Consider the following 57,671-nt stretch of genomic DNA (forward strand, 5'->3'; position numbering starts at 1 on the left):
TATTGACGCAATTCTGCCGCAGACTCAATGCGGCCAGTGCGGCTATCCCGGCTGCAAGCCTTATGCAATGGCAATTGCCAAAGGCGAAGCCGACATCAACCAGTGTCCGCCCGGCGGGGATGCAGGCGCACACGCCCTGGCTGACCTGATGGGTGTGGAATACAAGCCGCTCAATGCGGAACATGGCTTGCCTAAACCGAAGTCCGTCGCGTTCATTGACGAAAACACCTGCATAGGCTGCACGCTCTGCATCCAGGCCTGCCCGGTAGACGCCATTCTGGGCGCTGCAAAGCACATGCACACCATTATTGCTTCAGAGTGCACCGGATGTGAATTATGCCTTGCTCCCTGCCCGGTAGACTGCATCACGATGAAACCGATTGGCGAAACCCCTGACAACTGGAAATGGAAATACCCCGTGATCCCGATTAAAGCAATGCCGGCTAAAGAAGGGCATGTTTAATCATGAACTCAATTATCCAATTCGCAAGCAGATTGATTCGCGGCCAGACAGCAGACACCGATGCCGTGCATAAATTTCATGGCGGCGTACACCCGGACGGCCAGAAACAGCAGTCCACAAGCGCGCCGATTAAAAAACTCGCCATTCCGGAAAGGCTTGTCCTGCCATTGCGCCAGCATGTAGGCTACATTCCGAAAATCAAAGTGCAGGTAGGTGAGCGCGTCCTGAAAGGGCAAATGCTGGCAGAAGCCGAGGGTACATTATCAGCCGCCATTCATGCGCCGACTTCCGGCACGGTGGCCGCCATCGGTGAAGAGATTATTCCGCATCCGTCAGGCCTGCCCGACATGTGCATCACGCTGACGCCGGATGGCCTGGATGAATGGACAACACTGCATCCGGTGGACTGGCGCAATACCGATAAAAAAACACTGGTAGCGAACCTGCGGTCATCAGGCATCGTTGGCCTGGGTGGCGCAACATTCCCCACCCACATCAAAGTGCGCGCCGATGGCAGATCCGGCATACATACCCTGGTAATCAATGCCGCAGAGTGCGAGCCATACATCACCTGCGACGACATGCTGATGCGCGAACGTGCAGATGAAATCGTCAAGGGCATGGAAATCGTGAAATTCCTGCTCGGCGCCGAGAACTGCATCGTCGGCATAGAAGACAACAAGCCGGAAGCAACCGCAGCCATGGCTGAAGCCTGCAAGGCCCTGCCCGGCACATCGGTCAAAGTGGTACCTACCCTGTACCCTAGCGGTGATGCGCGCCGCCTGATCCATCTGGTGCTGGGGATGGAGATCCCGCATGACAAACGTTCCACCGATGTTGGCGTACAGGTATTCAACGTGGCCACGGTACTGGCGATTTACCGCTATTTTGCATATGGCGAACCTGCGGTTGACCGCATTGTTACGATCACAGGCAGCGTAAACTCGCCGCGGAATTTTGAAGTGCTGTTCGGCACACCGCTGCAGACCCTGATCGATGCCGCGGATGGCACCAAGCCCGGCACCACGCATTTCATTATGGGCGGACCGATGATGGGCTTTGACCTGCCCACGATAGACGTGCCGATCACCAAAGCGGCAAACTGTATCATTGCAGCCACGCCCGACCTGTTTGCCCCGCCACCGCCGGCAATGCCATGCATACGCTGCGCACGCTGTGCAGATGCCTGCCCGGTAAACCTGCAGCCACAGGAACTTTACTGGTTCTCAAAATCGGACAATTTTGAAAAAGCACGCGACTACAACCTGTTCGATTGTATCGAATGCGGCTGCTGCACCTACGTATGCCCAAGCAATATCCCCCTGGTGCAATATTACCGCTATGCCAAAAGCGAGATCATTGCCGCTGACAAAGCGAAAGAGGCCGCCGACCTTGCACGCGAGCGCAACGAATTCAGGCTGGCACGCATTGAACGCGAAAAACTGGAACGCGCCCAGAAACATGCCGAACGCGCAGCCGCCGGCAAAGCTGATAGTGCAAAAACTGCTGATGCCGTAAAAACAGATGCCGTAAAAACAGAAAGCGCAACAGCAGAAAGCGCGAAAACAGAACAAGCCAAAACTGCTCCGGCTAAGCCGGCCACAGAAACACCGGCCGCTACTGCAAGTGCCGATGACGCCAAAAAAGCCGCGATTGCTGCAGCAATCGAGCGCGCAAAAGCATTAAAAGCAGCAGCCCAGTCAGCTGAACCGCAGAAAAAACCTGCAACTGCGGATACGGCTGGCAGCAGCCAGCCTGCGCAAGCTGAACCAGCTCATGCAGCGGAGCAAACCGAGGCAGACCAAGCCAAAGCAGACCAGGCAAAAAAAGACAAACAGGCACTAATTGCCGCCGCAATCGAACGCGCAAAAGCCCAGAAACTGGCCGCAGCCCAGGCTGGCATTGCCCCCAGGAATGTTGAGGACGCCAGCCCCGCCGTAAAAGCCGAAATCAGCGAAATTGATGCGATACGAGAAAAAGCCAGGCAGGCAGCCAAGGCGCAGGATTCGGACCCGGAAGCTTAAACACAACAGGCCAAAATAAAACTTTGATCCCAGGATAAACACTTGAACCGTTCACCTTACATCACCAACGCACCTACCGTCAGCATCATCATGCTGAAAGTACTGCTGGCCCTTATCCCGGGTATTTTTGCCTACGTATGGATCTATGGCGGCGGGATACTGGTCACCATATCCCTGGCGACCATCACAGCGCTTGTTTCAGAAGCCGCTTTACTGAAACTGCGCCAGCGCCCGATCCGTCCTTACCTGTCAGACCTGAGCGCAGTGGTCACTGCCTGGCTGCTGGCACTGGCATTGCCGCCATTGGCGCCCTGGTGGCTGGTTGTGGTAGGTACGTTTTTCGCAATCGTGATTGCCAAGCAGTTGTACGGCGGGCTCGGCTACAACCCATTCAACCCGGCCATGGTCGGCTATGCAGTATTGCTGATTTCTTTTCCGATCATCATGACCAAATGGCCGGCGCCTTTAGTGCTGGCGCAGACAAAACTGGGTTTCATGGATCAGCTGCAGTTCATTTTCGGCAATGCCCTGCCTGCAAATGTAAAAATGGACGCCGTGACTTCGGCGACACCATTGGACTACTTAAAGACGCAGCTCATGCTCAAACATGAGGTTCACGGCATCACGCAGGCACCAATCTTCGGCACCTGGGGAGCCAAAGGCGGCGAGCTCGTCACCGCAGCGTATCTGCTTGGCGGCCTTTACCTGCTGCAGCAGCGTATCATCAGCTGGCATCTGCCTACGGCTTTCCTGGGGGCGCTGGCTGCAATGTCGCTGATCTTTTATACGCTTAACCCGGCGCATTTTGCAGACCCGCTGTTTCATTTGATGAGCGGCGCCTCGATGCTGTGCGCTTTCTTTATCATCACAGACCCGATCAGCGGCCCGACCACACCGCGCGGCAAGCTGTATTTCGCCGCCGGCGTTGGCATACTGACGTACCTGATTCGCGTTTATGGCGGCTACCCGGATGGCGTCGCTTTTGCCGTACTGCTCATGAACATGTGCGTATCTCTGATTGATGCACATACACAGCCGCGTGTTTTTGGCCATACTAAGAACTAAACCACATATGTCAGATACCGTTTTCAAACATACTTCTGTCACTGCCGTTACCATGGTGGCTTTTGCCCTGATCGGCACAGCACTGCTCGCCTACGTATTCAATATTACACGCGAGCCTATCGAAAAAAGCGAAGCCGAAGCACGGCTGGCGCTATTCAGGCAGATCCTGCCGGATGAACATTACTACGGCAACGCTAACAGCAAGGATGATGACAGCCTGTTAAAGAATGTGGTCGAGATCGCGCCTAATGACTTGCTGGGCAACAAAACCCCGAGCAAAGCCTATATCGCAAAACAGGATCATAAATTCGCAGCGGTCATACTGGAGGCGATCGCCCATGACGGATACAGCGGCGACATTAAACTGCTGATCGCGATCCGTGCCGACGGTACCGTGAGCGGCGTGCGCGTGCTTGCCCATAAAGAAACCCCGGGCTTGGGTGATTACATTGACATCGCGCATGGCAACTGGATAAAACTATTCGATCATGAATCTGTCGAAAAAACACCTGCCGAACAATGGAAAGTCAAAAAAGACGGCGGCAAGTTCGATTACATGGTGGGTGCAACCATTACGCCGCGCGCGGTTGTAAAAGCGGTTGCAAAAGCATTGCAGTTCTATGAACAGAACCGGCATGTGCTGCAACAGGAACAGCAGCCATCATCAGAACCCTCATCCGGGCATAAGGATTAAGCATGAGTAACTATAAAGAAATCACCGTTAACGCGCTGTGGAAACAGAATCCCGGCGTCGTGCAGCTACTGGGTCTGTGCCCTACCCTGGCAGTCACTACCACCGCCGTCAATGGCATCAGTTTGGGGCTGGCAACCGCTTTGGTCATGGCTGCATCAAACGGTGCTGTTTCACCGGTGCGCAAGCTGGTGCCCAGCGAAATCCGCGTGCCGGTGTTTATCCTGGTCATCGCGGCGCTGGTCAGCATCATCGACATGTCGATCAACGCTTTTGCCCAACCCCTGCACAAAGTACTGGGCATCTTCATTCCGCTGATTGTCGTGAATTGTATCGTATTGGCTCGCGTTGAATCTTTTGCGGCCAAAAACACCTTTGTGCCATCAGTGCTGGACGGCTTCATGATGGGCATAGGCGGCACGCTGGTGCTCGGCCTGCTCGGCGGCGTGCGCGAGATTTTCGGCAAAGGCACGCTATTCTCCGGGCTGGACCTGGTATTTGGGCCGGCAGCCAAGCAATTCGTGCTGACCGTCGTTCCTGATTACCATGGATTCCTGTTGGCAGTATTGCCGCCGGGGGCGTTTCTGGGGTTGGGTATGCTGGTTGCGTTACGCAATTGGGCAGAAGTCAGGAATTCAAAGAAAACGGACACGCCGCAAGACAATCTTGAGCCTGCGCTCAATCACTGATACCGCCCTTGATTTATGAATGCCCAGCAACGCCTTGAAATCTTCAGACGCCTAAGCGTTGCAATTCCCAACCCGACTACCGAACTCAAGCACAGCAGCACCTTCGAGCTGCTGATTGCGGTCATCCTGTCGGCACAGGCCACGGATAAAGGCGTCAATATCGCTACAGACAAACTGTTCAGCGTTGCCAATACGCCGGAAGCAATACTTGCACTTGGCCTGCATGGACTGGAAAGCTATATCAAGTCGATTGGCCTTTATCACTCAAAGGCCAAAAACATTCTGCTGACCTGCCAGAAACTCATCACCGAACATCAGTCACAGGTTCCCGGTCGCCGTGCCGCGCTGGAGGCGCTGCCGGGCGTTGGCCGTAAAACCGCCAATGTCATCCTGAACACCGCTTTTGGCGAGCCCACGATAGCCGTAGACACCCATTTGTTCAGGCTGGGGAACCGCATTAACCTCGCCCCCGGCAAAACCGTACTTGAAGTCGAAAACAAATATCTCAAAACCATTCCTAAAGAATTCATGCAGGATGCACATCACCTGCTGATCCTGCATGGCCGTTATACCTGTACAGCGCGCAAGCCAAAATGCGGCCAATGCTGCATTGCCGACCTATGCGAATACAAGGCAAAAGAATTCAACCCGGCGCCTGACAGCGCCCCACGGGGTCAGGCATGAAAGTCGCGACCAGCATCGTGCTGGGCAAAGAGGCTTCCGCTGACCTGGCGGCACAAGCAGTTACCAATGCCATGCAGAAGGCTGACATCAGCATTGCAAACAGCGTGCTGCTCCTGCTCACATCCGAATTTGCCGGCAATCCGCAGCAGGCCATCAAAGCCGCTGCCAAAGCGGCTAACTGCATGCAGGTCATGGGCTGCTCCGCAACCGGTATCTTCACCGAAGAAGACTGGGTGCTGGATGCCCCGGCCGCGGCGGCGATGGTTTTTGGTGACAGTGTCTCACTGGAATTACCGAACAGGAACACCAGCAACCAGCCGCTGCTCACGCTTACCGCACCCAACGCCATCAACAGTATCTGGCTCAGCAACAGCAGGCAGCGTTATGGCGGCGTATCGGGAGACGCCATAGGTCAGGGCCCGTTTTCCGTATGGCAGAATGCCAAAGGTGAGGTATCAGGCTATGTCGAAGCATTTTTTTCCGGCGTCAAAGTGGCTACCGGAACTTCCCACGGCGTGCAGTTGCTGACGCAGCCGCAGCAGATCCAGCAAATAGAACAATTCGACCTGCTGCAACTCAACCAGCAGCCAGCGCTGAACGGGCTGCAAAAAGCCTGGAAATCACACAGCAGAAGTGATGAAGCCGTGCCGCTGCATCTCATCATCGCTTTATATGCCGATAGCGCAGAAGCCATCACGGCAGGCAATTTCAACCAGACCACCGTCATCAGCTGCGATGAGGCTGACGGCAGCATCACCCTGGCACAGCCACTGCAGGCAGGCCAGTTCCTGAGCTGGTCTTTACGCGCCACCGAGGTTGCGGAAGCCGACATTGCAATACTGGCAGACAGCCTGACCGGCGCACTTGGCAGCAAGCCCGGTTTCGGGCTGATGTTTTCCTGCCTGGGTAGAGGGCCGTATTTTTACGATGGCGTAGACCGCGACCTCAAAGTCATTACCAAAGCTTTTCCCGGCATGCCGGTATTAGGCTTTTACGGCAATGGTGAAATTGCCTATATCAATGGCAATAACCGCCTTTTACCTTACTCGGCAGTACTTTCCTTATTTTCAACCGCATAAATTAACGGTATTCAAGACTTAATATGAGCTTATACAATCCAAGCCGAGACCAGGCGCGCCAATTCCTATTTGATGCATGGGCCAAATTCAAACAGAACTCGGCACTGACGGACCTGGAGAAAATTGCAGTTGAAGTCATACAGATGCACCCTGAATACCATGCGATACTGGACGCGCCCGAACGCTATATGAGCCAGCAGTACTTTCCCGAGATGGGCGAAACCAATCCGTTCCTGCATATCAGCCTGCATCTGTCGGTGATTGAGCAGATCAGCATCAATCAGCCTATCGGCATCAGTCAAGTCTATGCTACATTAGTCGAAAAATATGGTGACAGGCACAGTGCACAGCATGACCTGCTGGAATGCCTGGCAGAAACCATCTGGCATTCACAGCGAAATAACATCCCATTGGATTCAGCCCATTATCTTGGGCTGCTGAATGAAAGAGTTGGAAAGGCATAGTGGCGGAAAACAATCTCAACGACTGGCTCAATGCGCATGGCGATTACCTGTATCGCTTTGCGCTGGCAAGATTAAGGGATCAGCATCTTGCCGAAGATGCCGTGCAGGAAACGATGCTCGCTGCCATCAGAAACAATAGTTTTGAAGGCGATTCTTCAGCAAGAACCTGGCTTACCGGCATACTGAAGCACAAGATCATTGATTTACAGCGTAAACAGATACGCGAACAGCCGGTCTCGGATCTCGTTGACCTTGATGCTGCCGAACACAGCATGGATGATTTTTTCGACAACTCCGGCCACTGGCTCGACAAACCGCAGACGCTGGACATGCCGGACAACGCGCTTGAACAAAAACAGTTCCTGGCTGTGCTTGACGAGTGCCTGAGCAAACTACCCAAGAAATTAAAAGCCATTTTCATGCTGCGTGACGTACATGAACTGGAGAATGAAAATATTTGTAAGGAACTCGACATTACCGCGACCAATGCCTGGGTAATGCTGTATAGAGCACGGATGGGATTAAGGAAATGTTTAGAGTTAAACTGGTCATAGGTGACGGGAAATAGCATGTTTACCTGTAAACAAGCCAGCAGGCTCATTTCACAATCTTTAGACCGTCCGCTGTCGTTGCCGGAAAAGATACTGCTCAGGCTGCATCTTTTAATATGCGATCCATGCACACAGTTCAAGCGCCAGCTGATGATGTTGCGTACGGCCCTGCACCGGATCAGGTATGGCATAGAACAGGACAGCACTATCAAATTACCGCTGGAAGTAAAAAACAGGATTCTGCATACGATTGAACCTGATCAGGAATAAATTGCCGAACCTGCCGACTCAAACCCTGCTTGTCTTTAATTATATTTAAGGAATTTAAAATGAACAAAACTCAGAAATCGATCTCCCTTGCTATCGGCGGCGCTTTTGCGCTTTCTATCGCTGCGGCAACCGTCAATGCAGCAGAAAACCCATTCGTGATGAAATCCCTCTCGAATGGCTACCAGGTGGCTGACAGCAGCACAAAAATCAAGGATGGCAAATGTGGCACCGGTAAATGCGGCGCCAACATGAAAAAATCCGAAAAAGTGGCTGAAGGCAAATGCAGCGCCGAAAAAGCGAAGGAAGGCAAATGCGGCGGAGAGAAAGCCGCCGAAGGCAAATGCAGTGCAGAAAAGGCCCACGAAGGTAAATGTGGCGGCGACAAGGCAGCTGAAGGCAAATGCAGCGCAGAAAAAGCCCACGAGGGTAAATGCGGCGGCGACAAAAAATAAGCGGCACCTTCAGCGTTAACCACCCATGGCAACCATCAGCCAGATACAAGGCACGGGTCTGGGGCTCAAGCGTGAGCTGATACCCCAGATCCAGTCACTGTACGGACAGGAACAGTTAGCCAATATCCACTTTGTGGAAATTGCGCCGGAAAACTGGATCAGTGCCGGCAGCAAAGCCGCCAGGCAGCTGGACTGGTTCGTAGAGCGCTACCCTGTGGTATGCCATGGCCTATGCCTTTCATTAGGCGGGCTGAGCCCGCTTAATGTGGATTTCCTGCAACAGGTCAGGGCATTCCTGCACCAATACAAGATACCGGTGTATACCGAGCATTTAAGCTACTGCACCGATGGCTTCAAAGGCAGGCAGGGCTATCTTTACGACCTGCTGCCGATTCCGTTCACCGAAGAAGCCGTGCATTATGTGGCGCAGCGCATACGCCAGACCCAGGATATCCTGGGACAGCGCATAGGGGTTGAAAATGCCTCGTTTTACGTGGCCGCACCGATTTCCGAAATGAGCGAGATCGACTTCATCAATGCAGTCATCACCGAGGCCGACTGCCTGCTTCACCTCGACATCAACAACATCTACGTCAACAGCGTCAATTTCGGCTTTGACCCGCATGCGTTCCTGCGCCATATTCCGGGCGAGCGCATTATTTACAGCCATATGGCCGGGCATTACCGCCAAACGCCGAACCTGCTGGTCGACACCCACGGGGAAAACGTCATCGACCCGGTCTGGGACTTGCTGGAAGACGCTTATCGGCTATTTGGCGCCTTCCCTACATTACTGGAACGCGACAACAACATACCGCCGCTCGGCGTATTAATGCATGAAATCGACAAGATTGCCGACTACCAGAGCAAGGCCAGCCAGCGTTCTACTGCATTTCAGCACGCAGCAGAACTGATGACAGGCTAAAACGCACTATCATGGCAGAGCTAGCAGGCTTTCAGCGTTATCAACTGGCATTCACGGCCCGGCTGCGCGACCCGCAGAACCAGCCCCCGCTTGCAGGCGTTCCGGATGAGCGCATGGCGGTGTATGAAGAAATCGTATTCAATAATTTATTCGAATCGGTTTCCGCCTGTTTTCCGGTTGCGCGCAAAGTGCTTGGCAAACGCCGCTGGTTAAAGCTGAACCAGGCCTTCATGCGTGATTATTCCGCCAACGACCCATTGTTCCGCAGCATTCCTGCACAATTTATCGAGTTTCTGCAATTGCCCGCACCCGGGTTGCAGCAGCTTCCGCCTTACTTCATCAGCCTGTGCCATTACGAATGGGTGGAGTTATCGGTAGCTTCGGCCGCGGCTGCCGTTATACAAGAAGCGCAGCCGGCTGTCGACCTGGGACATGGCAGGCCGGTTTTCTCACCATCGATGCAACTGCTCAATTATGAATACGCAGTACACAGGATTTCACCGCGCCACAAACCCCGGCAACCGGAAAGCACCCAGCTGCTGGTGTTCCGCAACGCAGACGATCATGTAAAGTTCATAGAACTGAATGCTGTTACCTACCGCCTGATCTCCCTGCTGCAGGATCAGCCGCTCAGCGGCAGGCAGGCACTCACTTTACTCGCAAATGAGTTACAACATCCCCAGCCAGAGAGTATCATTGAGTTCGGGCTGTCCATACTGGAAGACCTCAGAAGTCAGGGCGTGATTATCGGCACGCAGGATTAAAACCATATCGCAGAGGTGCTGCCTTGAGTTTAATTCAAGCTTTACTGGACCCAGCGGCTTATCCGCACCCGGTATCCAACATTGAACTGATTGAAACCCACATTTCATGGGTGCTGCTGACAGGCCGCTTTGCCTACAAAATCAAGAAAAACATCCGCTTTGATTTCCTTGACTTCTCTACCCTGAAGAAACGGCATTTCTATTGCCTGGAAGAGCTGCGTTTTAACAGCCGTTTCGCGCCCGGCCTTTACCTGGACGTTGTGCCGATAACCGGCTCACCGCAGGCCCCGAAAGTGGATGGCAGCGGCGAAATCATCGAATACGCCGTACGCATGAAGCAATTCGACGGTAACCAGCTACTAAGCCATCTCGCAGACCAGGGCCGTCTCAGCTGCGGCATGATAGACCAGCTGGCCGACCTGACCGCCGATTTTCATCACAGTGCAAGAGCCGATACCGCCAATGACCATTTCGGTACCCCGCAGGAAATCCACCATTGGTTCCAAGGCAACGTCACCAATATCCGACCCTTGGTCCATCACGGAAAACTTCTCGAGCAGATATCCGGATTGGCGCACTGGGGCGACCAGGCATTGCTGAAATACGCAGGGTTGATGGAACTGCGCAAGAAGAACGGCTTTATACGCGAATGCCACGGTGACCTGCACCTGGGCAACATCACGCTGATCAATCACAAGGTCACCCCGTTCGATGGCATTGAATTCAACCCCGGCCTGCACTGGATCGACGTGATCAGCGAAATTGCCTTTGTAGTCATGGATCTGCAGCAACGCGGCCTTAACCAGTTCGCCTACCGTTTCCTTAACCGTTACCTGAGCAGGAACGGCGATTATGCCGGCATCACTTTATTACCTTATTACCTGGTATATCGGGCATTGGTGCGATGCAAGGTAGCGCTGCTGCGCTGGCAGCAGCATAAAAAACAGCAGGATCTGCATGAAGCGGAAAATTACGCAGGGCTTGCCGCAAAATACAGTCGGCCGGCGGCACCCAGGCTGTTAATTACGCATGGCTACTCAGGCTCCGGAAAATCGACATTCAGCTGCCAGCTTGCAGAACGCCTGGGCATGATACACCTGCGTTCGGATGTTGAGCGCAAACGCCTGGTCTCCGCAAAAAATGCAGGTAATTCGGTGAATGAAGGTGTATACACGGCGGAAAACGTGCAGCTTGTTTATCTCAGGCTGGCCGAGCTCGCATCATCAATTCTGGATGCTGGTTTTACGGTGCTGATCGATGCGGCTTTCTTACAAGCCAGCCAGCGCGGCCTATTTGCAGAGCTGGCTGCGAAAAAACAGCTGGCTTTTGTGATATTGGATTTCCACGCGCCGGTGCAGGAGTTGAAGCAGCGCATCAGCAACCGGCAGCAATCCGGGAACGATGCATCAGAAGCGACATTGGCGGTTCTGGAACATCAGCTTGAAACTGCACAGGCACTGTCAGCCGCCGAGGCCGGCGAGACCATCCGGATCGATACCTGCGCAGAAGATGCTTTGGCCAAGCTGCTGGAGCACAGCAGCTTGCCGCATCATTAATCGAAACTGATCGCCTGATTCTGGCGCTGTTCCAGATCGGCAACCAGCTTGCCTTGTTGCGGCGGGCTCATATCCCACCAGCCTTTGATTTCCTCAATCGTACGATAACACCCCTGGCAGTAGCCAGAGGTTTCATCAATACTGCATACACCGATGCAGGGAGACTGAACTTCTTCCTGTGTAATTTCTGACATGCTATTCCGCTTAAAAAAGATTGATATCCCTATTCCGTATTAAATCAATACAGTTTAACTCAATACACCATTAACTTAACACGCCATTAACTTAACACACCATGGCACTGTTTATATTTCTTGCCGGAACCGCATGGGCAAGGATCATTACGGCCGACCTTGATACCCTCACGTACCATAGGCTGCGAAGCTGAAGCGGCGTCATCGTCGGCAGCGCTTGTGCCCAGCGCTTCATTGTAATCGGCATGCTGGTATTGCACGTTTTCCACTTCCACCGGCCTGTCAACCGCTTCCACGTCGGCTTCTGTTTTCACCTGCACCAGCATGGTCACTTTGGTCACTTCGGTTTTAATGGTGTTCAGCAGGCCTTCAAACAATTCAAATGCCTCGCGCTTATATTCCTGCTTAGGGTTTTTCTGCGCATAGGAACGTAAATGAATACCCTGACGCAAATGGTCCAGCGCTGACAAATGCTCGCGCCAGTGGTTATCCACGCTCTGCAGCATGACCGAGCGCTCGAACTGGCGCAGGATCTCAGGGCTGGCCTGCTTTTCTTTCTCAGCATAGGCTTTGCTGGCCTCGGCAAGAATGAAGTCGCGCAGCGTTTCTTCATGAATATCCGGATTGTCTTCCAGCATTTTCTGCAACGGCAGCTCAAGGCCGGTCTCGGCTTTAAGTTCACGCTCAAGGGCAGGCACATCCCACTGCTCTTCAACGCTGCCTGGCGGAATGTGCGTTGCGATCATATTGAGCAATACATCTTCACGCATCGCAGCAATGGTGCTGCCCACATCGGTGGCTTCCAGCAGCTCATTGCGCTGTTCATACACGACCTTGCGCTGGTCATTCGCTACGTCATCATATTCAAGCAGCTGTTTACGGATATCAAAGTTACGGCCTTCGACTTTGCGCTGCGCATTTTCAATCGCCCGTGTTACCCAAGGGTGCTCGATCGCTTCGCCATCCGGCATGTTCAGCTTACCCATGATGGCCGATACGCGGTCTGAAGCAAAAATACGCAGCAACTGATCTTCAAGTGAAAGATAAAAACGACTGGAACCCGCATCACCCTGGCGACCGGAACGGCCGCGCAGCTGGTTATCCACGCGGCGCGATTCATGACGTTCCGTGCCCACGATATGTAAGCCACCGGCGGCCAATACGCCGTTGTGGCGTATTTTCCAATCCGCTTTGATTTGTTCGATACGTGCAGCTTTTTGAGCTTCAGTCAAAGTTGCATCCGCTTCAACCTGCGCAATTTCCGGCTCAGGATTGCCGCCAAGTACGATATCGGTACCACGGCCAGCCATATTGGTCGCAATCGTGATCACGCCCGGGCGGCCAGCTTGCACAATGATCTGCGCCTCGCGCTCATGCTGTTTCGCATTCAAGACCTGATGTTCCAGCTTAGCCTCTGTCAGCAATTGTGAAATCAGCTCGGAGTTTTCAATTGAAGTGGTACCCACCAGCACAGGCTGGCCGCGGCTCTGACAGCCTTTAATATCTTCGATCACTGCCGCATATTTCTCGCGGGCAGTGCGGTAAACCTTATCCATCGCATCCTTGCGCTGCATCGGGCGGTGCGTCGGGATCACTACGGTTTCCAGGCCATAGATCTGGTTGAACTCGTACGCCTCGGTATCAGCGGTACCTGTCATGCCTGAAAGCTTCGCATACATACGGAAATAGTTCTGGAAAGTAATCGATGCAAGCGTCTGATTCTCTTTCTGGATCTCCACGCCTTCTTTCGCCTCTACCGCCTGATGCAAACCGTCAGACCAGCGGCGGCCAGCCATCATACGGCCGGTAAATTCATCCACGATCACAATTTCGCCATCGCGCACGACATAATGCTGGTCTCTATGATAAAGGTTACGCGCACGCAGCGATGCGTACAGGTGATGCACCAGTGTAATGTTGGAAGCCTCATACAAGCTGGAACCTTCCGCCAGCAGGCCAGCTTGTGCCAGCAAGGCTTCAGCATGCTCATGTCCCTGCTCGGACATCACGACGTTCTGGGCTTTTTCATCTACCCAGAAATCGCCTTCGCCTTCTTCTTCTTTCTGCGCAACCAGTCTTGCCGCTACGGCGTCGATCTGGGTATACAAGGCAACGCTATCATCGGCCTGACCTGAAATAATCAAAGGCGTCCGTGCCTCGTCGATCAGAATAGAGTCGACCTCATCAATCAGCGCATAATTCAGGCCGCGCTGTACACGTTCTTCAGCGCCGTACACCATGTTATCGCGCAGGTAATCAAACCCGTACTCATTATTGGTGCCATAAGTGATATCGGCCGCATAGGCCAGGCGCTTGGCTTCACTTGTCATTTGCGACAGGTTGATGCCGATCGACAAACCTAAAAAGTTATACAGCCTGCCCATCCACTCCGCGTCACGCTTCGCCAGGTAATCATTCACGGTAATCACATGCACGCCTTTGCCGCTTAAGGCATTCAGGTAAGCCGGCAATGTTGCCACCAAAGTCTTGCCTTCACCGGTGCGCATCTCAGCGATTTTTCCTGCATTCAGCACCATGCCGCCGATGAGCTGCACATCAAAATGGCGCATGCCCAAAGCACGGCGACTGCCCTCACGCACCACTGCGAAGGCTTCCGGCAGCAGTTTTTCCAGGCTTTCGCCATTGGTGTAACGTTGTTTGAATTCCTCGGTTTTAGCCCTGAGCGCCTCATCGCTCAGCGCCTGCATTGCCGGCTCTAGTGCATTGATCTGCTGAACCTTCTGCGCATATTGTTTAACAAGCCTTTCATTACGGCTACCGAATAATTTTTTGAACAACGTGGAGATCATGAAATGAGTGACTTTCCGCTAGAGGATAAAACTTTGTGGTTAGTGTATGAATCGATTATGGGATTGTAATTGTGAAATACCGGAGAAAAATTAAACATACTAAATTTAATGAATCTGATTTAGCTGCGCTTGCTTCTGCCTTCTGGATTACTGTGCCTATAAACTATATGTATTACCTATACTGTCAATTGCTTGCTTTTAGATATTTCCTTGGATCCAGAGGATTACCCGCCAACCTGATTTCATAATGCAGGTGTGGCCCGGTTGATCGCCCGGTACTGCCCACTTCTGCGATTTTCTGGCCTTTTTCTACACGCTCACCAGCCCTGACATACAGCCTGGAAGCATGGGCATAGCGTGTTTCCAGGCCGGATCCATGATCAATTTTTACAAGTTTACCATAATCAGGGGTCTGCTCGGCAGTTGACACGATGCCGCCTGCCGCTGCAAAGATAGGCGTGCCCATCGCAGCCGTAAAATCCAGTCCTTCATGAAACGCTTTATGCCCATTAAAAGGGTCTATACGCCAGCCAAAACTTGATGAATTGAATGCCGCAGCGACCGGGCTGCTGTTTGGCAAGGTGTCTTTCAATACGCTTTGCTGCAGTAGCTTTGCTTCAATACTGCTGAACTGCTCGGTACTGGATTCAATCCTATCCATCAATTCGGCAATCTTCGCCTGCAATTCCGCTTCCGATAACGGCCCGCTCCTGACCAGCGGACCACCTAGATTAGCAGTGCCGGGCAGGCTGGAAACCGGGCTGCCTAGCTCAGGCTTAGCCTCAGTCCTGGGCGCAGCCTTGGATGGTTTCGCACGGCCGGTTGCATTATCCTGCGCCAGACTTTTTTCCCCTGCCAGTTTCGCCAGCCGTTCGCTTTGCGCATCCAGCTGCATCATGCGCGCCTGCAGCTCGCCCAGCTGCAATGCATAGGCATCAAGATGTTTTTGCGGATTATTAAAAGAAAATCGCAAATGGTTCGGTATTAATGACTTTGCACCCTGTTGTGCGCTTGGCTGCTGTGGCACAATGAGCACCATGGCGATCAGAACCGACAAAAACATCAGCGCTGCCAAGGCCACACTCACTTGCAGCACAGAAAGCGTTTTTGCTTTCGCCATGTTATTTGAGACTAAAATGATATTCATACTACCCCTGATCATTACAGGCATTAGATAAACAGCCATGCAACGATTCAATACATTGCTTAAAAATCCTGAACTTAACGCGCTGCACATGCGCACGCAGGAAACTCAGGATGCACAAAAAATCTGGAATGCAATCGCCCCGGATAACTTGGCTAAATTCAGCCGCGCAGGCAGCATCAAGAACAAGCAATTAAACGTATATGCCGACAACAGCGCGGTGGCGGCAAAAATTAAGCTTTTGCTGCCTAGTCTATTGATTCAGCTACAAAAGCAAGTGTGTGAAGTTACTGCAATTCGCGTAAAAGTGCAAGTAAAATCTAGCCCGCAACCCAGGCGAAAAACACCCAGAAAGCTTACTCCGGCAGCCGTCAGCAGCTTGAAAGAGCTCAGCGAAAAACTGGCAGGCACGGCATTGGGCGACGCGCTGGATAAGCTTTGCAAAACAGCTGACTGACACAGCGTTGTTACGCGCGCCTTTCACGGCAGAGGCTCTATTGTGAGGGCTGTTTAATAATGCAATAATGCACGCATGTTACAATTTATTTACACTCTGAAACCATAAGGAGCCATCAGCCGCCACTTCAGCTTTACCGCACTAATCACCTTCGATTCAGCTTTACTGTATATCGCTTTAAGCAACAACGAATGTTTTGCACCTGGTTTCACATACTAGTTTTATTTTGACGTTTTACAGCAGTTTCCTGAGTAACGTAATTGATAAAAATATAGATAGGGAGAAGTCATGTCAGTCGAACTAATGGTTGCCATCGGCGCCGCAATTATTGCGGTTCTGTATGGAGCAGTGATGAGCAAATGGATTTCAGGTTTACCCGCCGGTAATGCGCGCATGCAGGAAATCGCCGGCGCAATTCAACAAGGGGCTGCCGCTTACCTGGCCCGCCAATATAAAACCATCACCATTGTCGGTGTCATACTGGCTATCCTGATTGGCGTTTTTCTCAACGCCACTACTGCAATAGGCTTTGTGGTTGGTGCCGTGCTGTCTGGTGCATGCGGGTTTATCGGCATGAATGTATCGGTTAAAGCCAACGTGCGGACTGCGCAGGCCGCCACCAAAGGCATAGGCCCGGCATTGGATGTTGCATTCAAAGGCGGGGCAATCACCGGCATGCTGGTAGTTGGCTTGGGCTTGCTCGGAGTTGCCGGTTTTTATGCATTCCTGGGCGGCGAGGCTGCAACTGATCTTGACCCGCTCATTGGCCTTGCATTCGGCTCCTCCCTGATTTCGATCTTTGCCCGCCTTGGCGGCGGCATCTTCACCAAGGGTGCAGACGTAGGCGCGGATCTGGTGGGCAAAGTTGAAGCCGGTATCCCTGAAGATGATCCGCGCAACCCGGCTGTGATTGCAGATAACGTAGGCGACAACGTAGGTGACTGCGCAGGCATGGCGGCCGACCTGTTTGAGACTTACGCCGTCACATTGATTGCAACCATGGTGTTAGGCGGCTTGCTTATTAAAACAGCCGGTGCCAATGGGGTACTTTACCCGCTACTACTGGGTGCCGTTTCTATCGTGGCTTCCATCATCGGCTGCTTTTTCGTCAAGGCATCGCCAGGCATGAAAAATGTCATGCCGGCTTTGTATAAAGGCCTGGCGGTTGCCGGCATACTTTCATTAGGTGCGTTCTATGTGGTTACAATGAAAATGTTCCCGCAAGGCGTGACGGCAGGCGAATTAGCGATTTCTGCCAACCAGATGTTTGGCGCATGCGCAGTCGGGCTAGTGCTCACCGCAGCTTTAGTCTGGATTACCGAATACTATACCGGCACTGATTATGCTCCGGTTCGCCACGTAGCGCAGGCTTCCACTACCGGACATGCCACCAACATTATCGCCGGTATCGGTGTTTCAATGAAATCTACAGCTCTGCCAGTGCTGTCTGTATGTATCGCCATCTGGGCAGCCTATCACCTGGGAGGTCTGTACGGCATTGCAATTGCCGCGACCTCCATGCTGAGCATGGCCGGCATTGTGGTAGCGCTCGACGCTTATGGCCCGATTACCGACAACGCAGGCGGCATTGCAGAAATGGCGGAACTGCCAAGTAGCGTGCGTGATGTAACCGACCCGCTGGATGCAGTTGGCAACACCACCAAAGCGGTGACCAAAGGCTATGCAATTGGCTCCGCCGGCTTAGCTGCACTGGTGCTGTTTGCAGACTATACGCACAAACTGGAAGGTGCCGGCATTGCAGTCAAGTTCGACTTGAGCGACCCCATGGTCATTATCGGCCTGTTTATCGGCGGGCTGATACCCTTTCTGTTTGCGGCGATGGCAATGGAAGCCGTTGGCCGTGCCGCAGGCGCAGTAGTTGAAGAAGTCCGCCGCCAGTTCCGTGACATCAAAGGCATTATGGAAGGCACGGCTAAGCCTGAGTATGGTAAAGCCGTGGATATGCTGACCACGGCAGCCATTAAGGAAATGATGCTTCCATCATTGCTGCCAGTGGCGGTACCGGTTGCCGTAGGCCTGTTATTAGGCCCGGTCGCACTTGGTGGCTTGTTAATGGGTACGATTGTAACTGGCTTATTTGTAGCCATCTCCATGTGTACCGGCGGCGGCGCCTGGGACAATGCCAAAAAATACATCGAAGACGGCAACCACGGCGGCAAAGGCTCTGATGCGCATAAAGCGGCGGTTACCGGCGACACCGTTGGCGACCCTTACAAGGATACCGCAGGCCCCGCAGTTAACCCGCTGATTAAAATCATCAACATCGTGGCATTGCTGATCGTGGCATTGCTGTAACACTGGATAATACGCAAGAGGCGGCCGCGGCCGCCTTTTTTATGGAAAATGAACACCCCTGAACCAAGGCAAACAGTTAAAATACGGCTTTCGGCAATTCGCTATCATTAACGCAATTCAATCACAAAGGTACTGGCATGCGGCATTCGGAATATCATCGTTCACATCGCATCGGCTGGCTGCGGGCCGCCGTCCTGGGTGCCAATGATGGGATCGTTTCCACCGCCAGCCTGTTGATCGGCGTAGCCTCTGCCGGCGCATCGCACCAGACCATCCTGATTACCGGCGTTGCCGGCCTGGTATCTGGCGCGATGTCGATGGCGGCAGGCGAATATGTATCCGTCAGTTCGCAATCGGATACCGAAGCCGCAGACATCGCTCGCGAAACGGAGGAGCTTGCCACACAACCGGAACATGAGCTGGATGAACTGACCGGAATCTATACTTTGCGCGGGCTGTCGCCGGAGTTAGCGCGCCAGGTGGCCGTGCAGCTTACCGCACATGATGCGCTGGCTGCGCATTCGCGTGACGAACTGGGCATCACCGACACCATGAATGCGAAACCGGTGCAGGCGGCGCTCGCTTCTGCCGCGACATTCGCGGTCGGCGCCGCTTTGCCATTACTGGTGGTATTTTTCGCCCCAGCAGCCAGCACCATCCCATATGTTGCGGCGACATCGCTCGCATTCCTGGCAGCGCTCGGCGGCCTCGCGGCACAGGCCGGAGGTGCCAGCCTGGTGAAAGGAGCCTCTCGCGTCGCATTCTGGGGCGTGCTGGCGATGATAGCCACCGCTGCTGTCGGCAGTTTATTTGGCGTTGCAGCAGCGTGATACCAGAATTAAAAAAGGCAGCCAGGGCTGCCTTTTTTAATGTCTACTGCTTACGTTCCAATATGAATTAAAACGCCGGTTTTACTTTTGCTTCATTGTAGTTTTTAACGCCATCCAGGATTTCTTTCTTGGCCTGGTCTACATCGCCCCAACCGTTGATTTTTACCCATTTGCCTTTATCAAGGTCTTTATAATGCGCGAAAAAGTGCGCAATCATGTCCAGGCGGCCTTCTGATACGTCTTTGTATGATTTCAGATGTGTATACAAACCGCACACTTTATCAACCGGCAGCGCCAGCACTTTAGCATCCAGGCCTGCTTCATCTTCCATCAGCAGCACGCCGATCGGGCGGCAGCGCACAACCACGCCCGGGATCAGCGGCACCGGTGTAATCACCAGCACGTCAACCGGGTCTCCATCATCCGCCAGAGTGTGCGGCACATAACCGTAATTCGCTGGGTAATGCATGGCAGTGCCCATGAAACGGTCTACAAAAATCGCGCCGCTTTCTTTATCCACTTCATATTTCACTGGGTCACCCTGCATCGGGATTTCAATAATCACATTGAAATCATTCGGGACATCTTTGCCGGTTGGCACTTGGTTCAATGACATTGTTTATTCCTAAATATAAATTTGCTAAATAAATTAACGACTGATTTTGAGGCGCAATTATAACAAGTCCGCACAAAAGGCATACTAAAAGACTTGTAATAAATTGCTAATGCCGGCTTCACTTTGTGTCAAGCTGCGCCTCAACCTGCTCCCGGCAGCTCTGGATAATCGACTGCGGTATGAATAGCAGCGCCAGATAAAGCAGCACCGGGATAATGACAACGTCATCCAGCTGGCCAATCACAGGGATAAAGTCCGGAATAAGATCAAACGGCAACAGCAGGTAAGCAACCGCCAAACCTAAAAACAACTTGGCGACCCACGGCGTCTGCGGATGTTTCAACACCAGCCGATACACCTTCAACTCCAGCTTCAGCTGTCTGCCCAGAGCCTTGAGCTTATTGATGATAGACATTGCCCGCAAGCCGTACAGGCTTACTCCAGGTTTAGGGGTTTGCCGGTCAGGCGTTCGAACGCCTCCATATACTTTTCACTGGTTTTTGCGGCGACATCATCAGGCAATGCCGGCGCCGGCGGGGTTTTATTCCAGCCACTGGCTTCCAGCCAGTCACGCACATATTGCTTATCATAGCTTGGCGGGTTCTTGCCTACCGCGTAACTCTCGGCGGGCCAGAAGCGTGATGAATCCGGGGTCAGCACTTCATCCATGACATGCAGCACACCGTTCTCATCCAGGCCGAACTCGAACTTGGTGTCAGCGATGATGATGCCGCGGGTCAGTGCATATTCTGCCGCCCTGGTATAAAGCTCAATGGCAACCTTGGCCACCTGGTCAGCCAGCGCCTTACCGATCAGTGCCTCAACCTGGGCAATGCTGATATTTTCATCATGCTCGCCTACTGCTGCCTTGCTGGATGGCGTGAACAAAGGCTGCGGCAGCTTTGAGGCTTCCTGCAGGCCTGCGGGCAGCGGGATCTCGCATACCGTACCTTTGGCTTTATATTCCTTCCAGCCGCTGCCAACCAGATAACCGCGCACGATCGCCTCCAGCGGCAGCGCTTTCAGTTTTTTCACCACGACTGAGCGATTAGCGAGCTGCGCTTTCTCGGCAGCATCCGCCACCACGCTGGCAGGGTCGATGCCAGTCAGATGATTAGGCACGACATGCTGCAGCTTCTCAAACCAGAAGTTTGCCATCTGCGTCAGCATTGCGCCTTTGTTGGCAATGCCCGTAGGCAAGATGACATCAAATGCGGATAAACGGTCGGTGCTCACCAGCAACATGGTGTTGGCGTCGATATCGTAGATGTCGCGCACCTTGCCTTGATGGATGCGTTTCAGGCTTTTGATACTGGTTTCTAGAAGTGGTTTATTCATGAAGTTAAACTTTAATAGTCGCTGGTCGAAATGCATATTATAAAGTGCTGGCTGATGTTTATCTAATTTTTTACGCCCATCAGCAATCCAGGCTGCGCACTCGAATTTATGCGACTGGCCGGTTCTCGCCTATCTTGATGATCTTAAGCGTATTGGTGCCGCCCGGGCTGCCAATAGGTTCACCAAAGGTCAGCAGCACCAGGTCGCCCGCGACGACGGCGTTCTGCTGCAATAACACCTGCTCCATTTCCTGCAGGATTTCATCTTTGTTTTTATTCCCCTGGTCAATCGGGTATGGATATACGCCACGATGCAGGGTCAGCTTCCTGCGTGCGAATTTATCGGGCGACAGTGCATAGATCGGCACTTCGGCATCTGCGCGCGACAGCCATTGTGCGGCATTACCCGACTGCGTCAGTGCGGCAATCGCTTTGACCTTCAAATGCTTTGCTGTGTATATTGCGGCGGCGGCAACCGCCTCATCCGTTTTCACCAGCACCTGCCCCAGTTTTTGTGCATGATGCTCGCTGAAGTATTCTTTTTCTGCCTCTACAACAACGCGATGCACGGCTTCGACTGTTTCCAGTGGATACTGGCCCGATGCGGTTTCTGCAGACAGCATGACGGCATCGGTACCATCAAGTACCGCATTTGCCACATCCGACACTTCCGCCCGGGTGGGAATCGGGCTTGAAATCATGGATTCCATCATCTGCGTGGCGGTAATGACCAGTTTATTATGGGCACGTGCCATCCGTATCATGCGTTTCTGCAAGCCCGGCACCGCAGCATCCCCCACCTCAACGCCCAGATCGCCGCGCGCGACCATAATCGCATCCGAGGCCTCAATAATCGCTTCCAGCTCACTGATGGCTTCGGCACGCTCAATTTTTGCAATCACACTTGCCGAGCCTCCGGCCTCTTTAACCAAAGCCCGTGCCAGCTCAACATCGGATGCGGATTTAGGAAAGGAGATCGCAATGTAATCTGCTTCCAGTGCGACGGCGGTTTTAATGTCTTCGCGGTCCTTCCTGGTCAAGGCATCCGCCGACAGGCCGCCCCCCTGTCGATTGATGCCTTTGTTATTCGACAGGACGCCGCCGTTCAGCACCACGCAATGTATCTGGTGTCCCTTCACGCGGTCTACCTGCATGGTGATGCGGCCGTCATCCAGCAGCAGGATGGCACCTTCGCTGACCTCCTGCGGCAATGTCTTATAGTCGAGCCCGACACGATACTGGTCACCAAGCTCACAATCCGCATCCAGCACAAAAATATCGCCGGTTTTCAGGCTGATCTTGCCCTGCTCAAACTTGCCAATCCTGATTTTCGGCCCCTGTAAATCACACAGCACACCGACAGGACGCCCCAGTTTCGCCGCTATATTACGTACCGTTTCCGCACGCTGTATATGCGCCTCGGCCGTACCATGCGAGAAATTCAGGCGCACAACGTTTACGCCCGCCGTAATCATGCGTGCAAGCATTTCCTCGCTGGTGGAGGATGGCCCTAAGGTCGCTACAATTTTTGTTTTACGTAATGCCAATGTGTCCTGCCTTTTTATTATTTGGTATTTATACACGCCCTTAAAAACAAAATGGGGCTATATGCCCCATTTTTAAAGTGCAAAACAAACGGGGCTATCAGCTTTTGGCGCGCTGTTCCAGAATCTCGACCGCAGGCAGTTTCTTGCCTTCCAGAAACTCCAGGAACGCGCCGCCAGCCGTTGAAATATAATCCACCTGGCTTTCGATACCGTATTTCTGGATCGCGGCAATCGTATCGCCGCCACCGGCCAATGTGAATGCCTTGGTATTGGCAATCGCATTGGCAATGGTTCTGGTGCCTTCGCCAAACTGGTCAAACTCAAACACGCCTACGGGGCCATTCCAGACCACCGTACCTGCATTTTTAATGATTTCAGCTAACTGAGCAGCAGATTTCGTGCCAATATCAAAAATCATATCATCAGCCGTGACTGAAGCAACGTCCTTGCTCACTGCCGGCTCGTTCGCATCAAACTTCCTGCCACAGACAACATCTACCGCGACCGGCACGGCTGCACCTCTAGATGACATTTTGTCCATTAACGCACGAGCAACAGGCACCAGCTCATCTTCACACAATGACTTGCCGACCTCAAACCCTGCGGCTTTCAAGAACGTGTTCGCAATACCGCCACCCACCACCATCTGGTCAACTTTCTCGGACAGGCTCTCCAGCACGGTCAGCTTGGTTGAGACCTTGCTGCCGCCTACAATCGCCACCATTGGGCGCGCCGGGCTCAGCAAGGCCTTGGTCAGGGCTTCCAGTTCATTCACCAGCAGAATACCTGCGGCTGCCACCGGGGCAAATTTCGCTACGCCGTAAGTGCTGGCCTCTGCACGATGCGCAGTACCGAATGCGTCCATTACAAAAATATCACATAGCTTGGCATATTTTTGTGACAATTCATCAACGCATTTCTTTTCACCTTTATTAAAACGGCAGTTTTCCAGCACAACCAGTTCACCGGCCGCAACATCAAAACCGCCACCCACCCAGTCTTTCACCAGCCGCACCGGTTTGCCCAGCTTGGCCGCAATCACATCAACTACAGGTTTAAGGGAGTTTTCCTCTGAATATACACCTTCTTCCGGACGACCCAGATGCGAGGTTACCATCACTTTTGCGCCAGCCTTGAGCGCATGCTCAATGGTTGCCATCGACGCCGTGATGCGCGCATCTGACGTTACCTTGCCATCAGCGACCGGCACGTTCAAGTCAGCACGGATCAATACGCGCTTACCTTGCAGATCAAGATCTGTCATTTTGATGTAATGCATGATGAACTCCCTTACCCCATTAATCTTATTTTGCGTTCATTAAAGCAACTGCCGTATCCAGCATGCGGCAGCTGAAGCCCCACTCGTTGTCATACCAGGCCATCACTTTGACCAGCTTGCCGCCAATCACCGTGGTCTGCTTCGCATCGAAATTAGATGAGGTTTCAGTATGATTGAAATCTGATGAGACCAGAGGCTCGGTGTTGTAAGCAAGGATCCCTTTTAACGGGCCTGATTCCGAAGCTTCCTTGATAATCGCGTTCACTTCTTCTTTTGTCGTGTCGCGACCCGGTACGAAGGTCAGGTCAACTACGGATACATTCGCGGTAGGTACACGTACGGCAAAGCCTGAAAGCTTGCCATACAATTCCGGGATCACAATGCCGACTGCCTGTGCAGCACCGGTTTTGGTGGGGATCATGTTCAATGCTGCGGCACGCGCACGGTACAGGTCTTTATGGTGGCCATCCACCAGCATCTGGTCATTGGTGTAGGAGTGAATCGTGGTCATCAGGCCTGACTCTATACCCAGCTTGTCATGCAATGCCTTCACCATAGGTGCCAGGCCATTGGTGGTACATGATGCATTGGAAATCACGCTCATGTTTGCAGTCAGGATATCGTGGTTTACGCCATACACAACCGTGGCGTCACATTCGTTCTTATCCGCAGGCGCCGAAATAATCACTTTCTTTGCACCGGCTTCGATGTGCGGCAGGCACTTTTCTTTGGTACGGAATGCGCCGGTACACTCCAGCACCACATCCACGCCAAGCTCTTTCCATGGCAGGTTGGCCGGGTTGCGGTCGGTAGTCACGCGAATTTTATCGCCATTGAGTACCAGGTAATGTTTACCATCTTCGTCCAAAGTTTCTACAGTGCCTTTAAACTTGCCATGAATAGTGTCATGCTTTGTCAGGTGCGCCGTACATTCTAGATTGGCAGATCCATTGATTGCCACAATTTGAATATCTTCACGTTGCTGCTCATAAATCGCACACAAAATATTGCGCCCGATACGTCCATAACCATTAATTGCGACTCGAATTGCCATGATGATTCCTAAATTTATTCTGTTAGCACAAAGATTAAAAACAGCGCTGAATAGCCGAAAATAACCGTTTAAATCAAAAGTAATGAATACTTAAACCTTACTGAACACAATACAACCAAAAACAGGGTTTCAAACCGGAGTTTTGAAACTTAACTTTTATATTGACTCAATATATTGACTGAATTTTACGTCTATTCAGCAATACTACAAAAAAACAAGGCACCTCATGCTGAGGTGCCTTGCAGACTAGCTCACTAAGCTTGTTAGGCTTATCAATACAGTACTAGTAAATTAAAGCACCGATTTAACAGTTGCAACTACGTTCTCAACTGTGAAGCCGAAGTGTTTCATCAGTACGCCACCTGGTGCTGATTCACCGAATGTGTCGATACCTACTACAGCACCTTCAATACCTACATATTTACGCCAGAAGTCTGGGTGAGCCGCTTCAACAGCTACGCGTTTAACGCCTGGAATCAATACGCTGTCTTTGTAAGCTTGGTCTTGACGGTCGAATACGTTAGTGGACGGCATGGAAACCACGCGCACTTTAGTACCGGCAGCGTTCAATTCAGCAGCGGCTTGGATAGCAAGATCCAACTCGGAACCGTTAGCAATGATAATCACGTCTGGTGTTGTACCAACGCATGAGAATACATAGCCACCCTTACGGATCAGGTCGAAGTCTTTAGCGTCGTGCTTAATACCAGGCACTGCTTGACGGCTCAATACCAAGCTGCTTGGGCCTTCAGTACGCTCTACTGCAGCAACCCATGCAACGGTTGTTTCTGTAGAGTCAGCTGGACGCCATACATCCATACGAGGGATCATACGCAGACCAGAAGTGTTTTCAACTGGTTGGTGTGTAGGACCATCTTCACCTTGACCGATAGAGTCATGGGTCAATACGTAAACCACACGTTGATGCATCAACGCAGACATACGCATGCCGTTTTTCATGTAGTCAGAGAACATGTGGAAAGTACCGCCGTATGGCAACAAGCCACCGTGCAATGCCATACCGTTCATGATCGCAGCCATACCGAACTCACGTACACCGTAAGAGATGTAGTTGCCTGGTTCTTTACCACTCACGTGTTTGAACTCTTTAGCTGCTGTCAGGTTAGAACCTGTCAGGTCAGCTGAACCGCCCAGGAACTCTGGCAAGATTGGCGCCAAAGCAGTAATTGCTTTTTGTGAAGCTTGACGAGTTGCCAATTTCTCAGCTTTTTCGTTAGTTTCAGCAATGATTGCGTCAGTCAGTGCTTTCCAGTTAGCTGGCAATTCGCCTGCCATACGGCGTTTGAATTCAGCAGCTTCTGCTGGGTAAGCAGCTGCGTAAGCAGCAAATTTAGCGTCCCAAGCAGATTCACGCTCAGCACCTTTAGCTTTTTGATCCCAGCCAGCGTATACGTCAGCAGGAATGACGAATGGCTCGTGTGGCCAGCCGATTTCAGCACGTGTAGCTGCAACTTCAGCTTCGCCCAATGCGGAACCATGGCAGTCGTGTGAGCCGGATTTGTTTGGTGAACCTTTACCAATGATAGTTTTACAGCAGATCAATGATGGTTTGTCAGTGACTGATTTAGCTTCGTCGATTGCTTTTTGAATCGCAGCCTGGTCGTGACCATCTACTGAAACAACGTGCCAGCCATATGCTTTGAAGCGGCCTGCAGTGTCGTCTGTGTACCAGCCTTCGATGTGGCCGTCGATAGAAATACCGTTGTCATCCCAGAACGCAACCAGTTTGCCCAGGCCCCAAGTACCAGCCAGTGCACATGCTTCGTGAGAAACGCCTTCCATCATACAACCGTCGCCCAGGAACACGTATGTGTAGTGGTCAACGATGTCGTGGCCTGGTTTGTTGAACTGGTTAGCCAGCAGTTTTTCTGCCATCGCGAAACCAACGCCGTTAGCAATACCTTGGCCCAATGGGCCTGTCGTGGTTTCAACGCCTGGCGCGTAACCGTACTCAGGGTGACCAGCACACTTGGAGTGCAATTGACGGAATGTTTTGATGTCATCGATAGAAACATCGTAACCAGTCAGGTGCAGCAAGGAGTAAATCAACATAGAGCCATGGCCGTTGGACAATACGAAACGGTCACGGTTAGCCCATTGCGGGTTAGTTGGGTTGTGGCTCAGATTGTGATTCCACAATACTTCTGCGATCTCAGCCATACCCATAGGCGCACCTGGGTGGCCAGAGTTAGCTTTTTGCACTGCATCCATGGATAACGCACGGATGGCATTGCATAAATCTTGACGTGTTGCCATTGTTTTCTCCCTAAAGATTAGAACTTGAGGCCTTATGTAAGGATGACCGCAGGCGCGTGCAATGATGACGGCTGGCGCGAAAACCCCATAAAACCTTAAATGAACGATTCTAAAAAGCCGGCAAATTAAACCGCTTTTCCTTGAATCCTAAATTATTGCTTAGATAGCCTTTTTCAGCAAGCAGAACATCAGAAAAGTCTCTTTATAATCACCTGTGTAATGACATCTGTCGGCAGGTTTCAGCTGCCGGCAGGTTGAATTCGCTATGGCAACCCGGTTAAAACGCCACCACTCGCCCGGTCAAGGCAGACTGCAGCGCCAGCTCGATTGCGCGGCAATTCGCCTTTGCATCTTCAAATGTCAGATATGGCGGCCTGTCATTCAGCACACAGTCACTGAAATGCCCGATTTCCAGATTGAAATGGTTGCTGGGCGCAAAGCGCTCTTCAGCATACTTGCCGTCTTCCAGCGCCCATGAGATCACCGGCACATCATTCTGGAACACCCAGGCGGCATGGCACTTCACCCAGCCTTTGGTGCCGATGATTTCATACTCGGATTTACGCGAGCGCTCAAAGCTGATATCAAAATGCCCGAAACGGGCACGGCCTTCTTTATCCGGCCCAAAATCCAGAACGCCGCTGGTCACGATATCCGCGCCGACTTCATTGAACTTGGCATGCGCGACCACAGACACCGGCTCCAGCGGCTTGTAACCCTGTGCCGCATTGCCCAGGCCAAAGCACCAGCGCAATGAATGGATCGCATAAGGCCCGATATCCCACATCGCACCACCGCCGGACTCGACACCATTGGCAATACGATACATGCGCGCCGGACGCATTAGAAATGAATAACTGGCGCGCACGGAAAGCACATCGCCGATCAAGCCTGAAGCTACGATTTCCTGCACACGTGCATGCTGCGGATGGAATCGGTACATGAATCCTTCCATCACCTTCACTTTGTTATTCATGGCTGCGGCTTCGATCGCTTCAACATCGTCGACCGTCAGCGCCATCGGCTTTTCAATCAGCACATGCTTGCCGGCGTTGATTGCGTGGATCGCCCAGGTCACATGCTCGTTATTCGCCATCGGGCAGTAAACCGCCTCCACCTCGGGATTCTCGATCAGGGCAAGCAGGCTGTCATAACATTGCACACTGCCAAGATCAAAGCCCTGTGGTGCATATTTCTCCAATGTCGCCCTGGCTGCACCCTCACGACGACTTGCGATCGCCACCAGCTGCGCATTGGGGGATTCGATAATGGCCGGCAGCAAGCGCTCGTTAACACGGGCAGCGCCTAAAATCCCCCACTTTAATTTCTTATCGGTCATGACTATTCCTTTTGAGTTATTCCGCAAACCACTTGATGCTGCAGCCGATACTTGCCACCTGCTCCTTGGGCCCGCTGCCGGTCGCGGCAATCAACTTCATCGCATTAAACAGGTCTCGCGGATTATCCGCCGGCGGCTCACCGCGGCCGGCCGCATCAAAGCGGCCGCGATACTGCAATTCAAGATTTTTGTTAAAGCCGAAGAAATCCGGGGTGCAAACCGCGCCGTAAGCCTTTGCCACTTCCTGCGTCTCATCCAGCACGTAAGGAAATGAAAAATCAAACTGCGCAGCTTCTTCGCGCATACGCTCGAAAGAATCTTCCGGGTAATTTTTCGTATCGTTACTCTGGATGGCAATCGTATTGATGCCGTATTTCAGCAACTCTCGGCAATCCGCCACCAAACGCGTTTTAATCGTTTTGACATACGGACAGTGATTGCAGATGAACATCACCAGCAAACCATTCTCGCCGGCGCTATTGGCAAGCGTGTAACGCTTGCCGTCGACGCCAGGCAGATCAAAATCTACGGCAGGCTGACCAAAATTACATACCGGGGGGTTCAAGCTGACCATCTTTTCTTCCTTAATTCGTTATACTTTCACAATGCAGCAACAGCACAGTCAATGTGCATGGCAATATTGACTGGATATTATCACTTTTGTTTTCGTTTTTCTGATCTTTACAATTCTGATCTTTACAAATTGGAGTCGCTCGATTTATGGCCAACCTGCGCTTTTTTACCGATTCACCGCTCGCACTGCATGCAGACATCCAGCTTTCGGAAAATGCGGCTGCACACGCCACCCGCGCACTGCGCCTGAATGCTGGCGACAGCGCCATTGTTTTTAACGGTGATGGCTTTGATTATGAATGCACCCTGACTTCAGTCAAAAAGAATGCGGTGACAGCCACCATCACCGACGCAAGAAAAATCAGCAACGAATCGCCACTCAACATCACACTGCTGCAAGGCATTTCCAGCGGCGACCGCATGGATTTTACCATCCAGAAAGCCGTCGAACTTGGCGTAAAACAGATTCAGCCCATCAACAGCCAGCGCAGCGTGGTGAAACTGACGCACGACCGCGCCGAAAAACGCGTCGAACACTGGCAAAACATTGCCATATCGGCATGTGAGCAATCGGGACGCGCTTTCGTGCCTAAAGTACTGGCGCCCATCACGCTGGATAAATGGCTAAGCCAAAATCCACAAAGCGGCAACACACGCATTTTACTCAATCCGGTGGGGGCAAAACGGCTGGCAGAAATGTCCAAACCAGCAGCCGAGATTCAATTACTCATCGGGGCTGAAGGCGGTTTGAGCTCGGCCGAAATAACGCTGGCCGCCTCACAGGGCTTTCAGTCTATCGTGCTGGGGCCAAGAATACTACGCACCGAAACTGCGGCTTTAACGGCAATATCGGTGATGCAGGGGCTATGGGGAGATTTTTAGGCCTGGAAACTCACATGCCTCAAAACATCTGGCCAAGTTCGTCATTCCGGCCTCCGCCGGAATGACGAGGTTTTTATAATTTACATTTTTATTGCATATCCGCCTGCAAAACAAATTATCAAATAAAATATTGTGTAAATAGCAAATTTAAAATATATTTATGCTTTATTTACAAAATAAAACACCATGTCACTCGGTCTATCCATACGCAAGCGGCGCAAACTGCTGAACATCACCCTGCAAGAGCTTGCCGGCGCAACAGGCGCAGACAGCGGCAACCTTTCCCGCATCGAACGCGGCGCCCAAGGCATCAGCGAAGCGCTACTGCGAAAAATCTGCGCCGCACTGGATTGCACCCCGGCCTACCTTTACGCACTCACCGAATCAGCAGGTACCGGCACTTCGAATAACCAGCCACCCTTCAGCGTCAAGAAGCCGCAGGAATTCGTCAGCTGGTTCCGCTCCGTTGCGCCTTATATCCACGCCTTTGGCGGCCGTACTTTTGTGATTGCCTTTGGCGGCGAAGTGGTGAACGAAAAACAATTCACCACGCTTTCGCACGACCTTAACCTGCTGGCGAGCCTTGAAGTACGGCTGGTGCTGGTGCATGGCTCACGCCCGCAGATTGAAGAACGCCTGAGGCGCGCCCGGCTGGAAACCAAGCTGGCAAACGGCTTGCGCGTCACCGATGACGAAGCGATGGAAGCGGTGAAAGAAGCCAATGGCGTGATTCGCGTAGAAATCGAAGCGCAGCTATCCATGGGCTTGATCAACTCGCCAATGGCAGGCAGCGACATCCGCGTGGCCGGCGGCAACTTCGTGACCGCCAAGCCTTTGGGCGTAAGAAATGGCGTTGACCTGCAGCACACCGGCGAAGTCCGCAAGATCAATGCCGCGGCAATTCAAAAGCGCCTGGATGACGGCGAACTGGTGTTGCTGTCACCGCTAGGTTACTCGCCCACAGGCGAGGCATTCAACCTGTCGCTTGAAGATGTCGCAGTGAGCACGGCGATTGCACTGGATGCCGACAAACTCATTTTCCTGATGGATTCAGAGGGCGTACACAACCTGCGCGGCGAACTGCTGCGCGAGATGACCGCCAAAAAGGCAAAGAACCTGCTTCAGCACGTCACCGACAATGATGACGCCATCAATACTTCGGAAGATATCGCCTATTACCTGCCAGCGGCAGTTCGCGCCTGCGAGCATGGCGTTGCCCGCACCCACCTGATCAGCCGCCATATCGACGGCGCCATCATCCAGGAGCTGTTCACGCATGAAGGCATAGGCACCATGGTCACGGAACTGGGGCTGGAAACCATGCGCCAGGCCGACATTGACGACGTGGGTGCCATCCTGCAATTAATAGAGCCGCTGGAAGCCGAGGGCGTACTCGTCAAGCGCGGGCGCGAACGCATTGAAATGGAAATCAACTATTTCCAGGTGATGGAACATGATAACCGCGTGATTGGCTGCGCCGCACTGTACCCGTTCACGCAGGAGAAAACCGCAGAATTTGCCTGCCTGGCGATTGACCCTCAATACAGGGGCAGCGGCCGCGGCGACAAACTGTTTCATTTCTGCGAAGACCGCGCAAGGCAACTGGGCTTTAAAACGCTGTTCTGCCTGACCACGCACACCGAACACTGGTTTCTGGAGCGCGGCTTCAGCGAGCAAAGCGTGGATAAGCTGCCAGCCGAGAAGAAAAAACTCTACAATTTCCAGCGAAAATCCAAAGTGTTCGTCAAACAGCTGTAACGAAGGGCATACGCCCCGGCACTTCACCCTTCACCAGTAACAAGGCCAGCCTTCGGCTGGCCTGATACACAATGCAACTGCATTTACCTGAAAAAACGGGAAAACCAGCCTTCATCGTTATTTCTTTTTTTCTCGTTCACGATATTCACCATATTCGCCTTGACCGTGCCCACATAGTCGGCGTCATCACGCTTGATATGGTTAATCAGCCATGAAACCAGCATCTGGTGCAGGCTTTCCGCAACATCTTCGCCAAGATTGAAACGCTCTACATATTCGTTAACGCGACGTACAAACAGCTCATGCACTTTTTTATGCGGTTTCGCAAACTTGTAACCCGCTTCTTCCTGCAAACTCTCCTCGAAAGCAAAGTGCGACATGGTGTAGTCAACCAGGTCTTCCAGCACACGGCCAACCGCCCCTCTGTCACCACTCGCATTTGCCGCTTCCAGATCGTTGATGTAATCCACGATTCTGCGATGCTGCTTATCAATCACCTCGATATCCGTATCAAGATCCGCACTCCATATAATGGCCATAATGTATTTTCCTTCTATTAAAATTGATGCTGATGCGATTCCCCACGCGGGAAGCCATACGAACATCAGCATTTAGAATATTGATTCCTGATTTAGCGTCATGGCAGGTTAGCATCCAGGCAACCTGATTTATCCAAACCCTGCCGGTTTTAGGAGGGCGTAGGTTATAGAAGTAGCGGATGCAACGAATTGATATACATCAACTAAGCGCAATGGCTATCGATCTCCGTTAAAATATTGACGGCATTTTTCTAAAAAATGATCCCGGTTTTTGGTTACAATACTGCATAGAGAAATTACGCTAATCCTTCATCACGGAACCCCTATGCTTAACCAGACCACTGCCGCCAAAAAAGCCAAAACCCTAGCTGAAGCACTGCCCTACATCAAACGCTTTTTCGATAAGACCATCGTCATCAAATACGGTGGCAACGCCATGACGGATGAGCATCTGAAAGAATGCTTCGCCAAAGATGTCGTGCTGCTGAAACTGGTGGGCATGAATCCGGTTGTAGTGCATGGCGGCGGCCCGCAAATCAATGAGATGCTGGATAAACTCGGTAAAAAGGGCGAGTTTATCCAAGGCATGCGCGTGACCGATGAAGAAACCATGGACGTAGTGGAAATGGTACTCGGCGGCCAGGTCAACAAAGAGATCGTGAACCTGATCAATCGCCACGGCGGCAAGGCAGTTGGCCTGACCGGGCAGGACGGCAATTTCATCCATGCGCATAAACTGATGATGGAAGACAAGGACGACCCGACCAAATTGATCGACATCGGCCAGGTAGGCGAGATCACCGCGATCGACCCCAGCATCATCAACTTTCTGGACACCGGCGATTTCATTCCGGTGGTGGCGCCTATCGGCGTAGGCAAAGACGGTGAAACCTACAACATCAATGCTGACGTAGTCGCCGGAAAACTGGCCGAGATACTGAATGCGGAAAAACTGGTACTGCTCACCAATACACCGGGCGTACTGGATAAAAACGGCGAACTTCTCACCGGCCTGACCCCCAGGCAGATTGATGACATGGTGGCAGACGGCACACTCTCAGGTGGCATGCTGCCAAAAATCAGCTCAGCACTGGATGCAGCCAGAAGCGGTGTTAAAGCGGTGCATATCATTGATGGCCGCGTTGAACATGCGCTATTGCTGGAAGTACTGACCGATGAAGGCGTGGGTACGCTGATTAAGGCTAAGTAATTTTATTAGCCTCAGATGAACACAGATAAACACGGATAACCCAATCTGTTTGACATGCCTTTGGTTTTTTATCTGTGTGCATCGGCGTTCATCTGTGGCTAAATTAAGCTTTTAAAAACCATGACCAAAATCTGGATTTTTGACCTGGACGATACGCTGCACAATGCTTCGGCGCATATCTTTCCGGTCATGAACCAGACCATGACGCAGTACATCATGGACCATCTTGACCTGGACGAACATGCAGCGCATAAGCTGCGCAAACACTACTGGCGGGTTTATGGCGCAACGCTCAAAGGACTGGTGCGGCACCACAATACGGACCCCTGCCATTTCCTTGAAGAAACACACCAGCTGGAAAACCTGCATGATATGGTGATTCAGGTAAAGCGCCTGCGCCATACATTGGACAGCCTGGACGGGCGCAAACTGGTGTTCACCAATGCACCGCGCAGCTATGCCCTGCGCGTGCTGGATATCATGGATATCGAAGACGTGTTTGAATTGATATTCAGCGTTGAATCCACCAAGTTCCACGCCAAGCCATCAGTACGCGGTTTTCAGCAATTACTGAAAACCATCAAAGCCAAAGCCAGTGACTGCATCATGCTGGAGGACAATCTGGAAGCGCTGAAAACCGCAAAAAGGCTGGGCATGAAAACCGTATGGGTGACCAGGCAGCTGCACAAACCGAGTTACGTGGATTACCGCATCTCATCAGTGTTAGCACTTACTCACATTAAGATATAATAAGCTCTTTACGCGGATCGCTACACATCATCATTCACGTAAAAGCCGCATCATATTTTTTACCGCTATTTAGATAAGGACAACAACATGGCAGGCGAACGCAAACAGCAAATATTACAGACACTGGCCAAAATGCTGGAAGCCCCCAAACGTGAAAAGATTACCACGGCGGCACTGGCCGCCAAGCTGGAAGTATCAGAGGCGGCACTTTACCGGCACTTTGCCAATAAGGCACAGATGTTTGAAGGCTTGATTGCGTTCATTGAAGAAACCATTTTCGGCCTCATTAACAAGATCAGCTCCGAGGAAACAGAAGGCCTGCGCCAAGTGCATCGCACAATCACGATGCTGCTGCTGTTTGCGGAAAAAAACCCGGGCATGACACGCGTCCTGATCGGTGACGCCCTGGTGAATGAAGATGAAAAACTGCAGCAGCGCATCAATCAGCTGTATGACCGCATTGAAGTCACGTTAAAACAAAGCCTGCGCATCGCAGAGACCCAATTGGGGAAAGCGGGCAATGCGGAAGCCCAGGCCAACCTGATTATCTGCTACATCATCGGCCGCTGGCAGCAATATGCCAAGAGCGGATTTAAACGCAAGCCGACTGAATTTGTGGTGCAGCAGTTATCAAATTTGCTTTAACTGAACTTTAAAAATATATTCGCAAATTATTATCGATCTAAAGCCTATCACTTCCGTCATTCCGGCCTCCGACGGAATGACGGCTTTTTGATATTTTCATTAAAATTTGAACCAATTTTTGCTTCGTACAAAGTTCTCATATCGTTATCAAGATACAACCCGGCTATAATATTAAGCTGACTAATGTAACATCACTTGTCAGCTAAACAGGAGAAAGTCTTGGAAGGTACAATTTTTGGTTTAACAGAAGCCCAGATCACCGAGCTTGGCATGACCTATGGCGTAGGTGGTTTGATGCTGCTGATGGTATTTATCGTCGGGCACCTCGCCTGGCAATCCAAAGTGGGGAAATTTGGCACGTTTATTTTATTCCTGGGGCTGACTTTCGGCCTGGTTGGATTTATCGCAAAATACATCATTCAGCATTCACTGGGCATCTAAACCCCATCACAAAAACTGCGCAGCGGTATTTATCCGCAAACCGTCCTGATCGCTTCCAGCCTGGCTTCGAACACCTTGACTTTTATCTGCTCCGGAGCCTCGCATGCAGCCGCTACGGCACCCGCATCAACAGTAACCGCCGCTTGCAATACTTTCAGCATTAAGTCAGCAGCCGGTGTTTTGCAATCTGCATAGCCAGTTCGTCCGCGCGAATCTGCTTCACACGCTTTCAAAAAATCTTTAAACCTGTCCGGCTGCCGAATAGCATCCAGTTCCACCAGAAACTCCAACAAGGTCGCTGGCCGCATCTGCAAAGCTTGGTGCAATTTGCCATGAAACTTCGCCACCATGACGCCAAGCTCTTTGCAGTCATTAGGCACACGCAAGCGTTTACAAACCTCTTTAAGCAAGCTGGCACTGCGCTGCTCATGGCCAATATGTTTGGGCAGGATATCCGTAGGCGTAGTGCCTTTGCCCAAGTCATGCATCAGCGCCGCAAAACGAATCGGCAAACTAAAGTTGTGCTGCGCCGCATAATCAACCACCATCATCACATGCACGCCGGTATCGATCTCCGGGTGATGCTGTTCCGGTTGCGGCACGCCCCAGAGCCTGTCCAGCTCCGGCAGTATCTTTTGCAGCGCGCCGCACGCCCGCAGCACTTCGAACATACGCGACGGCTTGGCTTCCATCAGCCCTTTGGCCAGCTCCTGCCAGACGCGCTCTGCCACCAGCGCATCCACCTCACCGGCTTCAACCATCTGCCGCATCAGCTCCATGGTCTCGGGCGCCACGCTGAAATCTACCAGGCGCGCTGAAAAGCGTGCAACACGCAAGATTCTGACCGGGTCTTCCGCAAAGGCATCACTGACATGGCGCAGCGTTTTCGACCGGATATCCGCAGCACCGTTGAACGGATCGATCAACCGGCCGTCGTCAGCTCTGGCAATGGCGTTAATCGTGAGGTCACGCCGTGCCAGATCCTGCTCCAGCGTCACATCCGGCGAGGCATGTACCGTAAACCCCTTATAGCCCTTGGCGGTTTTACGTTCAGTACGTGCCAGTGCATATTCAGCCCGGGTTGCCGGATGCAGGAAAACCGGGAAGTCTTTCCCTACCGGTTTAAATCCGGCAGCCAGCATCGCCTCCGGCGTACTGCCGACGACCACATAGTCCTCATCCTTTACCGCAAAGCCCAGTAGCTCATCACGTACAGCTCCACCGACGATATAGGTTTGCATCATTCCTGCCCGTGCTATCTCGCGGCAAAGCTTCTGAAACGGTCATATTTACCGCGCTGAGTAGCATCGACCAGGTATTCAGGGATAACCACTTCCATGCTTGCCGGCTCTACGCCAAAAATCTCCGGAAACGGCTGCTGGCTGACGCTATCGACTTCCATCGAGCGTACGTTATCGCGTGACATCAATTTGACTGGCAGCAGCTCCATCATAAAAGCCTGCGCATAGGACAGCATATTGCACAAACCAAGCAACGGACGCTGTACGCCCAGCACAGACATTACCTGCTGCACCAACTGCCGGAAGCTATAGACTTTTGGCCCAGCCAGTTCGTAAACCTGGCCGTAGGTGCGCGTATCCCGGATACTCGCCACGAAACAGCTGGCTACGTCCTCCACCCATACCGGCTGGAACCTGGCATTCGGTTTCGCCAGCAGCACGACCGGCAGAAACCTGATCAAAGCAGCAAACAGGTTGATAAAACGATCGCCACGGCCAAAGATGACAGATGGGCGGAAGATGGTGATGTTGATTTTTTGTGCGAAGGCAAGCAAAGCGGCTTCGCCGGCGGCTTTTGTACGCAGGTATTCACTTGGTGCTTTGGCGTCAGCCTGCAGGCTGCTCATCTGCACCAGTCGTTTGATACCCGATGCCTCGCAGATTCTTGCGAGGCGTGCCGGCAACTGGTGATGTATCGCATCAAAGCTGGCACCGCCGCCCTGATGCAGTATCCCGATCAGGTTAACGACGGCATCGGCGCCATCCACTCCGGCAGCCAGCTCCCGGTCATTCATCACATCGCACTCCACAACATTCACATTAGGCAACAGAAACAGGTGCTTGCCGGAGTCGCGCCTGCGCGTGAGCACCGTCACTGAATATCCGGCCTGATCTAATTTAGCGACAACACTGCTACCAACAAAACCTGAACCACCTAATACACATATTTTTCTTAATTGCATGCTAAACCTTTAAATTTCCTCATTTTTATTACATAGGCTCCGCAACGGGAGCCTGTTTATTCTTCATCTGTTTCGGCCACGACCAGTTCCGGCTTGTTTGTTCCAGGTATCACGCCCAGACGGGACTTCAGGCTCGATACGGAGCGCCCAAGCCTGGGCGCATACATCTGTGCGTTGGCCATGACTTTCTGCACATAGTTCCTCGTTTCGGCAAACGGGATCGTTTCTATATAAATTGCGGCCTCCATGGGCTCACTCGCCATCCAGCGCTTGGCACGGCTGGGCCCTGCATTATAAGCGGCCGTCGCCATGACTGCCTGGCCATTCATCATTTCGAATGTATAGCGTATGTAATAGGTGCCGATGCCTACGTTAGTCGTGAGGTCATGGATCAGGTCATTACTATAGCCATTCAGCCCCATGCGTTTAGCTGCCCATTTTGCGGTGGCAGGCATAATCTGCATCAGGCCGGCCGCACCTACACCGGATTTTGCATAGTGCATAAAGCGGCTTTCCTGGCGCGCCAGGCCATAAACCCAGGCTTCATCCACGCCTTCATTCTCTGCTGCCGTGCGGAACAAATCACGATAAGGCGTTGGATAGCGCAAATTGAAATCATGCAGCTGCTTCGTATTATCAGCAGTGGTAATGGCAATGTCATACCACTCCTGGCGCATGGCGTAGGCCGATGCCGCCAGCAATTGCTTGTCATCATAGTTGCGGGTTGCCCATACCCACTCCGCTTTTGCTTCCCAGCGCATCCCGAGCCTCTGCAGTTCCAGTGACCGTTTGATCGCCGGCTGGCTGGCAATCGCTGTGACTTCAGCATCCGTCACTTTGTATTCCTGCTCCACGTTGCTAATGCTGCTCTCGATATCCTCCGCGGCCAGCCAGCCATAATAATGACGCTCCCTTGATAACGGCGCCAGGATTTTATTCGCCTCAACGCTTAATCCCCTTTCTTGCAGCGCGCGCGCTTTCCAATAGCGCCAGCCGCCTTCCTGCTGCTGTTCAGGCTGCATTGCGGAAATGACTGCATCTACCATCTCCCAATCCTGGGCACGCAGCGCGGCACGTGCCTTCCATGCGAGCTGCTCTTTATCCAGGCTGGTATTTTTTGCAAAGGCATAGTATTCAAGCGCACCCGGATGATGTGTACGTGCCGCGTGGTAGGCCACCCGGCCCCAGGCGAACGCACGGTCATCAGCAGTGAATTTATACTGCATCTGCTTCAGTTCCGCAGCAGCTTCCGGCACATTGCTGCGTGCCAGTCTGTCAACCGCGAACAGGTTGGTCTCTATCCCGGCACGGGTTTTAAACGACGCGCTGACTTTAGTCGACACGGTCTTTTTACGGATCGTTTTCACAACCTTGGCTTTATCATCGAGCAAAGCTTTGGGCGTCCCGTTTGCAATATCCAGCAGCTGAAGGTCGGCTGCATCAAAATCAGCGATACGTCCTGCAATGCTTTTAGCCAGGGGCAATTTTCCATTCTGCAATGCCATCCTGAATCTTTCCCAGAGATCGTCCTGCGTAAGCGCCCCGGATTTCTGCAAGCTGTCGAACAGGGGATTGCAGCTGGCCGGCAGGTCGGCAGTCGTCATCCACAGTTTCCTGGCCTGGGCCGCAATATCCGCACCAACGCCCTCAGCAATGCTTCTGCCCAACAGGGCATAACACTGCACGGCAATATCTTCACGCTTATAGTTGGTGTATTGCTCGAAAAACGATTGCCAGTCCTGCTGCTTACCCAGCTTCTTCAGCCACTCGCCGCGCAGGCGTTCGGCAAACGGGAAGTTGCCGTATTTAGCCAGAAAATCCTGTACCTCGGCACTATCCGCTTTATCCAGCCTTAGCAGCATCAGCCAGTAATCGGCATAAGGCGCCAGCAGATATTCCTGCGCATTCAGTTCTGCCAGGTCGCTGGCAAGCGCGGCCTCGTTCTTTGCATTGTAGGATTCACGCGCGTGCTGGAACAGGGCCTGGTCAGACATCGCCAGTGCCGGTGCGGCAAACAGTGACAGGAACACCAGCGCCAGCCCGGCGCTGGACGGCAAGTGTTTGCGAATGAAACTGGAGGCCGGCTTAAACATAGAATATACGCCGCAGCACAAAGAGCACCGCCGCCACCATGGCTAGATAGAACGAGTATTTGATGAGCTTTTTGAAATACTGCAGATACTTTTGATCGTCAAACAGCAGATACAAGCCTAGCAACACCATTGCGGCAATCACTAGCAGAACAAATGTCAGGCGCATCATTAACACTTTATTCGCCCCTTTCTCAATATTGCAATTTGCTTACTGTTTAATCTACTGCCCGCCCACCTTGCGGGCCCGTCAGGTTCCAGCCCTGCTATTAAAAAACCGGTTCCGGCACCAGTGCCCCGGACTGCGGCTGGAATGCATCAGGCGCATCCTGCAATTGTTCAAACGTCGTGTATTCCCACGCGGTTTCATCTTGCAGCAATGCGCGCAGCAGTTGGTTATTCAGCGCGTGACCGGATTTATAGGCATAAAATGCACCCAGCACAGGATGCCCCAGCATATAAAGATCGCCAATAGCATCCAGCACTTTATGTTTCACGAACTCATCGTCATAGCGCAGGCCATCGGCATTGAGTACGCGGTACTCATCCAGCACGATTGCATTCTCCAGACTGCCGCCGCGCGCCAGGCCATGGGAACGCAGGTATTCAACCTCGTGCATGAAACCGAAAGTTCGCGCACGGCTGATTTCCTTGATATACGAATCAGCGGCAAAATCAATTTTGACATTATTACCGGATTGCTCAAAAACCGGATGATCGAATGCGATGGTAAAGTCTATCTTAAAACCATGATAAGGCTCGAAACGCACCCACTTGTCGCCTTCAACCACTTCTACGGTTTTCTTGACGCGTATGAATTTTTTAGGGGCAGACTGTTCCGTAATGCCTGCTTCCTGCAACAGAAAGACAAAAGGGCCGGAGCTTCCGTCCATGATAGGGATTTCAGAAGCATCGACATCGATATAAACATTGTCCACACCCAGGCCGGCCAGCGCCGACATGATATGTTCAACAGTCGCAACGCGGGCGCCATTGGCTTCCAGCGCCGAGCACATTCTTGTATCGTGCACGGCGCCGGGGGTCGCCATGATTTCATTGGGCAGAGGCAGATCCACCCGTTTGAAAACAATACCGGTATCAGGTGCAGCCGGGCGCAGGGTAAGAGTAACCTTTTCGCCGTTGTGCAACCCGACGCCCGTGGCGCTGATCGCTTTTTTCAATGTACGTTGCTTTAACATGCTTATATCAATATCCCAAATGACCTTTTAAAGGCCAAGCCCTTTTGTCGGTCTTGCAAACTGCCTTGCTCTTTCAAAGATAAGGTCACGAATCAGGCTGAAACTTCCGCTGACAGTGCCACACACGCAGAACTGCTGTTCTGCATGTCAGCTTTTTATCTTAATAATCAAGCAAATAATAACATATTTAGCTAAAAGCCGCTTTAGCCAAGCCGTTACCATCTACCGGCAAGCTTGCTCCAGGCGTGTGATTAATCCGCCTGTTTGCGTAAAAATGCCGGAATATCATACTCTTCCACACCGGACATTTTCATCGCTTCAACCTGTGCCCGACGGCTATTCGTGCCAAATACTGCCGGCGCCTCATCCTCGATCACGGCAGCATTGCCGACAAATACCGGCTGGTTAGTCGTACCGTCACGCACCACTTGTTGCGGCATCACGCGCAGCTCTGGTTTCTGCTGACGGCGCTGTGTGCCGGTCAGGCCTGTTGCCACCATCGTTACACGTAAGCCATCGCCCATGTTTTCATCAAATACGTTACCGACAATCACAGTTGCGTCTTCTGCGGTGAAGGCTTTGATCGTATTCATCACGTCGTAGTACTCTTTCATCTTGAAAGAGCTTGAAGTCGTGATATTCACCAGAACGCCACGTGCATTGGCCAGGTTGACGTCTTCCAGCAATGGGCTGGCTACAGCCTGCTCAGCAGCGATACGTGCACGCTCCGGACCGGTTGCCATGGCAGATCCCATCATCGCCATGCCCATTTCACTCATCACCGTGCGCACGTCGGCAAAGTCGACGTTCACGGTACCGGCGCAATTGATAATCTCGGCAATGCCTGATACTGCATTGTGCAGCACATCATTTGCAGCACGGAAAGCTTCCAGGAACGGTACGTCTTCACCCAGCACTTCCATCAGTTTTTCGTTTGGAATCACAATCAGCGAGTCCACGAACTTGGATAATTCATCTAGACCATCAGTCGCGACTTTAGTGCGTTTTCCTTCGAAAGAGAAAGGTTTAGTCACTACCGCTACGGTCAGGATACCCATTTCCTTTGCAATCTGCGCAATGATAGGCGCTGCACCGGTACCGGTACCGCCACCCATGCCTGCCGTGATAAACAGCATATCGGCACCGTCGATCAATTCAGCGATGGCATCGCGGTCTTCCAGTGCGGCTTCACGGCCGACTTCAGGCTTGGCACCCGCCCCCAGACCACGGGTCAGCGTCTCACCGATCTGCAGCACGGTTTTGGCCTGGCTCTTTTTCAAAGCCTGCATATCGGTGTTGGCGCAGATAAATTCAACGCCGCCCACATTCTTTTCAATCATGTGTGCAACCGCATTGCCGCCGCAACCGCCTACACCGATGACTTTAATCACAGCTTCCTGTGAATTTTTTTCCATAATCTCAAACATTTTAGTGCCTCCTCTTTTTGACTTTATTTACATCTGCCTGAATTACTCTTTTTTACTGCTTTACACTTGCTAACTACTAAAAATTGCCCTGGAACCAGCTTTTCATCTTGTCCATGATCCTGCCGAATGAACTGGATTCCATCTGTCCGCTCAAGTGCCGCTCCAGCTGCTGCTTGCCCATCAGCACCAGTCCCACGCCCGTTGCATAGCGCGGGTTGCTAATCACTTCAGATAAACCGCCGACATAGCGCGGCATGCCTAAACGTACCGGCATATGGAATATTTCCTCACCCAGCTCCACCATGCCGCGCATCATTGCTGAGCCGCCGGTAATGACGATGCCGGATGCGATCATTTCTTCCATGCCGCTGCGGCGCAGTTCATTGAGCACCAGCTCATACAGCTCGACGATGCGCGGTTCCAGCACTTCCGCCAGCGTCTGTACCGACAGCTGGCGCGGATCACGGCCATCAACACCCGGCACTTCCACGATCTCGCGCGGATCAGCCAGCTGGCGCAATGCGCAACCGTGCTTGATCTTGATTTCTTCTGCTGCCTGCGTAGGCGTGCGGAAAGCCACCGCCACATCATTGGTCATCTGGTCACCCGCAATCGGCACTACCGCCGTATGGCGAATAGCCCCCTGCTTGAATACGGCGATGTCCGTCGTACCGCCGCCGATGTCCACGAGGCAGACGCCCAGCTCTTTTTCATCTTCCGTCAGCACGGCAAGGCTGGATGCCAGCGGCTGCAATATCAGGTCACTCACCTCGATGCCGCAGCGCTTGATGCATTTCACGATATTCTGTGCGGCTGCAACGGCACCGGTCACGATATGCACTTTCACTTCCAGCTTCATGCCGCTCATGCCCAAGGGCTCACGCACGTCTTCCTGGCCGTCTATAATGAATTCCTGCGTCAGGATATGCAGTATCTGCTGGTCAGCCGGCAAAGCTATGGCACGCGCAGTCTCGACGACGCGATCCACATCCATCTGCGAAACTTCTGCATCCTTGATCTTTACCATGCCGTGTGAATTCAGGCTTTTGATATGGCTGCCGGCTATGCCGGTAAACACATTGTTGATTTTGCAATCCGCCATCAGCTCCGCTTCTTCCAGCGCGCGCTGTATGGATTGCATGGTGGATTCGATATTCACCACCACGCCTTTTTTAAGGCCGCGTGAAACGTGCTGGCCAAGGCCAATTACTTTCAGCGTGCCTTCCGGCTGCAATTCGGCCACGATGGCGACGATTTTAGAGGTGCCTATATCCAGGCCCACGATTAAATTCTGATCTTCTTTGATTCTGCTCATTATTCATCCCTTCCGTGAATCAGGTCACGGTCTTTGTCTGCTTACTGCTGGTGTCGATTAATCTTTTACCACTGGCCTGCTTGGTTTCCCCTTTTACTGCATTAATTGCCAGGCCTGCTGCAACAGGCTGGGGCAACTTCGCGCCTTCTGTAGGTCTACGCACCGCAAACCCGTTCGGGTAACGTAAATCCGCATAAGTGATTTTCTTATTCAAACCCGCAATCGTGCTGTTATAAACTTTGGCAAACTTCTCCAGGCGCGCTTGCATGTCCGTACGGCCCAGCTCAACCACGATGCCGTTGTTCGTTGTGATCTGCCAGGCACGCCTTGGCGTCAGCGCCAGTGTCACGACTTGCAGGTTTGCCGTTTTCAGCACCTTGTTAAATGCGTCATATTGCGAAGCCACTTCTATCACCCCGTCACTTGGCCCATAAAACACCGGCAGGTCGCTGCCGGACGCAGCATGAAACAGCTCGCCCTGCCGGTTCACGAGGGCGACAGTGCTCCAGCGCGCTACAGCCTGATGCTCTTCTATCATCACCTCCAGCTTATCCGGCCAGCGGCGGCGCACGCTGACCTTGCGTGCCCATGGCAGCTTTTCAAATGCATCACGCGCCTTGATCAGGTCCAGCGTAAAGAAATTACCTTTCAAATGTTTTGCTACGATCAACTGCACCTGTTCACGGCTCACATGATTGAGCTGCCCATCCACCTTCACTTCACGCAGCGGGAAAATCGGCAGATGCACGACCACGTAAAGTACGGCGTACAGCATGACCACAACGCTAAGCGCAAACAGCAGGTTGGCAATCCAATTCAATAATGTGGGCTTATGCCACATGTGCAAGCTCCAATATACGTATCACCAGTTCATCAAAACCGATGCCGCTGGCTTTTGCCGCCATCGGCACCAGGCTATGGTCTGTCATGCCCGGGCTGGTATTCACCTCCAGAAAGTAATGCCTGCCTGCTTCATCCATCAAAAAGTCAACGCGCCCCCAGCCCCTGCATCCGATTGCGTTGAAAGCCTGCAATGCCTCCTGCTGGATCTGCGCTTCTTTTTCTGCGCTCAAACCGCATGGGCATAGATACTCAGTATCGTCACGCAGGTATTTCGCTTCAAAATCGTAGAATTCATTTTTCGGCACGATGCGTACGATCGGCAGTGCTTTATCGCCGAGTATGCCAACGGTGTATTCACCGCCGCCTACAAACTGCTCGGCGATCACCAGCGGGTCAGATTTTGCCGCCAGTTCATAGGCCGCCTGCAAGCCACCGGCCTGTTTCACCTTGCTGATACCGATGCTGGAGCCTTCATTCGCCGGTTTTACAAACAAAGGCAAGCCCAGCCTTTTTTCAATCGCAGCGAAATCCGAGTCCGCCTTTACCAGTTCAAATGCCGGGGTACTGATACCCGCCGCTGACCAGATCATTTTGGTACGCCATTTATCCATGCCGATTGCCGACGCCATAACGCCACTGCCGGTATAAGGGATCCCAAGTAATTCCAGCGCCCCCTGCATTGCTCCGTCTTCACCGAAACGGCCATGCAATGAAATCATGGCACGGTCAAAACCCTCCAGGTCATGCAGCGGGCGTGTTGCCGGATCAAAAGCGTGCGCATCGACGCCCTGCCTTTGCAGTGCCGCCAGCACAGCTGAACCGCTTTTCAGTGAAACCTCGCGCTCACCGGATTTACCGCCAAACAACACGGCTACTTTGCCAAAATTACGCATCATTTCCTTACCTCTATTTCACTTTTCCCTTGCTCGCCTGTTTTCAGCTCGCCAAGCACTTTCACTTCCTGCTGCAATGCCACGCCCTGCTTCTGCAATACGGTTTCACGCATATGTTTAATCAACAGTTCAATATCCAGTGCAGTGGCACCGCCGATATTCACAATGAAATTGGCATGTTTCTCCGAAACCTGCGCACCGCCTATGGTGTATCCTTTCAAGCCGCTTGCCTCAATCAGCCGCGCTGCATAATCCCCTTCCGGATTCCTGAAGGTAGACCCGGCACTTGGCAGGTTCAAAGGCTGTGAAGCCAGCCTTTTCGCCAGCAAAGCCTTGATCTTCTGTGTCGCCTCCTGCGCATCGCCCTGTGCCAGCTGCAGCCATGCCGCTACAAACCACTCGTCCGCCACCGGCATTGCGATATGGCGGTAAGTCGGCACAAACTCGGCAGCATCACGCGTATTCAATTCACCGCGCCGGTTAACGGTAGTCACACGTTTCACCACATTCCAGGTCTCGCTGCCATAACAGCCCGCATTCATCGCCAGCGCACCGCCTAATGTACCGGGGATGCCTGCAAAAAATTCAGCCCCCTGTTTTGCCTCTTTTGCGCAGAACTTTGCCAGTTTTGCGCAGGTCACTCCGGCCTCGGCATACACCAGGTCACCATCCATACGTTGTGCTGTCAGCACGTTATGCATGAGCACCACCGTGCCGCGCACACCGCCATCACGCACCAGCAGGTTAGAGCCCAGCCCAATAAAATTGATCGGTTCGCCGGCATCCAGGCTTTGCAGGAATGCACACAAATCATCCAGCCCGGCAGGAATGTAAAACTGATCGGCACAACCACCCACACGCCAGCTGGTATAGCGTGCCAGGGGTTCGTTCAACAGTAATTTTCCGTTATGCGGCTTCATTGTTTTGTCTAGTCTCTAATTTGCCAGGTCTCTGGTTTTTGCGGCAACCTGCCCGATAGAACCTGCCCCCATTACAATCACTACATCCGCATCCTGTGCAACATCCAGTATCACCTGCGGCAATTCATCCGTGGTTTCCACAAACATAGGCTCTACCTTGCCTGCAACGCGAATCGCGCGAATCAGCGAACGCGTATCTGCCGCAACGATTGGCGCTTCGCCTGCGGAATACACTTCTGTCAGCATCACCACATCGGCGCCGGACAGTACTTTTACAAAATCTTCAAAACAGTCGCGGGTCCGTGTGTAACGATGCGGCTGAAACGCCATCACCAGGCGGCGGTTCGGAAACGCGCCGCGTGCCGCTGCAATCACGGCCTGCATTTCCACCGGGTGGTGGCCGTAGTCATCGATCAGGGTGAATGTGCCGCCTGATTTTGCGGCGATTTCACCATAACGCTCGAAACGCCTGCCTACGCCCTTAAACTCCCTGAGCGCCTTGATAATGGCCGCATCCGGCACATTGAGCTCACTGGCGATCGCGATCGCTGCCAAAGCATTCAGCACATAATGATTGCCCGGCAGGTTCAGGGTCACATCAAATTCAGTCGTCACGCCATTAATACGCTGCACCGTAAAATGCATCCTGCCGTTTTCGGCACGCACGCCCTTTGCACGTATCCTGGCATCTTCGCTCAAGCCGTAGGTCATGACAGGCTTGGTGACACGCGGCAGGATCTCGCGGATATTGGCATCATCGACACACACCACAGCCATGCCCCAGAACGGCAGCTGCTGCAGAAACTCTACAAATGCACTCTTGAGTTTCTCGAAACTGTGCTCATAGGTATCCATGTGATCCTGGTCAATATTCGTCACCACCGCCATGACCGGTGTCAGATGCAGGAATGACGCGTCCGATTCATCCGCCTCGGCCACGATGTATTCACCCGTACCAAGCTTGGCATTTGCATTTGCGGCTTCCAGCTTGCCGCCGATCACAAATGTCGGATCCATGCCAGCCTCAGCCAGGATGCTCGCGATCAGGCTGGTGGTTGTCGTTTTGCCGTGTGTCCCGGCCACGGCAATGCCCTGCCTGAAACGCATGAGTTCTGCCAGCATCAATGCCCGTGGCACTACCGGTATCTTCTTCGCCCTGGCAGCTTTCACTTCCGGGTTCTCTTCATTGACGGCTGAAGACACCACGACCACATCCGCGTCTTTTACATTGGCTTCCGCATGCCCCTGGTATATCGCTGCACCGAAACCTGCCAGACGCCTGGTGGTGGCGTTTGCAGCCAGGTCTGAACCGGACACGCTGAAGTCCAGATTGATCAGCACTTCTGCAATGCCGCTCATACCGGAGCCGCCGATACCCACGAAATGCACATTTTTCACTTTATGTTTCATCGTGCTACCTCCTTGCAGATCACGGACACATTGGCAGTCGCTTCCGGCTTGCCTAATGCACGTGCTTTTCTTGCCATATCCAGGCATTGTTCGCGGCTGAGGCTGCCCAATATTCCAGCCAGTTTTTCCACACTCAGCTCATCCTGTTTTATCAGCAGCGCCGCGCCAGCCTCTGCCAGATAAGCGGCATTGGTCGTCTGGTGGTCATCCACCGCAAACGGAAACGGCACCATCAGCGCCCCAAGGCCTACAGCCGAGACTTCCGCCACGGTCAGCGCGCCAGAACGGCAGACCACAAAATCCGCCCATGCATACATTTCTGCCATATCCTCTATAAATGCACGTGCATCCACAGCCACACCGGCTTTTGCATAATTGCTTTTCAAGGCATCGATATGCTTGACGCCGCTCTGGTGAACCACCTGCGGCCGCTGTTCTGCCGGCAGCCTAGCCAGCGCCTGCGGAATCGCCTCGTTCAAGGCATGCGCACCCAGACTGCCGCCAACCACCAAGATACGCAGCGCATCTTCGCGCCCTGCAAAACGTGATTCCGGCGGCGCCAGATGTGCAATATCCGCACGTACCGGGTTACCTACCAGTATCGCCTTGTCGCCGAATGCGGCAGGAAATGCCGCCAGCACGTGGTCAGCGATTTTTGCCAGCACCTTGTTGGTTAAACCCGCGACTGAATTCTGTTCATGTATCACCAGTGGCTTACCCAGCAGTTTCGCCATGAACCCACCCGGGAAGGCCGCAAAGCCCCCCATACCCAGCACCACATCAGGCTGATGCTGCCTGATGGCATGCATGCTCTGGCTAAAGGCTTTGATTAGTTTCACCGGCAGCAGCAGCCAGCCCAGCAGTCCTTTGCCGCGCACTCCCTGCATATGGATCATGGCTTTGCTGTAGCCCTTGCCTTCTATCAGGCGGTTTTCCATACCGCCGGCTGTGCATAGCCATACGACCTGCCAGCCTTCGGCCTGCAAATGATCTGCCACCGCCATGGCCGGATAGACATGGCCACCGGTACCGCCCGCCATCACCATCAAGGTTTTTGTGACTGGTTTACTCATACCGGCAAACCTTTCTGCAACCTGCGATTCTCGAAGTCGATGCGCAGCAATATCGCCATCGCAATGCAATTTGCCAGAATGCCGCTGCCGCCAAATGAGAGCAGAGGCAGCGTCAGGCCTTTGGTTGGCAGCAGCCCCATATTCACGCCCATATTGATAATGCCCTGCACACCGATCCACACACCCAGGCCCTGTGCCAGTAAAGCCGCAAAATAGCGTTCATTCTCGATCGCTTCTTTCGCCATGCCGAATGCCCGCAGCACGATCCAGGCAAACAGGCCAACCACGGTGACCACACCCGTAAACCCGAGCTCTTCTGCGATCACTGCCAGTAAAAAGTCAGTATGTGCCTCAGGCAGGTACAGCAGTTTCTCCACGCTGGCACCCAGGCCTACGCCCAGCCATTCGCCGCGGCCGAATGCAATCAGCGCGTGCGACAACTGGTAGCCCTTGCCATAGGGGTCTGCCCATGGATCCATAAAGCCGATGACGCGTTCAAGGCGGTAAGGAGAACTCCAGATCAGGAAGATGAAACCGATCACGAGCAGCACGATCAAACCGCCGAAGATACGGCCATTGATACCGCCCAGCCACAGAATGGAAATCGAGATCGCCGCAATGACGGCAAATGCCCCGAAGTCAGGCTCTGCGAGCAGCAGGCCGCCTACCAGCAGCATGACAAACAGCATGGGCATGAAGCCTTTTTTAAAGCTATCCATCACCGCGGCCTTGCGCACGGTGTAATCGGCCACATACATGGCGGCAAACAGCTTCATGAACTCTGACGGCTGCAGGTTGATCACAAACAGGGACAGCCAGCGACGGCTGCCGCCGACCACGCGGCCAATGCCAGGCACCAGCACCAGCACCAGCAGCGCCAGGCCTACCAGGAACAGGTAAGGCGCCATTTTCTGCCACCATGCCACGGGGATATTGAACGCGACGAATGCTGCGCCCAGGCTCACCACCATGAAAATGGCCTGGCGCACCAGGTAATAGCTGCTGTTATTGCCGACAGCCTTATCGGCTTCAGCAATGGCAATGGATGCCGAATAGACCATTACCAGGCCTATCCCCAATAAAATCAGCGTGACCCACAATAAACCCTGGTCATAATTAGGCGCGTTGATACGGTCACGGTTGAGCATGGTTACCATCATGGTCTCTGCTCCAGACGTTTAACCGCATCCACAAACACTTCTGCGCGATGCACATAATTCCTGAACATATCAAAACTGGCGCATGCCGGTGACAGCAATACGGCATCGCCTGCCTGCGCCAGTTTCCTGGCAATATTCACCGCTTCCGGCAGGTCTGCGGCATGATACAGGGCCACTCCGGTTTCCAGCAGCTCCGCCTCGATCAATGCCGCATCGCGGCCGATCAGTACCACTGCGCGGGCATTATCAGCAACCGGCTGTTTCAGTGGCGAGAAGTCCTGCCCCTTGCCGTCGCCGCCCGCGATCAGCACCACTTTCTGCGACAGACCGGAAAGCGCAGCACAAGTGGCGCCTACATTGGTGCCCTTGGAGTCATCAAAGTAATCAACGTCGTCAACCTCTGCCACCCACTCCACGCGATGCGGCAAACCTTTGAAGTTATAAAGCGTCTGGATGATAGGGACATAATCCATACCGATGCCGCGACACAGTGCAATCGCCGCCAGTGCGTTCGCTGCGTTATGCAGCCCGCTGATCTTGAGGTCGCGCATATTCATGAGCTCATGCTCACCGCAGCACAGCCAGGTTTCACCTTCTATATCTCTCAAGCCATAACTGCATTCGTCTTCGCCTGCATCGAGGCCGAACGTCACCTGCGGCAGTTTAGTGCGCGCCATCAGCATGCTCCAGGCATCGTCACGGTTCAGCACCTGCAGCCTGGCATTATAGAAAATACGCGCTTTCGCGATTGCATAGTCCTGCATGCCGGCATACCTGTCCATGTGGTCTTCAGACAGGTTGAGCATGGTTGCCGCATCCACTACTAAATTACTGGTGGTTTCCAGCTGAAAGCTGGAAAGCTCCAGCACATAGACGTCCGGCGCATCCATGCTCAAGGCATCCAGCACCGGCAAGCCGATATTGCCGGCTACGATCGTTTTCAAGCCTGCCGCTTTGCACATTTCACCGACCAGGGTTGTCACCGTGGTTTTACCGTTGGCACCGGTAATGGCAATGACCCTGGCATCAGCCGGGCGATATTGTGCAAACAGCTCGACATCACCGACAACAGGGACGCCGCGCTGAATTGCCGCCTGCACTTCAGGCTCGCTCAAGGGCACGCCCGGACTGGCAACCACCAGCTCGGCGCCTGCAAACATCTCGGCAGCAAAGGCTCCTGTATGCAGCTTCACCTGTGGAAACTCTGCTGTCAGCGCTGCTACGCCTGGCGGGTTATCGCGTGTATCGGCAACAGACAAACGTGCGCCATGGCCGTGCAGCCAGCGCAATGCGGACAGGCCTGTCTCTCCCAGCCCCAGCACCAATACCTGTTTATCTTTTAACGCGATCGTCATGTTTAAATCTTTACCTATCTAATCTTCAGGCTGGCCAGGCCGATCAGCACCAGCATCATGCTGATGATCCAGAAACGCACAACGACCTGTGTCTCTTTCCAGCCTTTTTGCTCATAATGATGGTGCAGCGGCGCCATCAGGAAAATGCGCTTGCCGACACCGGTTTTGCTTTTAGTGTATTTAAAATACAGCACCTGTATTGCCACCGAGAATGTCTCCACCACGAATACGCCGCCCATGATGAACAGAATGATTTCCTGGCGCACGATCACGGCCACAATGCCCAGGGCAGCGCCCAGGGCCAGTGCGCCTACATCCCCCATGAACACTTCGGCCGGATAGGCGTTAAACCACAGGAAACCCAGGCCCGCACCCACCATAGCCGCGCAGAACACCATCAGCTCACCGGCACCCGGTACGTAAGGAATGGACAGATACTTGGCAAAGTAGAAGTGGCCGGTCACGTAAGCGAATATCGCCAGCGCGCCTGCCACCATGACCGTGGGCAGGATGGCCAGGCCATCCAGGCCATCGGTCAGGTTCACGGCATTGCTGCTGCCAACCACTACCAGGTAAGTCAGCACGATAAAGGCCAGGCCACTCATCGGAATCACCAGGCTTTTAAAGAATGGGATCAGCAGGGTCGTTTCAGCCGGCACGGTTGCAGTCTGCTGCAGAAACACAGCCACACTGAAACCAACGACAGACTGCCAGAAGTATTTTTCTTTGGCCGACAACCCTTTAGGGTTACGGTGCACCACTTTGCGCCAGTCATCCACCCAGCCGATGATGCCGAAACCGAGGGTGGTAAACAGCACCACCCATACAAACCTGTTGCTCAAGTCTGCCCACAGCAAAGTGGAAATTGCGATTGAAATCAGAATCAGCGCACCGCCCATGGTAGGTGTGCCGGCTTTGACCAGATGCGTCTGCGGGCCGTCATCGCGCACTGACTGGCCAACCTTGTAGTAGGTCAGCTTACGGATCAGCGCCGGCCCCATAACAAATGAGATCGTCAGGGACGTAAGCGTGGCGAGCACAGCGCGCAATGTAATGTAATTGAATACATTAAAGCCACGGACGTCATGTGCTAACCACCTTGCCAGTTCAAGTAACATAATTTTTCTCCCTATACTTCCTGTTTTGCCACCAGCAGACTGACCACGCGCTCCATACGCATGAAACGTGACCCTTTTACCAGTACCGTGCTGTTCTTATCCAGTTGCGGCAGCACTGCTGCGGCAACCGCTTCCGGTGAGTCAAAGTGCCGGGCACCCGCGCCGAATGCCTTCACCATCTCCTTGCTTGACTGCCCCAGGCAATACAATGCCGCCAGCCCGGCCGCTTTTGCATAAGCGCCGATTTCCGCATGCATTTTCTGCGCATCTGCGCCAAGCTCGCCCATGTCGCCCAGTACCAGCAGCTTTTCGCCGGCCTGCTTCGCCAGCACATCGATCGCGGCTTTCATCGAATCCGGGTTCGCGTTATACGTGTCATCAATCAGGACGGCGCCATTGACCGCAACCTTGCGCTCAAGCCGGCCATAAACGCCGCCAAAGCTTTGCAGGCCTTTTGCAATATCGGCATTGCCGATGCCCAGTGCGTATGCGGTGGCGCTCGCAGCCAGGGCATTGCTGATGTTATGCACGCCTTCCACTTTCAGTTCAAAACTGACTTGCCCGTTCGGCGTCGTCAGGGTGACCCGGCTTACACCCGCCTGTTCCTGATAAACAGCCATTACATCGGCCTGCTGTTTCAAACCAAATGTCACGACTTTCCTGCCTGTATTCAGGGTTTGCCAGTACGCAGCAAAATCGTTGTCTGCGTTGATCACGGCGATACCGCCGGCTTGCAGGCCGGCGAATATCTCACCCTTGGCACGCGCGATATTTTCACGCGAGCCCAGCTCACCGATATGCGCTGTGTTTGCGTTGTTAATCACCGCCACATTCGGCCTGGCGATGTGCGTCAGGTAATCGATCTCGCCCAGGTGGTTCATGCCCATTTCTGCTACCACATATTGATGGTGCAGCTTGATCTTGAGCAGCGTCAGCGGCAGGCCAATGTCATTATTCAGGTTGCCGTAGGTGGCATGCACTTTGTCCGCATCACCGGTTGCCGCCGCCAGGATAGCCGTGAGCATTTCCTTGGTTGTGGTTTTGCCGTTGCTGCCGGTAATACCGATGACCGGCGCACTGAACTTGCCGCGCCAGTATTTTGCAAGCTCGCCCAGTGCCAGGCGCGTGTCTTTCACCAGCAGCGCAGGCCGGGCGGCGGTTGCCGCATCCGATACCATCACGGCTGCGGCGCCTTTATTGATGGCTTCGGCAGCAAATGCATTGCCGTCAAAGTGTTCGCCTTTAAGCGCAACGAATAACTGCCCCGCTTCAATACTGCGGCTATCACTGCCTACGCGCTCAAACGCTACATCAGCGCCCAGCAGCTTCGCATCCAGCACATCTGCGGCCTCGGCCAATTGCATCATCGTATTCGCCTTATATTCATGCAGCGCCGCCAGTGCCTCAGCGGCGTCGCTGAATGGCGTTTTCACGCCTGCAATTTCCTGATAGTCTTCATGCCCTTTGCCAGCCACCAGCACAATGTCGCCGCCGCGTGCCGATTGCACCGCCTGCCTGATTGCTGCTGCACGGTCCGGCTCGGCCAGGTATGGTTTAGCGATTCCGCCTACTACTTGCGCAATGATGGCGGCAGGATCTTCGCTGCGCGGGTTATCTGAAGTCACGATCACACTATCTGCCAGACGTGCGGCCACAGCACCCATTAACGGGCGCTTGCCGGGATCGCGGTCACCGCCGCAGCCGAATACGCAGATCAGCTGACCTGTTGTTTGCTCGCGCAGGGTAGACAGCACTTTTTCCAGCGCATCCGGCGTATGTGCATAATCCACAACCACCAACGGCTTGTCACTACCGCCAAATTGCTGCATGCGCCCCGGTACCGGTCTGATTTTTGCAATGGCGGCTACCGCCGCCTGCAAATCGACTTTCAATGCCAGCAAGGCAGCCAGCACCGCCAATACGTTATAGGCATTAAAACGACCAAGCACCGCTGCATTGACCAGCGCATCACCCTGCGGCGTAATGACCTGCATGCTCAAGCCATGCTGATGCAGTTGCAGGCTGGTTGCACGCACATCGCCTTCAGTGATGCCGTAAGTGAGCAGCGGCTTCGCCTGCGCATTCAGCTTGCCGGCAATGCGCCGGCCAAAAGCGTCATCCGCATTGATGACGGACATGCGCAAACCCGGCCAAGTGAACAGAAGCTCTTTGGCCGCCGCATATTCTTCCATGGTTTCATGGTAGTCCAGGTGATCACGGCTCAGGTTGGTCAGCACCGCTACATCGAACTCCACGCTATTGACCCTGCCCTGATGCAGGCCATGCGATGACACCTCCATCGCCACCGCGCTGGCACCCTGCGCAGCAAAATCCGCCAGCATGCCTTGCAGCAGAATCGCATCCGGCGTAGTGTTGCTGGCTGCATGCTGTGCATCCACAAAACCGTTGCCTATGGTGCCGATCACGGCTGTTTTCTGGCCGAGCGCCGTCAAAGCCTGTGCAATCCACTGGCTAACCGAAGTCTTGCCGTTAGTCCCGGTCACGCCGACCATGCTCAGTTTCCGTGATGGATGCCCGTAGTATTCGGCGGCGATCTCACCCACCTGCTCTTTCAGGCCCGGCACGCCTGCGTTTGCAATGTTCCAAGCCGGATTCCATGCAAAACCGCTGCTTTCCCAGGCAATTGCGGCAGCCCCAGCCTGAATGGCCTGTGCAATATAATTGCGGCCATCGCTATGCACGCCGGGATAAGCCAGGAACAACGCCCCAGGCTGCACCTTGCGGCTGTCTGCTGTAATGGCGCTGAATTCCAGGTTCAATGTCGAGAGTACGGTCATATACTCTCCTGCACTTCCGCAACATCGCCCTGAATCACGACATTGTCATTAGGCGCATCCTGCGGGATCGCCAGCATGCGCAGCGCATCCGCCATCACGGCACTGAATACAGGCGCAGCCACCGTGCCGCCGTAGTATTCGCCGCTGCTTGGATCATCAATCATCACCGCCATGATCAGGCGCGGATTCGACGCTGGCGCCATACCGACAAAAGAGCCCACATACTTGCTTTTTTCATAGCCATGGTCACCGAGTTTGTGCGTGGTGCCGGTCTTGCCGGCCACCCTGTAGCCCGCCACCTGCGCTTTAAGTGCGGTACCGCCCGGCAGCACCACCATTTCCAGCATGTCTTTCACATAATGCGCGGTACTGGCCGTAAACACTTGCGTGCCGACCGGAGCTTCCTTCAGCTTGAGCAGCGACACCGGCTTCAACTCGCCATCATTCGCAAACACGGTATATGACCGCGCCAGCTGCAATAGCGTTACGCTGATGCCATGGCCGTAAGACATGGTCGCCTGCTCAATCGGACGCCAGGTCTTATAATCGCGCAGCCTGCCGGCGGCTTCACCGGGAAAGCCGATGCGGGTTTTTGCACCGAAGCCGATCATGTTGAATACGCCCCACATATACTGGCGATCAAGCGAAAGCGCCATTTTTGCCGCACCCACATTCGAAGATTTCTGTATCACTTCTGCCACAGTCAGCACGCCATGCGGATGTGCATCGTGAATGGTGGCCGGGCCTATGCTCATATAGCCGGGCGCAGTCTGTATCTTGGTGTCCGGCTGGTATTTACCGGATTCCAGCGCTGCAGCTGCCGTGACCGTTTTCATGGTCGAACCTGGTTCAAACACATCGGTAATGGCGCGGTTGCGCGACTTACCCTGGATATTGACCGGATTGTTCGGGTTGTAAGTCGGCACATTTGCCATTGCCAGCACTTCACCGGTCTTAGCATCCAGCACAATGGCCGCGCCGGCTTTTGCCTTATATTTATCCACGGCCTTGGCCAACTCGCGATGCGCCAGATACTGGATCCTGCGGTCGATCGAAAGCACCACGTCATGACCATCCTGCGGAACCTTGACTGCTTCCAGGTCTTCGATAATGTGACCGGCCCTGTCTTTGATCACTTTACGGCTACCGCTCTTGCCGGAAAGCGTTTTGTTCATGGTGAGCTCAAAACCTTCCTGACCCTGGTCATCAATACCGGTAAAGCCCACAAGGTGAGCGGTCACTTCGCCGGCTGGATAATAGCGCTTGTATTCACGCTGCAGGTAAATCCCGGGGACGCCGAGCTTCATGACTTCAGCAGCCAGCTCAGGCGATACGCGGCGTTTCAGGTAAACGAATTCACGCTCGCTGTTTGCGAGCTTCTTGCTCACCACATCGACTTTCAAGCCCAGCAAACCGGCAATTTTTTTGGCCTGGTTATCGTCGATCTTTACATCCGAAGGGTTCGCCCATACCGACTCCACCGGCGAACTGATCGCCAGCAGCTCACCGTATCTGTCCGTGATCTTTCCGCGCTGCGAAGGCAGTACCAGGGTGCGGTTGTAGCGCGCATCGCCTTTTTCCTGCAGGAAACGCTTATGAAAGCTCTGCAGGTACAGGCTGCGGCCCAGCAGCGCAACAAAACCCAGCAGCACCATCACCAGCAACAGGCGACGGCGCCATGCCGGGAACTTCACAATCACGAGAGGCATCGGGATCGCCATGGCTACCTGACCTCGCTCTCGTTTTTGTCCTGCGCAGGCTTAACTTGCGCAGGTGCCGCTTGCACCGGCTGCTGCGCAGCGTTTTTAGCCAAGTTGACAATCTGGATCCTCTTGGCATCAGGCACCTGCATCTGCAATTGCTGTGCGGCAATCTGCTCAATGCGCGAATGCATTGCCCACGTGCTCTGCTCCAGCTGCCACTGGCCGTATTCCTGGTTATATTGCGTCTCTGCCTGGCTCAACTGGTCAAGCTCTATATAAAGCTTGCGTGCCTTATGCTGCGCATTCACCAGCCCCAGTGCCGAGAACATCAGTGCAAAAAACAAAACGAGATTGAGGCGAGTCATGCGACCGACGTCCTCTCTGCCACACGCAGCACGGCACTGCGCGAACGCGGATTGAGCTTCACTTCCTTTGCGCCCGGCTTCACAGCCTTGCCAACACTGATTAATCTTGGCTGAGGCAGATCAG

The 57,671-nt window shown here is 53.2% G+C and carries 55 protein-coding genes (2 of these 55 running past the window's edge); 23 read left to right on the forward strand and 32 right to left on the reverse strand.

Going from position 1 to position 57,671, the window contains the following annotated elements; all coding sequences use genetic code 11:
• The 14 genes in view from rsxB to GQ51_RS06355 are tightly spaced (at most 59 nt apart) and all read left to right on the forward strand, a layout consistent with a single transcriptional unit that may run on beyond the window.
• Window positions 1–463, forward strand: the 3' portion of a protein-coding gene (rsxB, locus tag GQ51_RS06290; RefSeq protein ID WP_047551176.1) for an electron transport complex subunit RsxB. 107 nt of this gene lie to the left of the window's left edge; the window shows 463 of its 570 coding nt (coding positions 108–570); its start codon lies off the left edge, out of view; its stop codon occupies window positions 461–463.
• Window positions 464–465: 2 nt separating this feature from the next.
• On the forward strand, window positions 466–2,487 hold the full coding sequence (gene rsxC / locus GQ51_RS06295; protein WP_047551179.1) for an electron transport complex subunit RsxC: 2,022 nt from the start codon (window positions 466–468) through the stop codon (window positions 2,485–2,487).
• A gap of 42 nt (window positions 2,488–2,529) precedes the next feature.
• Window positions 2,530–3,552, forward strand: a complete 1,023-nt coding sequence (gene rsxD / locus GQ51_RS06300) for an electron transport complex subunit RsxD (protein ID WP_047551182.1) — start codon at window positions 2,530–2,532, stop codon at window positions 3,550–3,552.
• 7 nt (window positions 3,553–3,559) lie between these two features.
• Window positions 3,560–4,246, forward strand: coding sequence for an electron transport complex subunit RsxG (rsxG, locus tag GQ51_RS06305; protein WP_047551185.1), 687 nt, complete (start codon window positions 3,560–3,562; stop codon window positions 4,244–4,246).
• Between the two features lie 2 nt (window positions 4,247–4,248).
• Window positions 4,249–4,932, forward strand: coding sequence for an electron transport complex subunit E (locus GQ51_RS06310; protein ID WP_047551188.1), 684 nt, complete (start codon window positions 4,249–4,251; stop codon window positions 4,930–4,932).
• Window positions 4,933–4,947: 15 nt separating this feature from the next.
• On the forward strand, window positions 4,948–5,616 hold the full coding sequence (nth, locus tag GQ51_RS06315) for an endonuclease III (RefSeq protein WP_047551191.1): 669 nt from the start codon (window positions 4,948–4,950) through the stop codon (window positions 5,614–5,616).
• Window positions 5,613–6,695, forward strand: a complete 1,083-nt coding sequence (locus GQ51_RS06320) for an FIST C-terminal domain-containing protein (RefSeq protein ID WP_047551194.1) — start codon at window positions 5,613–5,615, stop codon at window positions 6,693–6,695. The genes nth and GQ51_RS06320 overlap by 4 nt, the downstream gene beginning before the upstream one ends.
• 23 nt (window positions 6,696–6,718) lie before the next feature.
• Window positions 6,719–7,159, forward strand: coding sequence for a DUF1841 family protein (locus tag GQ51_RS06325; RefSeq protein WP_047551197.1), 441 nt, complete (start codon window positions 6,719–6,721; stop codon window positions 7,157–7,159).
• Window positions 7,159–7,713: a sigma-70 family RNA polymerase sigma factor gene (locus GQ51_RS06330; protein ID WP_047551200.1), complete on the forward strand. Its 555-nt coding sequence runs from the start codon at window positions 7,159–7,161 to the stop codon at window positions 7,711–7,713. The genes GQ51_RS06325 and GQ51_RS06330 overlap by 1 nt, the downstream gene beginning before the upstream one ends.
• Window positions 7,714–7,728: 15 nt before the next feature.
• On the forward strand, window positions 7,729–7,980 hold the full coding sequence (locus GQ51_RS06335; protein WP_047551203.1) for a zf-HC2 domain-containing protein: 252 nt from the start codon (window positions 7,729–7,731) through the stop codon (window positions 7,978–7,980).
• A gap of 59 nt (window positions 7,981–8,039) precedes the next feature.
• On the forward strand, window positions 8,040–8,432 hold the full coding sequence (locus tag GQ51_RS06340) for an HvfA family oxazolone/thioamide-modified RiPP metallophore (RefSeq protein WP_047551207.1): 393 nt from the start codon (window positions 8,040–8,042) through the stop codon (window positions 8,430–8,432).
• A gap of 25 nt (window positions 8,433–8,457) precedes the next feature.
• A complete protein-coding gene (locus tag GQ51_RS06345) occupies window positions 8,458–9,357 on the forward strand; it encodes an HvfB family MNIO-type RiPP peptide maturase (protein WP_047551210.1) in 900 nt (299 codons plus the stop codon).
• Window positions 9,358–9,368: 11 nt separating this feature from the next.
• Window positions 9,369–10,121, forward strand: coding sequence for an HvfC family RiPP maturation protein (locus tag GQ51_RS06350; RefSeq protein ID WP_047551213.1), 753 nt, complete (start codon window positions 9,369–9,371; stop codon window positions 10,119–10,121).
• Window positions 10,122–10,144: 23 nt separating this feature from the next.
• Complete coding sequence (locus tag GQ51_RS06355) at window positions 10,145–11,677, forward strand: bifunctional aminoglycoside phosphotransferase/ATP-binding protein (RefSeq protein WP_047551216.1); 1,533 nt, start codon at window positions 10,145–10,147, stop codon at window positions 11,675–11,677.
• On the opposite strand, the gene GQ51_RS06360 is transcribed toward GQ51_RS06355, so the two are convergent.
• The 3 genes from GQ51_RS06360 to GQ51_RS06370 all read right to left on the reverse strand — a co-directional run bounded on the left by GQ51_RS06360 (window position 11,674) and on the right by GQ51_RS06370 (window position 15,828).
• Window positions 11,674–11,871, reverse strand: coding sequence for a DUF1289 domain-containing protein (locus GQ51_RS06360; protein ID WP_047551219.1), 198 nt, complete (start codon window positions 11,869–11,871; stop codon window positions 11,674–11,676). The two genes, GQ51_RS06355 and GQ51_RS06360, sit on opposite strands and share 4 nt — an antisense overlap.
• An 86-nt stretch (window positions 11,872–11,957) precedes the next feature.
• Window positions 11,958–14,681 carry a preprotein translocase subunit SecA gene (gene secA / locus GQ51_RS06365; RefSeq protein ID WP_047551222.1) on the reverse strand — a complete coding sequence of 908 codons (2,724 nt, stop codon included), beginning with the start codon at window positions 14,679–14,681 and terminating at the stop codon, window positions 11,958–11,960.
• Between the two features lie 184 nt (window positions 14,682–14,865).
• Window positions 14,866–15,828 (reverse strand): M23 family metallopeptidase, encoded by a 963-nt coding sequence (locus GQ51_RS06370; RefSeq protein WP_047551224.1) that lies wholly within the window; start codon window positions 15,826–15,828, stop codon window positions 14,866–14,868.
• Between the two features lie 37 nt (window positions 15,829–15,865).
• On the opposite strand from GQ51_RS06370, the gene GQ51_RS06375 reads away from it, so the two are divergent.
• From GQ51_RS06375 to GQ51_RS06385, 3 genes are all read left to right on the forward strand, one after another.
• Window positions 15,866–16,282: a DciA family protein gene (locus tag GQ51_RS06375; protein ID WP_047551225.1), complete on the forward strand. Its 417-nt coding sequence runs from the start codon at window positions 15,866–15,868 to the stop codon at window positions 16,280–16,282.
• Between the two features lie 288 nt (window positions 16,283–16,570).
• The gene (locus tag GQ51_RS06380; protein ID WP_047551228.1) at window positions 16,571–18,598 is read left to right on the forward strand and encodes a sodium-translocating pyrophosphatase; all 2,028 of its coding nucleotides are present in this window, start codon (window positions 16,571–16,573) and stop codon (window positions 18,596–18,598) included.
• Window positions 18,599–18,735: 137 nt separating this feature from the next.
• A complete protein-coding gene (locus GQ51_RS06385; RefSeq protein WP_047551230.1) occupies window positions 18,736–19,428 on the forward strand; it encodes a VIT1/CCC1 transporter family protein in 693 nt (230 codons plus the stop codon).
• Between the two features lie 67 nt (window positions 19,429–19,495).
• On the opposite strand, the gene ppa is transcribed toward GQ51_RS06385, so the two are convergent.
• The 9 genes from ppa to GQ51_RS06430 all read right to left on the reverse strand — a co-directional run bounded on the left by ppa (window position 19,496) and on the right by GQ51_RS06430 (window position 29,451).
• Complete coding sequence (gene ppa, locus GQ51_RS06390) at window positions 19,496–20,044, reverse strand: inorganic diphosphatase (protein WP_047551232.1); 549 nt, start codon at window positions 20,042–20,044, stop codon at window positions 19,496–19,498.
• 118 nt (window positions 20,045–20,162) lie between these two features.
• Complete coding sequence (locus GQ51_RS06395) at window positions 20,163–20,459, reverse strand: YkvA family protein (protein WP_047551235.1); 297 nt, start codon at window positions 20,457–20,459, stop codon at window positions 20,163–20,165.
• A 20-nt stretch (window positions 20,460–20,479) separates the two neighbouring features.
• Entirely contained in the window at window positions 20,480–21,382 is a 903-nt protein-coding gene (locus tag GQ51_RS06400) for a phosphoribosylaminoimidazolesuccinocarboxamide synthase (RefSeq protein ID WP_047551238.1), read from the reverse strand.
• Window positions 21,383–21,488: 106 nt separating this feature from the next.
• Window positions 21,489–22,928, reverse strand: a complete 1,440-nt coding sequence (gene pyk / locus GQ51_RS06405) for a pyruvate kinase (protein WP_052177738.1) — start codon at window positions 22,926–22,928, stop codon at window positions 21,489–21,491.
• Window positions 22,929–23,025: 97 nt separating this feature from the next.
• Window positions 23,026–24,207, reverse strand: a complete 1,182-nt coding sequence (locus tag GQ51_RS06410; protein WP_047551240.1) for a phosphoglycerate kinase — start codon at window positions 24,205–24,207, stop codon at window positions 23,026–23,028.
• A gap of 25 nt (window positions 24,208–24,232) precedes the next feature.
• Window positions 24,233–25,261, reverse strand: a complete 1,029-nt coding sequence (gene gap, locus GQ51_RS06415) for a type I glyceraldehyde-3-phosphate dehydrogenase (RefSeq protein WP_047551243.1) — start codon at window positions 25,259–25,261, stop codon at window positions 24,233–24,235.
• A gap of 291 nt (window positions 25,262–25,552) precedes the next feature.
• Window positions 25,553–27,538, reverse strand: coding sequence for a transketolase (tkt, locus tag GQ51_RS06420; RefSeq protein ID WP_047551246.1), 1,986 nt, complete (start codon window positions 27,536–27,538; stop codon window positions 25,553–25,555).
• Between the two features lie 277 nt (window positions 27,539–27,815).
• Window positions 27,816–28,877 carry a Gfo/Idh/MocA family protein gene (locus GQ51_RS06425; protein ID WP_047551249.1) on the reverse strand — a complete coding sequence of 354 codons (1,062 nt, stop codon included), beginning with the start codon at window positions 28,875–28,877 and terminating at the stop codon, window positions 27,816–27,818.
• Window positions 28,878–28,893: 16 nt separating this feature from the next.
• Window positions 28,894–29,451 carry a thioredoxin family protein gene (locus GQ51_RS06430; protein WP_047551253.1) on the reverse strand — a complete coding sequence of 186 codons (558 nt, stop codon included), beginning with the start codon at window positions 29,449–29,451 and terminating at the stop codon, window positions 28,894–28,896.
• A 146-nt stretch (window positions 29,452–29,597) separates the two neighbouring features.
• On the opposite strand from GQ51_RS06430, the gene GQ51_RS06435 reads away from it, so the two are divergent.
• Together GQ51_RS06435 and argA are read left to right on the forward strand one after the other, a co-directional pair.
• Entirely contained in the window at window positions 29,598–30,332 is a 735-nt protein-coding gene (locus GQ51_RS06435) for a 16S rRNA (uracil(1498)-N(3))-methyltransferase (protein WP_047551256.1), read from the forward strand.
• Window positions 30,333–30,518: 186 nt separating this feature from the next.
• The gene (gene argA, locus GQ51_RS06440) at window positions 30,519–32,090 is read left to right on the forward strand and encodes an amino-acid N-acetyltransferase (protein ID WP_047551260.1); all 1,572 of its coding nucleotides are present in this window, start codon (window positions 30,519–30,521) and stop codon (window positions 32,088–32,090) included.
• Window positions 32,091–32,173: 83 nt separating this feature from the next.
• On the opposite strand, the gene GQ51_RS06445 is transcribed toward argA, so the two are convergent.
• The gene (locus GQ51_RS06445) at window positions 32,174–32,629 is read right to left on the reverse strand and encodes a bacteriohemerythrin (protein ID WP_047551263.1); all 456 of its coding nucleotides are present in this window, start codon (window positions 32,627–32,629) and stop codon (window positions 32,174–32,176) included.
• Window positions 32,630–32,954: 325 nt separating this feature from the next.
• Between GQ51_RS06445 and argB the strand changes: the two genes are divergently transcribed.
• From argB to GQ51_RS06465, 4 genes are all read left to right on the forward strand, one after another.
• Complete coding sequence (gene argB, locus GQ51_RS06450) at window positions 32,955–33,839, forward strand: acetylglutamate kinase (RefSeq protein ID WP_047551266.1); 885 nt, start codon at window positions 32,955–32,957, stop codon at window positions 33,837–33,839.
• Between the two features lie 120 nt (window positions 33,840–33,959).
• On the forward strand, window positions 33,960–34,589 hold the full coding sequence (locus GQ51_RS06455; RefSeq protein WP_047551270.1) for a pyrimidine 5'-nucleotidase: 630 nt from the start codon (window positions 33,960–33,962) through the stop codon (window positions 34,587–34,589).
• Window positions 34,590–34,676: 87 nt separating this feature from the next.
• Window positions 34,677–35,234, forward strand: a complete 558-nt coding sequence (slmA, locus tag GQ51_RS06460) for a nucleoid occlusion factor SlmA (protein ID WP_047551273.1) — start codon at window positions 34,677–34,679, stop codon at window positions 35,232–35,234.
• Window positions 35,235–35,453: 219 nt separating this feature from the next.
• Window positions 35,454–35,675: a DUF2788 domain-containing protein gene (locus GQ51_RS06465; RefSeq protein ID WP_047551276.1), complete on the forward strand. Its 222-nt coding sequence runs from the start codon at window positions 35,454–35,456 to the stop codon at window positions 35,673–35,675.
• Window positions 35,676–35,704: 29 nt separating this feature from the next.
• On the opposite strand, the gene GQ51_RS06470 is transcribed toward GQ51_RS06465, so the two are convergent.
• The 19 genes from GQ51_RS06470 to rsmH form a co-directional block, all read right to left on the reverse strand.
• Entirely contained in the window at window positions 35,705–36,916 is a 1,212-nt protein-coding gene (locus GQ51_RS06470; protein WP_047553993.1) for a multifunctional CCA addition/repair protein, read from the reverse strand.
• 14 nt (window positions 36,917–36,930) lie between these two features.
• Entirely contained in the window at window positions 36,931–37,878 is a 948-nt protein-coding gene (locus tag GQ51_RS06475; RefSeq protein ID WP_047551279.1) for a complex I NDUFA9 subunit family protein, read from the reverse strand.
• 56 nt (window positions 37,879–37,934) lie between these two features.
• Window positions 37,935–39,971 (reverse strand): transglycosylase SLT domain-containing protein, encoded by a 2,037-nt coding sequence (locus tag GQ51_RS06480; protein WP_052177739.1) that lies wholly within the window; start codon window positions 39,969–39,971, stop codon window positions 37,935–37,937.
• Window positions 39,964–40,137 (reverse strand): hypothetical protein, encoded by a 174-nt coding sequence (locus GQ51_RS06485; protein ID WP_235276182.1) that lies wholly within the window; start codon window positions 40,135–40,137, stop codon window positions 39,964–39,966. Before GQ51_RS06485 ends, GQ51_RS06480 begins: the two co-directional genes overlap by 8 nt.
• A gap of 100 nt (window positions 40,138–40,237) precedes the next feature.
• Window positions 40,238–41,167, reverse strand: coding sequence for a UDP-3-O-acyl-N-acetylglucosamine deacetylase (lpxC, locus tag GQ51_RS06490; protein WP_047551285.1), 930 nt, complete (start codon window positions 41,165–41,167; stop codon window positions 40,238–40,240).
• Between the two features lie 251 nt (window positions 41,168–41,418).
• Window positions 41,419–42,594: a cell division protein FtsZ gene (ftsZ, locus tag GQ51_RS06495; RefSeq protein WP_047551287.1), complete on the reverse strand. Its 1,176-nt coding sequence runs from the start codon at window positions 42,592–42,594 to the stop codon at window positions 41,419–41,421.
• A gap of 76 nt (window positions 42,595–42,670) precedes the next feature.
• Complete coding sequence (gene ftsA / locus GQ51_RS06500) at window positions 42,671–43,909, reverse strand: cell division protein FtsA (protein ID WP_047551290.1); 1,239 nt, start codon at window positions 43,907–43,909, stop codon at window positions 42,671–42,673.
• Between the two features lie 19 nt (window positions 43,910–43,928).
• Window positions 43,929–44,750 carry a cell division protein FtsQ/DivIB gene (locus tag GQ51_RS06505; protein WP_047551292.1) on the reverse strand — a complete coding sequence of 274 codons (822 nt, stop codon included), beginning with the start codon at window positions 44,748–44,750 and terminating at the stop codon, window positions 43,929–43,931.
• On the reverse strand, window positions 44,740–45,648 hold the full coding sequence (locus tag GQ51_RS06510) for a D-alanine--D-alanine ligase (protein ID WP_047551294.1): 909 nt from the start codon (window positions 45,646–45,648) through the stop codon (window positions 44,740–44,742). Before GQ51_RS06510 ends, GQ51_RS06505 begins: the two co-directional genes overlap by 11 nt.
• On the reverse strand, window positions 45,645–46,565 hold the full coding sequence (murB, locus tag GQ51_RS06515) for a UDP-N-acetylmuramate dehydrogenase (RefSeq protein ID WP_047551298.1): 921 nt from the start codon (window positions 46,563–46,565) through the stop codon (window positions 45,645–45,647). The genes GQ51_RS06510 and murB overlap by 4 nt, the downstream gene beginning before the upstream one ends.
• Before the next feature lie 15 nt (window positions 46,566–46,580).
• Window positions 46,581–47,975, reverse strand: coding sequence for a UDP-N-acetylmuramate--L-alanine ligase (murC, locus tag GQ51_RS06520; RefSeq protein ID WP_047551301.1), 1,395 nt, complete (start codon window positions 47,973–47,975; stop codon window positions 46,581–46,583).
• Window positions 47,972–49,048 (reverse strand): undecaprenyldiphospho-muramoylpentapeptide beta-N-acetylglucosaminyltransferase, encoded by a 1,077-nt coding sequence (murG, locus tag GQ51_RS06525; RefSeq protein ID WP_047551304.1) that lies wholly within the window; start codon window positions 49,046–49,048, stop codon window positions 47,972–47,974. The genes murC and murG overlap by 4 nt, the downstream gene beginning before the upstream one ends.
• Window positions 49,045–50,208: a putative lipid II flippase FtsW gene (gene ftsW, locus GQ51_RS06530; protein WP_047551307.1), complete on the reverse strand. Its 1,164-nt coding sequence runs from the start codon at window positions 50,206–50,208 to the stop codon at window positions 49,045–49,047. The genes murG and ftsW overlap by 4 nt, the downstream gene beginning before the upstream one ends.
• A complete protein-coding gene (gene murD / locus GQ51_RS06535) occupies window positions 50,205–51,563 on the reverse strand; it encodes a UDP-N-acetylmuramoyl-L-alanine--D-glutamate ligase (RefSeq protein WP_047551310.1) in 1,359 nt (452 codons plus the stop codon). The genes ftsW and murD overlap by 4 nt, the downstream gene beginning before the upstream one ends.
• A 14-nt stretch (window positions 51,564–51,577) precedes the next feature.
• Complete coding sequence (gene mraY / locus GQ51_RS06540) at window positions 51,578–52,681, reverse strand: phospho-N-acetylmuramoyl-pentapeptide-transferase (RefSeq protein ID WP_047551313.1); 1,104 nt, start codon at window positions 52,679–52,681, stop codon at window positions 51,578–51,580.
• Window positions 52,682–52,692: 11 nt separating this feature from the next.
• Window positions 52,693–55,479, reverse strand: coding sequence for a bifunctional UDP-N-acetylmuramoyl-L-alanyl-D-glutamate--2,6-diaminopimelate ligase MurE/UDP-N-acetylmuramoyl-tripeptide--D-alanyl-D-alanine ligase MurF (murF, locus tag GQ51_RS06545; protein ID WP_047551316.1), 2,787 nt, complete (start codon window positions 55,477–55,479; stop codon window positions 52,693–52,695).
• Entirely contained in the window at window positions 55,476–57,200 is a 1,725-nt protein-coding gene (locus tag GQ51_RS06550) for a peptidoglycan D,D-transpeptidase FtsI family protein (RefSeq protein ID WP_047551318.1), read from the reverse strand. The genes murF and GQ51_RS06550 overlap by 4 nt, the downstream gene beginning before the upstream one ends.
• 2 nt (window positions 57,201–57,202) lie before the next feature.
• Window positions 57,203–57,547, reverse strand: coding sequence for a cell division protein FtsL (gene ftsL / locus GQ51_RS06555; RefSeq protein WP_047551320.1), 345 nt, complete (start codon window positions 57,545–57,547; stop codon window positions 57,203–57,205).
• Window positions 57,544–57,671: the 3' portion of a 16S rRNA (cytosine(1402)-N(4))-methyltransferase RsmH gene (gene rsmH / locus GQ51_RS06560; RefSeq protein WP_047553995.1), read on the reverse strand. Its footprint extends 838 nt past the window's final position; the window shows 128 of its 966 coding nt (coding positions 839–966); the start codon falls outside the window, past its right edge — the gene reads right to left on this strand; the stop codon is at window positions 57,544–57,546. The genes ftsL and rsmH overlap by 4 nt, the downstream gene beginning before the upstream one ends.

Source organism: Methylotenera sp. G11, assembly GCF_000799735.1.
Classification (GTDB): Bacteria; Pseudomonadota; Gammaproteobacteria; order Burkholderiales; family Methylophilaceae; genus Methylotenera.

Excerpts from the sequence above, each read along its gene's own strand:
- GQ51_RS06510 (WP_047551294.1), bottom strand. The coding sequence starts at position 45,648 with ATGATGCGTAATTTTGGCAAAGTAGCCGTGTTGTTTGGCGGTAAATCC.
- GQ51_RS06340 (WP_047551207.1), top strand. The coding sequence starts at position 8,040 with ATGAACAAAACTCAGAAATCGATCTCCCTTGCTATCGGCGGCGCTTTT.
- gap (WP_047551243.1), bottom strand. The coding sequence starts at position 25,261 with ATGGCAATTCGAGTCGCAATTAATGGTTATGGACGTATCGGGCGCAAT.
- GQ51_RS06455 (WP_047551270.1), top strand. The coding sequence starts at position 33,960 with ATGACCAAAATCTGGATTTTTGACCTGGACGATACGCTGCACAATGCT.
- GQ51_RS06445 (WP_047551263.1), bottom strand. The coding sequence starts at position 32,629 with ATGGCCATTATATGGAGTGCGGATCTTGATACGGATATCGAGGTGATT.
- murC (WP_047551301.1), bottom strand. The coding sequence starts at position 47,975 with ATGAAACATAAAGTGAAAAATGTGCATTTCGTGGGTATCGGCGGCTCC.
- argA (WP_047551260.1), top strand. The coding sequence starts at position 30,519 with ATGTCACTCGGTCTATCCATACGCAAGCGGCGCAAACTGCTGAACATC.
- GQ51_RS06350 (WP_047551213.1), top strand. The coding sequence starts at position 9,369 with ATGGCAGAGCTAGCAGGCTTTCAGCGTTATCAACTGGCATTCACGGCC.
- GQ51_RS06425 (WP_047551249.1), bottom strand. The coding sequence starts at position 28,877 with ATGACCGATAAGAAATTAAAGTGGGGGATTTTAGGCGCTGCCCGTGTT.
- murG (WP_047551304.1), bottom strand. The coding sequence starts at position 49,048 with ATGAGTAAACCAGTCACAAAAACCTTGATGGTGATGGCGGGCGGTACC.
- ftsA (WP_047551290.1), bottom strand. The coding sequence starts at position 43,909 with ATGAGCAGAATCAAAGAAGATCAGAATTTAATCGTGGGCCTGGATATA.
- argB (WP_047551266.1), top strand. The coding sequence starts at position 32,955 with ATGCTTAACCAGACCACTGCCGCCAAAAAAGCCAAAACCCTAGCTGAA.
- GQ51_RS06325 (WP_047551197.1), top strand. The coding sequence starts at position 6,719 with ATGAGCTTATACAATCCAAGCCGAGACCAGGCGCGCCAATTCCTATTT.
- GQ51_RS06395 (WP_047551235.1), bottom strand. The coding sequence starts at position 20,459 with ATGTCTATCATCAATAAGCTCAAGGCTCTGGGCAGACAGCTGAAGCTG.
- GQ51_RS06385 (WP_047551230.1), top strand. The coding sequence starts at position 18,736 with ATGCGGCATTCGGAATATCATCGTTCACATCGCATCGGCTGGCTGCGG.
- GQ51_RS06345 (WP_047551210.1), top strand. The coding sequence starts at position 8,458 with ATGGCAACCATCAGCCAGATACAAGGCACGGGTCTGGGGCTCAAGCGT.
- secA (WP_047551222.1), bottom strand. The coding sequence starts at position 14,681 with ATGATCTCCACGTTGTTCAAAAAATTATTCGGTAGCCGTAATGAAAGG.
- GQ51_RS06410 (WP_047551240.1), bottom strand. The coding sequence starts at position 24,207 with ATGCATTACATCAAAATGACAGATCTTGATCTGCAAGGTAAGCGCGTA.
- ftsZ (WP_047551287.1), bottom strand. The coding sequence starts at position 42,594 with ATGTTTGAGATTATGGAAAAAAATTCACAGGAAGCTGTGATTAAAGTC.
- GQ51_RS06550 (WP_047551318.1), bottom strand. The coding sequence starts at position 57,200 with ATGGCGATCCCGATGCCTCTCGTGATTGTGAAGTTCCCGGCATGGCGC.
- nth (WP_047551191.1), top strand. The coding sequence starts at position 4,948 with ATGAATGCCCAGCAACGCCTTGAAATCTTCAGACGCCTAAGCGTTGCA.
- GQ51_RS06485 (WP_235276182.1), bottom strand. The coding sequence starts at position 40,137 with ATGCGCCTGACATTTGTTCTGCTAGTGATTGCCGCAATGGTGTTGCTA.
- ftsW (WP_047551307.1), bottom strand. The coding sequence starts at position 50,208 with ATGATGGTAACCATGCTCAACCGTGACCGTATCAACGCGCCTAATTAT.
- ftsL (WP_047551320.1), bottom strand. The coding sequence starts at position 57,547 with ATGACTCGCCTCAATCTCGTTTTGTTTTTTGCACTGATGTTCTCGGCA.
- GQ51_RS06335 (WP_047551203.1), top strand. The coding sequence starts at position 7,729 with ATGTTTACCTGTAAACAAGCCAGCAGGCTCATTTCACAATCTTTAGAC.
- GQ51_RS06400 (WP_047551238.1), bottom strand. The coding sequence starts at position 21,382 with ATGAATAAACCACTTCTAGAAACCAGTATCAAAAGCCTGAAACGCATC.
- GQ51_RS06360 (WP_047551219.1), bottom strand. The coding sequence starts at position 11,871 with ATGTCAGAAATTACACAGGAAGAAGTTCAGTCTCCCTGCATCGGTGTA.
- murD (WP_047551310.1), bottom strand. The coding sequence starts at position 51,563 with ATGACGATCGCGTTAAAAGATAAACAGGTATTGGTGCTGGGGCTGGGA.
- GQ51_RS06475 (WP_047551279.1), bottom strand. The coding sequence starts at position 37,878 with ATGCAATTAAGAAAAATATGTGTATTAGGTGGTTCAGGTTTTGTTGGT.
- murF (WP_047551316.1), bottom strand. The coding sequence starts at position 55,479 with ATGACCGTACTCTCGACATTGAACCTGGAATTCAGCGCCATTACAGCA.
- murB (WP_047551298.1), bottom strand. The coding sequence starts at position 46,565 with ATGAAGCCGCATAACGGAAAATTACTGTTGAACGAACCCCTGGCACGC.
- GQ51_RS06430 (WP_047551253.1), bottom strand. The coding sequence starts at position 29,451 with ATGGTCAGCTTGAACCCCCCGGTATGTAATTTTGGTCAGCCTGCCGTA.
- GQ51_RS06380 (WP_047551228.1), top strand. The coding sequence starts at position 16,571 with ATGTCAGTCGAACTAATGGTTGCCATCGGCGCCGCAATTATTGCGGTT.
- GQ51_RS06505 (WP_047551292.1), bottom strand. The coding sequence starts at position 44,750 with ATGTGGCATAAGCCCACATTATTGAATTGGATTGCCAACCTGCTGTTT.
- GQ51_RS06310 (WP_047551188.1), top strand. The coding sequence starts at position 4,249 with ATGAGTAACTATAAAGAAATCACCGTTAACGCGCTGTGGAAACAGAAT.
- GQ51_RS06470 (WP_047553993.1), bottom strand. The coding sequence starts at position 36,916 with ATGCAAACCTATATCGTCGGTGGAGCTGTACGTGATGAGCTACTGGGC.
- GQ51_RS06480 (WP_052177739.1), bottom strand. The coding sequence starts at position 39,971 with ATGTTTAAGCCGGCCTCCAGTTTCATTCGCAAACACTTGCCGTCCAGC.
- GQ51_RS06320 (WP_047551194.1), top strand. The coding sequence starts at position 5,613 with ATGAAAGTCGCGACCAGCATCGTGCTGGGCAAAGAGGCTTCCGCTGAC.
- tkt (WP_047551246.1), bottom strand. The coding sequence starts at position 27,538 with ATGGCAACACGTCAAGATTTATGCAATGCCATCCGTGCGTTATCCATG.
- slmA (WP_047551273.1), top strand. The coding sequence starts at position 34,677 with ATGGCAGGCGAACGCAAACAGCAAATATTACAGACACTGGCCAAAATG.
- GQ51_RS06370 (WP_047551224.1), bottom strand. The coding sequence starts at position 15,828 with ATGAATATCATTTTAGTCTCAAATAACATGGCGAAAGCAAAAACGCTT.
- rsxG (WP_047551185.1), top strand. The coding sequence starts at position 3,560 with ATGTCAGATACCGTTTTCAAACATACTTCTGTCACTGCCGTTACCATG.
- ppa (WP_047551232.1), bottom strand. The coding sequence starts at position 20,044 with ATGTCATTGAACCAAGTGCCAACCGGCAAAGATGTCCCGAATGATTTC.
- mraY (WP_047551313.1), bottom strand. The coding sequence starts at position 52,681 with ATGTTACTTGAACTGGCAAGGTGGTTAGCACATGACGTCCGTGGCTTT.
- rsxC (WP_047551179.1), top strand. The coding sequence starts at position 466 with ATGAACTCAATTATCCAATTCGCAAGCAGATTGATTCGCGGCCAGACA.
- lpxC (WP_047551285.1), bottom strand. The coding sequence starts at position 41,167 with ATGTTAAAGCAACGTACATTGAAAAAAGCGATCAGCGCCACGGGCGTC.
- GQ51_RS06375 (WP_047551225.1), top strand. The coding sequence starts at position 15,866 with ATGCAACGATTCAATACATTGCTTAAAAATCCTGAACTTAACGCGCTG.
- GQ51_RS06435 (WP_047551256.1), top strand. The coding sequence starts at position 29,598 with ATGGCCAACCTGCGCTTTTTTACCGATTCACCGCTCGCACTGCATGCA.